Below are 57485 nucleotides of genomic sequence, written 5' to 3'. Positions count from 1 at the left end.
CTGTTGATGGCAAGGTCTGAAAAACAGCGTGTACGTGATATCCAGCGTGCAAGACGCGGCTGAAGCTCCTAAAATCAGCCAACAAGCTTAACGGGTGCCGCGACAACGCGGCGCCGTTTCATGGAAGACACCACGTTGGGACTGATAAGCAAATCAAGCCATTCACACGCCCGCCTTAACGTTCCTGCCCTGGTGCAGGTGGCGGCGCTCGCCATTATTATGATCCGCTGCCTCGATTTACTGATGATTTTTAATACCCTGGGTCTACGGGGACTCGGCGATTTTATCCATCGCAGCGTTCAGACCTGGAACTTAACGCTCATCTTCCTCGGCAGCCTGCTGCTGGTCTTTATCGAAATCTTCTGCGCTTTTTCGCTGGTTAAGGGGCGAAACTGGGCGCGGCTGATCTATCTCAGTACCCAGGTGATAGCCACGCTTTACCTGTGGGCGGCCTCGCTGGGCTATGGTTACCCTGAGCTGTTCAGCATTCCGGGGGAGTCCAGGCAGGAGATCTTTAAAACGCTGGTGATGCAGAAACTGCCGGACATGCTGGTGCTGCTGCTGCTGTTTGTGCCCGCCGCCAGCCGACGGTTTTTCCGTCTGCAATAACGTGTATAATCGCTGCCCCCAGACGTATTAAGGTTTCTGTATGCAGTGCGCACTCTATGACGCCGGCCGCTGTCGCTCCTGTCAGTGGATTGAACAGCCGGTCTCGCAACAACTTTCCGCTAAAATGGCCGATCTGCAGACCTTGCTGACAGGGTTGCCCGTCGAAGCGTGGTGCGCACCCGTCAGCGGTCCTGAACAGGGTTTCCGTAATAAAGCCAAAATGGTGGTCAGCGGCAGCGTAGAGAAACCGCTGCTGGGGATGCTGCATCGCGATGGTACCCCGGAAGATCTGACCGACTGCCCGCTTTATCCTGCCTCCTTTGCGCCGGTGTTCGCCGCATTAAAGCCCTTTATCGCCCGCGCCGGGCTCACCCCCTACAACGTGGCGCGCAAACGGGGCGAGTTAAAATACCTGTTGTTGACCGAAAGCCAGCAAGACGGCGGCATGATGCTGCGCTTTGTTTTGCGCTCCGTCAGCAAGCTGGAGCAACTGCGTACGGCTCTGCCGTGGCTGCAGGCACAGTTACCGCAGTTGAAGGTCATTACCGCCAACATTCAGCCGGTGCATATGGCGATTCTGGAAGGGGAGGAGGAGATCTTCCTCACCGAGTCCCAGGCGCTGGCCGAAACCTTCAACGGCGTGCCGCTCTGGATCCGCCCGCAGAGTTTCTTCCAGACCAACCCCGCCGTAGCGGCCAGCCTCTATGCCACCGCCCGCGATTGGGTGCAGGCTTTACCGGTGAATCACATGTGGGATCTCTTCTGCGGCGTTGGCGGCTTTGGCCTGCACTGCGCCACGCCCGACATGACCCTGACCGGCATTGAGATCTCCCCTGAAGCCATCGCCTGCGCAAAGCAGTCCGCCGCCGAACTGGGGCTGAAGAATCTGCACTTTCAGGCGCTGGACTCTACCCAGTTCGCCACCGGGCAGGGTAGCGTGCCGGAGCTGGTGCTGGTCAACCCGCCGCGTCGCGGCATCGGCAAGGCGCTGTGCGACTACCTCAGCCAGATGGCGCCGGCGTATATCATCTATTCCAGCTGCAACGCCCAGAGCATGGCGAAAGATCTGCACCATCTGCCAGGCTATGCCATTGCCCGCGTGCAGCTTTTCGACATGTTCCCCCATACCGCCCACTACGAAGTGCTGACCCTGCTGGTACGCAAAGTTTAAACAAAATGTGAACTCTTCCGCCGCCGGAAACGGGTAAGCTTGAGTAGTACCAGGAATGAAAGGCTAACCGATGAAACAGATCTTATTGGTGGAAGACGACGGCGATATCGCCGCTTTGCTACGTCTCAATTTAGAAGACGAAGGCTACCAGATTACCCACGAAGCAGACGGTAGCCGCGCGCTGCTGGCTATCGAAGATACGCGCTGGGACGCGGTGATCCTCGACCTGATGCTGCCGGGGGTGGATGGCCTGCAAATCTGCCGTCGCATTCGTCAGATGAGCCACTACCTGCCGGTGATCATTATCAGTGCCCGCAGCAGCGAAACGGAGCGCATTCTGGGTCTGGAGACCGGGGCCGATGATTATCTGGCCAAGCCCTTCTCGGTGCAGGAGCTGGTCGCTCGCGTTCGGGCGCTGTTTCGCAGGCATCAGGCCATGGGACAGCAGCCAGCCGGGCGTATTGAGGCGCACGGCATGACCATTGATCCGCTGGCCCGTAGCGTGACTCTGCATGGCCAGGCGCTGGATCTCACCCCGCGTGAATTCGATCTGCTTTACTTCTTTGCCCGTCATCCGGGTGAGGTGTTCTCCCGGCTGGCCCTCCTGGAACAGGTGTGGGGCTATCAGCACGAAGGCTACGAACATACGGTTAACACCCATATCAACCGCCTGCGCATCAAAATCGAGAAGGATCCCGCCGAGCCGGAGGTGATACGCACCGTCTGGGGCAAGGGCTATAAGTTTATGGGGAGTACATCATGACGCTGACCCGCCGCCTGACGCTGCTGTTTGTGTTACTGCTGGTGCTGTGCGCCGCGGTGGCCTGCTCGGTGCAGCTCTGGACCAGCAAGCAGTACGGCAACGCCATGATTCAGCGCCTCTCAGGCGGGCTGGCGCAGCATATTATCCAGCGTGAGCCACTGCTGGATAACCAGGGAAGGGTGGATCGCACCGCCCTGAAACCGCTCTTTGACCGCCTGATGACCTTCAACCCCAGCGTTGAGTTGTATGTCCTCTCGGCGGATGGCGAGATTCTGGCCGATGCTGCTCCGCCGGGGCATATAAAGCGCCAGCGGATAGACATCAACCCGGTGCTGCGATTTATGGGCGGTGAGATGATGCCGGTTTACGGCGACGACCCGCGCAGCCCGGATCGGCAGAAGGTCTTCAGCGCCGCGCCGCTGCGTCAGGATGGTGAGCTGCGTGGCTATCTCTATATCATTTTACAGGGCGAAGAGCTGAATGCGCTGGCTGAGATGGCCTGGGAAAAAACGCTCTGGCATACGCTTCTCTGGACGCTGCTGCTGGTGGTGCTCTTTGGCTCTCTGGCGGGTGGGCTGGTCTGGTACTGGGTTACTCGCCCGGTGCGGGTCTTAACGCAGGAGGTCAGCTTTCTTGACCAGGACAGTATCCGCGCCATTAAACAGCTGGCCGCCCAGCCGCAGGAGGAAAACCCCGCCAGCGAGGTAGCCTTACTGCGCAACACCTTTATTGAACTGGCTCAGCAGATAGCGTCTCAGTGGGATCGTCTGGCCGACAGCGACCGGCAGCGCCGGGAGTTCACCGCCAATATTTCTCATGATTTACGCACGCCGCTCACCTCGCTGCTGGGTTATCTTGAGACTTTATCGCTGAAAGCCGATTCATTGACGCCAGAAGAGACGAAGCACTACCTGACCATTGCGCTGCGCCAGGGGCAGAAGGTTCGCCACCTTTCGCAGCAGCTGTTTGAACTGGCACGGCTGGAACACGGCAGCATTCGGCCTCAGCGCGAGCGCTTTGCCCCCGGGGAGCTAATCTCTGATGTAGCGCAGAAGTTCGATCTGATCGTACAGACGCGGCAGCTGCGTTTAAAAATTGAGGTGCCGCAGCAGTTACCGATGGTCAACGCCGACCTCTCCATGATTGAGCGCGTGGTGACGAATCTGCTCGATAACGCGGTTCGCCATACGCCACCGGGCGGCGAAATCTGGCTGAAGGTGTGGCAGGAGGGCGAGGCGCTGCAAATGGAGGTGAGCGACAGCGGGCCGGGTATTGATGCCGCGATGCGTGAAGAGCTCTTCCAGCGACCCTCAGCGTTAAAGCCGGAGGCGCGCGAGCATCGCGGCGGGCTGGGATTGTTGATTGTTCGCAGAATGCTGGAGCTACACGGCGGCGGGATCAGGCTGATGGAGGCGGAGCAGGGGGCGCGTTTTCGCTTCTACGTGCCCCTGTAAATAAGGCCGGGGCATGCCCGGCCTGAGAGTCTTTACTGCGGGAACCACTGGTCGCTGATTTTCTGATAGGTGCCGTCAGCTTTGATCGCTTTCAGCGCGCCGTTCAGTTTCTCGAGCAGGGCTTTGTTATCCGGGCGAACCGCAATGCCCAGCCCAGTACCGAAGTACTGTGGATCGGTAACTTTCTCGGTGGCAGTACCCAACTGCGGGTTGGTTTTCAGCCACTCATTCACCACGGCGGTATCGCCAAATACCCCATCAATACGGCCATTTTTCAGGTCGATAATCGCGTTCTGGTAGCTGTCATAAGCCACCGTTTTCACTTCCGGGTGCTTGTCCTGCAGGTACTTCTGGTGCGTCGTACCGTTTTCCATGCCGATGCGTTTGCCTTTCAGCTGCTCGAAGGATTTATAGGTATCTTTCTTCGCAATCACCACCGCCGAGTTGGCATAGTACGGGTCAGTGAAGGAGACCTGCTTGCTACGCTCCGGGGTGATGTCCATACCGGAGATCACGGCGTCATATTTTTTGAATTTCAGTGACGGGATCAGGCTGTCAAAGGCGTGGTTAGTAAAAGTGCAGTCGGCCTGCATTTGCTTACACAGCGCTTTAGCCAGGTCGATATCAAAACCGACGATCTGGTTGCTGGCATCCAGCGATTCGAACGGTGGGTAAGTGGCTGAAACGCCAAAGCTGATTTTATCGGCAGCCGTTGCGCCAGCGGCGAAGGTTGCCAGTAATGCGGCCAGAACTAACTTTTTCATTTTGAAGCTCCCGTCTGTCTATCTTGTCGTTATATGCCGTGTCTGCGGCTGGAAGTAACAATGTCAGAAAATGAATTTATATTCAATAAAAACGATTAAATATTTCTTAGGGAATAAAAAAAGACGGGCAGTGATGAGACTTGCCCGTCTTTGTTACTTTGCGTTATGCACTCAGTTGCGGTGTTCGAACGCCAGCGCTTTACGTTCAATCAGGCGCATCATCAGCGTCAGCAGGCCGTTCACAACCAGGTAGATGAGTCCGGCTGCGCCAAATACCATCACGTCATACGTGCGGCCATAGAGCAGCTGCCCGTGACCCATCACTTCCATCAGGGTAATGGTGTAGGCCAGAGAGGTACTCTTAAAGACCAGCACCACTTCGTTGGAATAGGAGGAGAGGGCGCGCTTAAAGGCGTACGGCAGCAAGATTGCCAGGGTGTCTTTCTTGCTCATCCCCAGCGCACCGCAAGATTGCCACTGGCCTTCCGGAATGGCGCGAATCGCCCCGTAAAACAGCTGGGTGGTATAGGCTGCGCTATTCAGCGACAGCGCAATCAGCGCACAGAGCCACGGCTCAGAGAGCAGATGCCAGATAACCGGATACTCCTGCAGCGTCGGGAACTGGCCCGGGCCGTAGTAAATCAGGAAGATCTGTACCAGCAGCGGCGTACCGGTAAACAACGTAATATAGCCGCGCACAATCCACACCAGCACCGGCGTTTTTAACGTCAGGACGATGGTGAAGATCAGCGCCAGGATCAGCGCCACAATAATGGAAGCGACCGTTAAGGTCAGGCTGGTGTGCAGCCCTTTCATCAGCTCGGGTAAGTAATCCAGCATCAGCCTGGTCTCCGTTCAAAACGCGTTGCACGCAGGTCAATGCGCTTCAGGATGTACTGACTCAGCAACGTGATCACCAGGTAGATGGCCGCCGCCACGATATACCAGGTAAAAGGCTCCTGGGTGCGGGTGGCGATGCTTTTGGTTTGCAACATCAGGTCGTTAACGCTGATTAGGCTGACCAGTGCGGTGTCCTTTAACAGCACCAGCCACTGGTTACCCAGCCCAGGGAGCGCATGGCGCCACATCTGCGGCATAACCAGACGGAAGAAGATGGCGGTTTTCGACATCCCCAGCGCCTGGCCGGATTCCCACTGCCCCTGAGGCACCGCTTTCAGCGCACCGCGCAGGGTCTGCGAAGCGTAGGCGGAATAGAGCAGGGAGAGGGCAATCACACCGCAGAGGAACGGGCTAACGTCGAAGTTCTCAATCTGCATCTGAATCGGGATCTCGACGATCCCCAGATTGAGGGTAAAGCCGTCAGACAGCGTTAACAGCAGCTGCGACGAGCCAAAGTAGATAAACAGCACCACCAGAATCTCTGGCAGACCGCGCAGTACGGTCACCAGCCCGGAGCCAATCCATGCGACGGGACGCCATTTCGCTGACTCCCATACCGCAAAGATCATTGCCAGCACCAGGCCGATGAGCAGCGCACAAACGGCAAGGCCGACGGTCATCCCGGCGGCGCTTGCTAATGGAAACATTTCGTTCATCAGATCTTACTTCTGGAACCATTTTTTGTAGATGGTATCGTACGTGCCATCTTTCTTCACTTTTTCCAGCGCAGTATTAAATTTCTGCTGCAGCTCGGTGTTGCCCTGACGTACCGCGATACCCAGACCGGTACCGAAGTAGGCTTTGTCGGTCACGTTCTCGCCAACCGCCGCCAGCTTATCGTTCGTTTTCAGCCACTCGGTCACGACCGCGTTATCACCGAAGACGGCATCAATACGCCCATTCTGCAGATCCAGTTTGGCGTTCTGGTAGCTGTCGTACGCCACGGTGGTGATTTCCGGGTGTTTGTCAGTGATGTATTTCTGGTGCGTAGTGCCGTTCTGTACGCCCACTTTCTTGCCTTTCAGCTGATCAACAGAGGTGTATTTTCCCTTCTGACCAATAAACAGCGCGGCGTTGTCATAATATGGGGTGGAGAACAGAACCTGTTTCTCGCGCTCAGGGGTGATATCCATCCCCGCCATGACCGCATCAATGCGGCGGAATTTCAGGCTCGGGATCAGGCTGTCGAACGCCTGGTTCGTGAAAGTACAGGTCGCGTCCATCTCTTTACACAGCGCATTGGCCAGGTCTACGTCAAAGCCAACAATCTTGTTGTTCGCATCTACCGCTTCAAACGGAGGGTAAGAGGCTTCTGTCGCAAAACGAATGGTCTGAGCCGCGGCAGCGGAGAGGCTTACGCTTGCAAGCAGGGCGGCAATCACTAGTTTTTTCATTATCGTTCTCTCGATGTTAGTGAGACAGGTAGTTTCTGAAGGCGTCGGTCTGCGGCTCGGCAAAGCAGCGCGCATCCCCTTGCTCGACGATGTGACCGTTTTCCATATAGACCACGCGGCTGGCGGTTTTACGCGCCACTTCCACTTCGTGCGTCACGATCACCTGAGTAATATTGGTTTCCGCCAGTTCACGGATGATGCTCACAATCTGGGCGGTGATTTCCGGATCCAGCGCGGCGGTCGGCTCATCAAACAGCAGCACCTGAGGCTCCATCATCAGCGCGCGGGCAATGGCCACACGCTGCTGCTGGCCACCCGAAAGGTGCAGCGGATAGCGATCGCTGTAAGGCTTCAGGCGCAGGCGCTCGAGGAGTTTTTCCGCACGGGCTAACGCCTGCTCTTTGGTCAGGCCCAGCACGCGGCAGGGGGCTTCAATCAGGTTTTGCTGTACGGTGAGGTGCGGCCAAAGATTATATTGCTGGAAGACCATGCCGACATTTTGACGTAAATCGCGGATCGCTTTGTCCGACGGTGCCTTCGCGAAATCAAAGTGATTGCCGGCAATATCCAGGGTGCCTGAACGTGGCATTTCAAGCAGATTCAGCACGCGAAGCAGCGAGCTTTTACCCGCGCCGCTTGGGCCAAGCAGAACCAGCGTTTCGCCTTCTGGACAGTTCAGCGTGATATCGAACAGCGCCTGGTGTGCGCCGTAAAAGCAGTTAATGCCATTTAGTTGAATACTCATCGGGGCAGTCTTTACTCATCCAGGCAATCTATAGCAATTGAGGCCGCAGATAGTACCGTTGACAGAATAGTTATGCAATATTTATGCGTTAAAAGTTAAATATAAACCGTATTCAGTAGTAAACATAGCACAAAATAGCGAGAGGTCAGGGGGGTGAGAATAAATGTCGGCATTCCAGATGAAATGCCAGACATTTTACGGGGGTTAACGCTTTCCCGGGGCGCGGATAACCTGCTTTATTAGCGGTTTTCGATGGACTGGCGTAGCGTACCGGCAGAGGCGTGAACGCTGCCGCCCAGATAGCGCACATCATCAACGGCCCAGCACTGACCCTCGCGGATCATCAGCACTTCATCCTGCCAGGTCTGGCTACCCTGCGTCAGTTTCACCCGCAGCGGAATATTGCGCGCGTCAGTATTCGGAATGGTCGACGCGCTTTCCACCACGGCGCTATCCGGCAGGGTGCTCTGGCTGGAGAACGGATCGGATTTCAGCAGCGCGCTGTGCTGTGGATCACGGCTGGCCTCGTTCAGCTGTTGCGCCAGCCGATCGCTCAGATAAGGGCGCAGGGCGGTAACATCGTTACGGCGGGTCGAGATGCGGGTGTCATAAAATTGTTGAGCGACGGCATCCGGGCCGCCTTCAATGCAGGGGCCGCTGCGGGTGCCAATATCCTTGAAAGCCGGTGTCACCGGCGTGGTGCAGGCGCTGAGCAGCAGCGCGCACGGCACTAAAAGCGTCATAGCGGAGTAGCGCATGTTCATTTCCTTTTGGCTAATAATTAACTCACCTTTCAATGATAGCGTAACGATCCGATAATGGTTTTGATCTTATACGCTTAGGCACAGAATGCGACGAGGATGAAACTGATGAAATATTCAACGACCCCAACCCTGGAAGGACAGCCGATCACCGAGTACTGCGGCGTGGTAACCGGCGAAGCTATTCTTGGCGCGAATATATTTCGCGACTTTTTTGCCGGCATTCGCGATATCGTCGGCGGTCGCTCGGGCGCTTATGAGTCAGAGCTCCGCAAAGCGCGGGAAATTGCGTTTAAAGAGCTGGGCGAGCAGGCGAAGGCGCTGGGGGCCGATGCGGTGGTGGGCATCGACATCGATTACGAAACCGTCGGTAAAGACAGCAGCATGCTGATGGTGAGCGTGAGCGGCACTGCGGTGAAAACCCGCTGATGCGGCGCGCAATTGCACTCGGCGTGCTGGCTTTACTGCTGGCAGGATGCAGCAGTAAAGAGAAGAAGGACGCCGGGCAGGTTATCGTCGATAAAGGCGCCTATGAGCTGGACGTCAGCCGCCAGGCCCAGGCGGCTTATCCCCGTATCAAGGTGCTGGTGATCCACTATACTGCCGACGATTTTGACCGCTCGCTCACCACGCTTACCGGCAAAGACGTCAGCTCGCACTACTTAATTCCGGCTATCCCTACCCTGCATAACGGCAAACCGCGTATCTCCCAGCTGGTACCCGAGCGCGATCTCGCCTGGCATGCGGGGGTCAGTTTCTGGCGCGGGGCCACGCGCATTAACGACACCTCTATTGGCATCGAGCTGGAAAACCGCGGCTGGCAGAAAAGCGGCGGCGAAAAGTTCTTCACTCCGTTTGAGCCCACGCAGATCGCCGCCCTGGTTCCGCTGGCGAAAGCCATTATCGCCCGCTATGACATCAAACCGCAGAACGTGGTGGCGCATTCGGATATCGCTCCGCAGCGAAAGGTCGATCCGGGGCCGCTCTTTCCCTGGCAGGCGTTGGCAGCACAGGGAATTGGTGCCTGGCCGGATGCTCACCGGGTAGCGTTTTATCTGAACGGGCATTCTCCTCATGAGCCCGTGCAGGCAAGGCAGCTTCTCGATCTGCTGGCCCGCTACGGCTACGAAAATGCCGTTAACGGCACGCCGGCGCAGCAGAAGCGGGTGATTATGGCCTTTCAGATGCACTTCCGCCCCCGGCTGTGGAACGGCTTCGCCGACCGCGAAACCATGGCTATTGCCGAAGCATTGCTGGAGAAATACGGACAGGGGTAATACTTTGGTATTACCCCAAACAGCATGATTCGTTTATTTTATTTGAGATTCATCTTAAGTGAATTGTGGATTCATTTTTAGTTAATTGACTTAAAAATCACCAGGTTTAATATGACTGCATAGCTTGCTAAGCAATGCCAGAAGAAAATCAATTATTTTCATTTTCCGTCAGGATGACACTTATCATTTAATTCAGGTTAAATTTATCTGAACCCACAATGATTTTATTTTTGTGGGCTATTGAAAACTTCAAATACCTTAGAGACAAAAAAATGTTAAGTATCTATGCAAGTAATTTGCGTCCTCAGTCTGAGGTCGATGCTATTGTGTCTGCAACAGCGTCTTTTCCTGAGCGTAATATAAAAAAGTGGCAGAAAATTCCTCTCTACGGCTCGGACTACGTCCATGTGCTGCACAGCGGTGAAATTGAATTACGCCGCACCTCGGACGATCTGAGCATGTTTACCATCAGGAAACAGCTTATTCTGGGCATTAGCGCTATGTTTTATGACAGTGAGCATACCTATGCCATCGCGCGAACCAATGCCGTGATTTGTTCAATTAAAAAAGAGGATTTTATTCAGCTTATCACCGAACAGAATCTCTGGCCGCAATTAACCAAAGTGCTTTCCTGGTATATTTGTGCCATGGGTAAGCGTGACGATATTCTCATCGCCCGCAGCGCTTATTCTGTTGTGCGTGAATTTTTACTCGAGATCCATGAGCTGATGGTTAACCATAACCGTGATATTAATATCTACGATTATATTCAGGAATATACCAACCTCGCCCGCAGTACCATCATTAAAATTCTCTCCGACCTGAAAAAAGGTCACTATATCGTGGTTGAAAAAGGCAAATTAGTCTCTTTAAACTCTTTGCCGGAGCGCTATTGAGTCTCCTTCGTGACCTCATCACCGCTTTCATCGGGTGGTGAGGGAACCTTTCCTTGTGCATAGTCCCGTTCCTGCTCTTTCAAAGCCATCATAAAGCGTTCTTTTAACGACGTATCATTACTCTCTTCTTCTGCTCCCGGTAACGGTTGGGTTGAAAGATCGCCGTCGGGCGCCTGCTGCCAGTTGGCCTCGTTATCGACAACGGGCGACGCCATTTGCAGCGGCGGCAAGGTCACGGGTTTCGGTTCCGGGAAGGGCTTCGATATGTATACATAGTGCATCTCCGAAGGGCGGGCTTCGGGCTGAACCACCTTCGCCGGTTTTGGCGCCGGGGTCGGATGGCGAGCCTGCCAGAACATATGCGCATAAAGCCCGGCGATGACCAGCGCGCAGAGCCAGAATGCACCGCCCATTAGGCGGGTGAAGACCTGCCGGGGAGAAGGCAGCCGCCAGGAGAAGTAAACCGGTTCCTGGGTGTAATAGCTGCGCTGGGCAGCCAGACAAATCGTGGACATCTTACCGTTTTCCTTGTACTGACGCGGTGCTGACCGGCGTCAGGATCGCCGGGGTACTGTTATTTACGCGCATTAACGCCATCAACGTCTGTTCACCGGCGAGGCCATCCACACGCAGCGCCGTCTGGCTCTGGAATTCGCGGGTACGCGCTGCCAGCGCAGCGGTCCAGGTTGTGGCATGGGTTTTAGGCTCATGCAGCGCTTCGCTGAGCTGGTCATCAAGCCAGCGCATCTCCTGCGAATCGCTGCTGGCGCCGATACGCTCTTTGCCCTCCGGCGTCAGGCGATGCAGCAGGGTATAGTTCCCGGTGGCATGCTGGGTATACCAGTTGCGGCTGACTTGCCAGGTGCGGTTATTCATCAGCAGATCGAGGGAATCTTTCCCGGCCCGGACCACGACCGCATAGTTCATATGGTTGCCGCTGTTCAACTCGCCGATCCAGGGATAGCCCTCTCTTTCAAGGTCGGCGAGCGTGGCGTGGCCCTGTTTACAGGCCAGATTGACGCGGCCAGCGCTTTCGCAGCGATTCTCATCCGTGGATGCGTCATACCCCCAGACGGTATAGAGCTGGTGCAGGGCATCCGGCTGATTCACCACTTCATTATTAATATCAGGCAGCGCCGGCGCGACCGGGGCAGGGGCATGCAGAGTCCAGCGTGCAGGCACCGACAGATGAAGCGGGAGCTTCGCGTGAATGGCGGCGGTAAAATGCCAGCCGCAGGCGGCGAACAGCACGGAGGCAAACAGCCCCCCCACTGCGTTACGCCGGGTATTGCGCTGGCGCGGCAGCAGTTCTCCCGCGGCCAGGCGCAGGTGGCGTGCACCCACCTGCGGTGCGCGCTCTGTCCAGCTGGCGAGCAACGCCAGCTGCGCCAGGGCGTTCAGTTTGCCAACGGATCCTTTGGTCAGGGCGTGCATGCGACGGATCCGGGCGGGAACGAAAGGCGAGGTCTCAGCCCCATGATGCGTCACTTGGGCCTGCACATAGCCGATGAATTCGCGGCAGGTGAGAGGACGCAGCGTATGACAGGTATGCAGACGCGATCCCAGAGCTGACGCCTGGCGCGCCCGCGTCTCTTGCTCGGGCGTACCGGTAATGACAATGCTCAGTGGGAAGGCTCTCTCCTGGGCACGGGTCAGCAACATGCCCAGAACCTCCCAGCCGCCTTCACGCAGGGCCTGTACGGCGCTGATGGCCAGTACCATGCCCTTTTTGCCGCAGGCGGGGAAGGTGTCGAGCCAGAGGCTCAGAATGGCATCGATAGCCTGCAGGCGATTTTTGTCCTCTTTTGCCTTCGGGTTTAGCTTATAGAGAAGCGCACTGGCGTTCAGCTTTGGAAACGCGTCGAGGGTCACCATCGCTCTCTTCTGCACCTGCAGCTCGGCAATAAAGGCGCCGAGCAGCGCATCGTCGTCAGAAAAGAGTCCCACCACGCCGGGCGCGCAGCTTTTCTCATCCAGCAAACCAAACACATCCTGGTGATAGGGCACCAGGAACTCACCTGGCGCGCGGGTCACCGTCCGGAATGGCTGGCCCGTGAATTTGAAATGACTCAGATACATAACGACTCACCGAATAATGGCATTAATAAGGAATAGCGGCTGAAAATAAGGCAGGGGGCGGACGTAAGCAAAATATTCAGCGGAGAAAAATAACCACGCTTTGTCGCTAACATCTGGCTATTCTCGGGTCAACAGATTTCTCAATTAAAGTTAATAGCGAACCCGGTGGAGGTACGCGCAAGCGATATTTACTATTGCCGCCATTGGTACAGCGGCATGCTGTTATTTTTCTGCATATTAAAAGGCCCGTTAAAAATGAGGATGCAGCGTTTTTCCGGACTCTTCACCCCCGTCATCATGTTTATGGTGCTGCTATTTAGCGGGCATCAGGGTTATGTCGTGCTTAAAAACTACAAAAAGGCCAGCTATAACATGAGTGAAGCGGAACAAACGCCCGTCTCTTCTCCGGTCCAGCGTAGCGTATTTACCCTCTTTCAGCCGGCCGTGCAGCAGCGGGCTGAGCAGGCGATCGTCAAACAACCCTTAAACGTGGAAGTGGAAGGCATCATCAGTAGCGATGAGTCCTGGCTGTCGTTTGCCATGGTGAAAACCCCTTCCGGCGTCCAGAGTTATCGGGAGGGGGAGAGCCTGGTGGGGGTTAACGACGCGTGGATTGAAGAGATCAATACCGACAACATCGTCGTCAGTTATCAGGGGGTTGAGCAGAAGCTGGCTCTCAAGCGCCCCGACTACTTTAAAGGGGAGACAGGCACGAAGCCGCTGCCTCGTCCGGCTACCGATGCCGGGCTGGAGAATATCCATCTGAACGATGTTCTGGTTCTGAAACCCTATATCGACCACGGCCAACTCGAAGGCTATCAAATAAAGCCCAGAAATGCCTCCAGCTGGTTCCACGACGTGGGGCTGCAAAAAGGGGATGTGGTCGTAAAAATCAATTCCGTTGATATGACGAAAGAAGAACAGGCGAAAAATATGCTCGCCAGCTGGTCGAAATTAAGAGAGGCCAACGTGGTGGTTAAACGTCACGCTCACCTCGAAAATATTCGGGTTAATGTTGTAAACAATTAACAAGTGTAAAGAGATGAAGAAATTTCCCTGGGCGTGTATTGCATTGACCGTCGCGTCACTCTATTCCGGTTCGTTGCTGGCCGCTAATTTTAGTGCCAGTTTTAAAAATACCGATATTCGCGAATTTATCGATACGGTCAGCCGTAATCTGAATAAAACGATTCTGGTCGATCCGTCCGTGCAGGGTACGGTGTCAGTTCGCACCTATAACGTGCTGACGGAAGACGAATATTACCAGTTCTTCCTGAGCGTGCTGGATCTCTACGGTCTGTCGGTGATTCCCATGGACAACGGGATGGTGAAAGTGGTGCGTTCAAACGTTGCTCGTACCGCAGGTGCGCCGCTGGCGGACAGCAAAAATCCTGGCAAGGGGGATGAGATCATCACCCGCGTTGTGCGCATGGAGAATGTCCCGGTTCGCGAACTGGCGCCGCTGTTGCGCCAGCTGAACGATGCCACCGGCGTCGGCAACGTGGTGCATTTCGAACCCTCTAACGTGCTGCTGCTAACCGGAAGAGCCTCGGTGGTCAATCGGCTGGTGGACCTGGTGCAGCGCGTGGATAAAGAGGGCGTGCAGCGCCGCGAAATTGTGCCGCTGCGGTATGCCTCTGCCAGGGAGCTATCGGATATGTTGAACAACCTCAATAACGAAGAGCAAAAAGGGCAGAACGCGCCGCAGCTCGCCACCAAAGTGGTGGCCGATGATGAGACCAACAGTCTGGTGATCAGCGGGTCGGAAGATGCGCGAGCGCGCACCCGTGCGCTGGTGGGGCAGCTGGATCGTGAGCAGAATAACGAGGGCAACACCCGCGTCTTCTATCTGAAATATGCCAACGCCGCGAAGGTGGTGCCGGTGTTGACCGGCATTGGCGAGCAGCTGAAAGACAAAGCCAGTACGGCGAAAGTGAAAACCACCAGCAGCGCTAATGAGCTGAATATCACCGCTGACGAAGCGACGAATTCGCTGGTGATTACCGCCCAGCCTAACGTCATGAATTCCCTTGAGAAGGTCATCGATAAGCTTGATATCCGCCGACCGCAGGTGCTGGTGGAGGCCATCATTGCCGAAGTTCAGGACGGAAACGGTCTGGATCTCGGCGTGCAGTGGACCGGCAAGCATGGCGGCGTACAGTTTGGTTCGACCGGGCTGCCTATCAGCCAGATTAAGAACGGCACGATGAAGGGGGCCTCCTTCACCGGGCTGGCGACCGGCTTCTTTAACGGTGATTTCGGCGCCCTGATGACGGCTCTCTCCACCGGCTCCAAAAACGACATCCTCTCCACGCCGAGCGTGGTGACGCTGGATAACAAAGAGGCCTCGTTCAACGTGGGTCAGGATGTGCCGGTACTGGCCGGTTCCCAGACCACCAGCGGCGATAACGTCTTTAACTCCGTCGAGCGTAAAACGGTGGGCACCAAGCTGAAAATTGTGCCGCAGATTAACGATGGCGACATGATCCATCTGAAGATTGAGCAGGAAGTCTCCAGCGTAGATGCCAACTCCACCGAAGACGCCAGCCTTGGCCCCACCTTCAACACCCGAACCATCAATAACGAAGTGATGGTGCACAGTGGGCAGACGGTGGTACTCGGCGGCCTGATGGAGAATGTCACCAAAGAGACCGTCTCTAAGGTGCCGCTGCTGGGGGATATTCCGCTGGTGGGCCAGCTCTTCCGCTACACCTCGGAAGATACGTCGAAGCGCAATTTGATGGTGTTTATCCATACCACCGTGCTGCGCGACGACGATAACTACAGCGCCGCATCGAAGGAGAAATACGACCAGATCCGCGCCCGTCAGCAGCAGCGGATGGAAGAGAAAAAGCTGGGGATCGTTTCTAACGTGGATAATCCGGTGATGCCAGCGTACCCGTCTGCGTCTGCCGCAAGCGCCGCCCCAGGCAGCACTAACGCCGCCACGTCACATAACCCCTTTAAAGAGTGAGGGGCAACGTGGACGAATTGACCCAATTTCTCTGCAGCAGCAGCTACGCAAAAGAGAACGGCGTGCTCTATTACCAGGATGAGGTGTATATCCGTGACGATGCCCCGGCCTTTGCGCTGCTGGAGATGCGCCGGGTACTCGGGCGCGCTTACGAACCCGCCATCCTGACGGCTGAGGCCTTTGAAGAGCTGCTGGCTAAAATCTGGCAGCAGAGCAGCGGCGTCTCGCAGCAGCTGGTTGACGATATGGACGCCGACATCGATCTGATGGCTTTAACCGAGGAGATCCCCGACAACGAGGATCTGCTGGATAACGACGAAAACTCGCCGGTGATCCGCCTGATCAACGCCATTCTCGGCGAGGCGGTGAAAGAGGGCGCCTCGGATATTCATATCGAAACTTTTGAACGCACGCTGAGCATCCGCTTTCGCGTGGACGGCGTGCTGCGCCCGGTGTTGCAACCGGCGCGCAAGCTTGCGCCCCTGCTGGTGTCGCGTATTAAAGTCATGTCTAAACTGGACATTGCGGAGAAACGCCTGCCGCAGGATGGCCGTATCTCCCTGCGCATTGGCCGTAAGGCGATTGACGTGCGTGTCTCGACCATTCCGTCACAGTACGGCGAGCGTGTGGTCATGCGTTTGCTGGATAAAAGCAACCTGAAGCCGGATATCAACAAGCTCGGGTTGATTGATGAAGAGCTGGAAAAACTGAAGGGGCTGATTGACCGTCCGCACGGCATTATCCTGGTCACCGGGCCGACAGGCTCCGGGAAAAGCACCACCCTGTACGCCATCCTGTCGGCGCTGAACGGCCACGAACGCAATATTCTGACCGTCGAAGATCCGATCGAATATGAGCTGGAGGGGGTAGGGCAGACGCAGGTGAACCCGCGCGTGGAGATGACCTTTGCCCGCGGCCTGCGTGCGATCCTGCGTCAGGACCCGGACGTGGTGATGATCGGGGAAATTCGCGACGGCGAAACCGCGCAAATTGCGGTACAGGCCTCACTCACCGGTCACCTGGTGATGTCGACGCTGCATACCAACAGCGCAGCAGGCGCCATTACGCGTCTGCGTGATATGGGGCTGGAATCCTTTTTGATTGGCTCATCGTTGCTCGGGGTCATTGCCCAGCGTCTGGTGCGGCGGCTCTGTACCCACTGCCGGACCACCAGCCCGCTGGATGCCAATGAAAAGGCGCTGTTCAGCTTTATGGAGACGCCGCCCAGGGCAATTTATCGCGCGGTAGGCTGTGAACATTGCCGCCAGAGCGGCTATCAGGGGCGGGCGGGGGTCCATGAATTCCTGGTGGTGGACACCGCCATGCGCCGGGCTATCCACGAAGATAAAGATGAAATGTCCCTCGAAACCCAGCTGTTTAAGGAGGCGTATAGCCTGCGTGAAAACGGCTTGCTGAAGGTGATAAGCGGCATTACCTCACTGGAAGAGGTCATGCGCGTCACCGCCGAACGCGGAGGGGACGAATAATGGCTTTCTACGCCTGGACGGCGACCAACGCGGCGGGCAAAACCCAGCGCGGCACGATGCAGGCCGAGGGGCAAAAGCAGGTTCGCCAGTGGCTGCGAGAACAAAAGTTGCTGCCCGTGAGCATCAGCGAAACGCATCAGACCTCCGCCAGTGGGAAAGCAAAGACCGGGGCAAAACTCTCTACGCCGGTGCTGTCGATGTTTACCCGCCAGCTCTCTACGCTGGTCAACGCCGCGCTGCCGCTGGAGAGTGCGCTGAAGGCCATTTCCAAACAGACGGAAGATAAAAAGCTGGCGTCGATGGTGGTAGAGATCCGCGAGAAGGTGGTGGAGGGGCATACCCTCTTCGACGCCTTTAGCCAGTTCCCGCGCACCTTCGACAAGCTCTACTGCACCCTGGTGATGGCCGGTGAAAAGACGGGCCACCTGGGGGATGTGCTGGAAAAACTGGCGGAGTATAACGAGCAGCGCCAGAAGATGAAGAGCAAGCTGACGCAGGCGATGGTCTATCCCATCACCCTGACGGTGGTGGCTGTCGCGGTAATCAGCATTCTGCTGGTGGCAGTGGTGCCGCAGGTGATTGAACAGTTTACCCATATGAAGCAGCAGCTGCCGCTTACGACCCGTACGTTGATTGCGGTCAGCGATTTTCTGCAAGCCTGGGGAATCTATATAGCGGGAGCGCTGGGCGGGGGGGTAATCGGCTTTAAGAGCTGGGTCCGCAACAGTAAAAATCGCTTTCGCTACGACAGCTGGCTGGTAAACCGCTCGCCGATTAAAAAGCTGGTGTGCGCCATCAACAGCGCCCGCTATATCCGCACGCTGAGTATCCTGCAGGCCAGTAGCGTGCCGCTGCTGGAGGGGATGTACATTGCGATGGACGGTATCGAAAACCTCTACGCGCGCCGGGTGCTTGAGCAGGCGGCCGATACCGTACGGCAGGGGGCAACCCTCTTTGCCGCCCTGGAACAGGCGAAGTTATTTCCGCCCACCATGCTTTATATGATCGCCTCCGGCGAAGAGAGCGGGGAATTAGGCAACTTAATGGATCGCGCGGCAGAAAATCAGGAGTCGGCCTTACAGCACCGAATTACCTTAACGCTGTCGGTATTTGAACCTGCGCTGGTGGTGAGTATGGCGACCATTGTTTTATTCATTGTGCTGTCAATATTACAACCGCTTCTGCAACTTAATAACATGGTAGGTTAATAAATGGCTATGAAACGTAAAAACCTGGCTCGCCAGGCGGGCTTCACGTTGCTCGAATTAATGGTGGTAATTGTTATTCTCGGCGTACTGGCGAGTATGGTGGTGCCCAATTTAATGGGGAATAAAGAAAAAGCCGATGCGCAAAAGGCAACCAGCGATATTGTCGCCCTCGAAGGCTCACTGGATATGTATAAGCTGGATAACCACCGCTACCCCACCACAGAACAGGGTCTGCAGGCGCTGGTTACCAAACCTGAAATTGCGCCAATTCCAAACGGTTACCGCGCGGGGGGCTATATCCGCCGCCTGCCGCAGGACCCCTGGGGCAGTGATTATCTGATGGTAAGCCCCGGAGAACACGGCGCGATCGATCTCTTTTCGGCAGGACCGGATGGCGAAGCGAATACCGCCGATGACATCACCAACTGGTCTCTCGATAAAAAAGAGAAATAATGAAAAACCAACGCGGCTTTACGTTGCTGGAAATTATTCTGGCGCTGGTGATATTCGCCAGCTGCGCCATGATGGTGGTATCAACAATACCGTCACGCAGCGGCGCGGATATATTTGGCCAGCAATTAAAAGCCGTTGTTGATTATGGATCGGAACGCGCAGTGATGGACGGAAATATCGTTGGGTTAGTTATTACCGCCGAGAAATATCAGCTGGTCACGCTCGAAGATAAAAATGGCGAACGCCTGTGGGCGCCCTTATCCGCGGGCCGTATTACGACTCAGGGCGAATTTCCGCCAGCGATGCACGTCTCGCTCTCCCCCCAGCGGCTGGCCGCCACCACGGACGCCGAGCCGCAGATTGTCTTTCTGCCGGACGGTGAAATCAGCCGCTTCACGCTGGCGCTGCAAAGCGAAGATAAAACGCACGCGTTCCGGGTGGTATCGCAGGGCGCTGCCCCGGTATCGGTTGAAAACGATGAGTAACGGTACAGCAAAACAGCAGGGGATGACCCTGCTGGAGGTGATGGTCGCGCTGGTGATCTTCTCCACGGCCGCGCTGGCGCTGATGAACTCTGTCACCCTGAACGTGCGCTTTACCCATGGCCTGGCCGATACGCTGCAGGCCAGTTGGGTAGCGGAAAATCAGCTGGCGGAAGCGCAGCTGGAGAAAACCGCGTTTCCTGACGCCGAAGCGCAGGGCAGCGAGATCATGGGGGGCCGCAGCTGGACCTGGCGCAAACAGCGGGTCAAAACGGCGAAAGCGGGCTGGGCCAGTGACATTCGCGTATATGCGGAGGGCGACGAAAGCCAGCCGGTGATTGCCCTGCACATCATTCCTCCAGGAGAGCTGAAGTGAAACCTATGCAGCGCCAGCGCGGCTTTACGCTGCTGGAGGTCATGATTGCGCTAACGATCTTTGCGGTTATCAGCACGCTCGCCTGGCAGATTCTGGACGGGGCGATGCGCACCAGCTCGGCCACCGATGCCAGCGCGGCAAAACTGAACCAGCTACAGCGTGCCTGGAGCCTGCTGGAGCGCGACTTCTTCCAGCTGCAGGCGCGCGCGCCGCGTAATGAACCGGGGCGCTTTCGGGAAGAAGAAAATGCCCTTGAGCTGACCACCCTGAGCGGCGTGAGCGGCTCGGTACAGCTGGAGCGCGTGCGCTGGCGGCTGAAAGAGGGACGGCTGTATCGCGATGTCTGGCCGGCGATCGACAGCCCGGCCGGCGTCGAACCGGATGAGGTGCCCATTGTCAGCGACGTGAAATCCCTGCAGTGGCGCTTTTACCGCGACGGATGGTTAAAAAGCTGGAGAGACAGCGATCATCAGCCCGACGGCGTGGAGTTGACGCTGACCATGAACAATGGCGAAAGCTGGCGCTGGGTTTTCACTACCCCGGGCGATCGGCCGGAAGTAGCGGAGGCGCCGAAACAGCAAGAGCAGCCAGCGCCAGGATCGTTAACGCCGCCGCCTCCGGAGGCGACGCCCTCTCCTGACAAGGGAGCACTGCCATGAGGCAATTAGCGAAGCAGCGAGGCGTGGCCCTGCTGGTGGTCTTGATCCTGCTGGTGATGATGTCGGCGCTGGCGGCAAAAATGAGCCAGCAGTTTTGCCGCAACCTGCAAAAAACGCACTATCAGGTGAGTCAGCAGCAGCTGCGCTGGGCGATGCAGGCCCAGGAGAAAGAGGTGAAAACACGCCTGCAGGTGGATGCGAGCGGCGAAAGTAAACCGCTTGATCCCGGGGGGGAGTGGCACCAGCCGCTCCAGACGCGGGGGGAAGATTACACGGTCACCGGGCAGGTTGAGGACGCGCAGGACTGCTTTAACGTCAACAACCTGCTCGCAGACGCGCCGACGGCGGGGCAACCGGCGGGGGCACTGCCAGAAAAATCCCGGGCTGAGCAGAGCATGGAACAACTGCTAACTGACGGCGGCATCGGCCAGCACCAGGTGGAAGAGATTTACACCCAACTGATGGATTACCTCGATGGGGACGGCACCACCGTCAAAGGGGGGGCGGAGACCGATGCCTGGGCGGGCCTACAACCAGCCCGCCAGCCAGCGAACCAGATGATGACCAACATTGCGGAGATCAAACTTTTACCGGCATTCCCTGCCGCCGCCTGGCCAAAGGTGAGCAAACTGCTTTGCGCATTGCCGGACAGCGCCAGCAAGGTGGATGTGAATACGCTTCGGCCCGATCGGGCCGCGGTTCTGGCCGCACTGTTTCCCGGCAAGTTAACCGCCGATGACGCCGCGCGGGTGATCGCTGCCCGTCCCGAGGCGGGGTGGGAAAGTGGTGAAGCTTTCAGCCAGGCGCTGGAGAAACTTTTCCCGCAGTTAAAAGACGATCTGCCGCAGGTTGCCCAGCAGATCGCCGTAAATAGCCGCTATTTTCGCGTGAATTATACCGGCAATACCGACGCCCTGACGCTCAGAGTGGTGAGCCAGCTTCAGGTTAACCCTGAAGCGGGCGAGATTGTGACATGGCAGCGTCGTTACCGAATGATTGAATAACCAAAGTTGAACGTTATGAAACAGGTGCTTTTTATTCGTCCCGACCGGGATGAGGGCGGAAAAATAGGGTGGTGCGAATCCGGAAGCCAGCAGGTGGAGATCCTGGATGGCCCGGAGGCGCTGAGCACGCTGGCGGATCATCCTCTCGCCGGTCGCGTTTGCGTGTTGTTACCTGCCAGCGAGTTTATTTTCCGCCACTTTACACTGCCGAAAAAAATCGGTGCCAACGCCTCCGCCCCTTTCTCCTGGATGGCCGAGGAGACCTTGATCGGCGACGTGGACAATCTTCACTGGACGGTGATCGGGAAAAAGGGGCGCGAGGTGGATGCGGTGGCCATCGATGCGTCTCGGCTACGCCAGTGGCTGACGCCGTTGTACGCGGCGGGGCTTACCCCCGTTCAGGTCTTGCCGGATGCCTGGCTGCTGCCGGCCACGCCGGGAGGCAGTACGGTGGCGGTCCTGGAGGGCGAATACTGGGTCCGTTTCCCCTCAGGCGAGGCATCGGTACTGGATGCAGCCTTGCTATCGCTGGTGTTACAGCGCGCGGGAGAGAGCGTGCTGCACAGTTATGGCGCGCTGCCTGCAGGGCTGACGGCGCAAGGATCCCTGCCCTGGCAACACCCTCTGGTGCTAATCCAGCCCCAGTGGCAACGCTGCCGGGTCAATTTGCTCCACGGAGCGTTTAGTCCGAAACCGCGTCACCTGGCCGCCAAAAAAGGGATGAGAACGGCGATGATCGCGGCGGGGTTGTTGTCCCTGACGCTTCTGTTAGGGCCGCGTGCCGCGCTGGCGTGGAAGCTGGTACAGCAGGAGAACCAGGTGCAGGAAGATATTGTGCAGCTCTATCAGCACTACTTCCCCAGCCTGCGCCATCAGACCAACATCAAATACCATTTTGGTCAGAATCTTAAAAAGCAGAGCCGGGGCTTCTTCCTCCAGCTCGACGACCTTGAAGCCGTTAAAAAGGCGGTGCCTGCGATGGGCATTGATGTGCTGGAGTACGACGCCACTCATGACACCCTGACCCTGAGCGGCAGTGCGCAATCGCCCGAGGCGCTGCAGGCCTTTGTGAACCAGGCAAGTATGAAATTTGATTTTACGCTGCAGCCTGTTTCAAAGGAGGCGCCCTATACCGCCATGATCACCGGAAAATATAAATGAAAGAACGCCTCGCGCAACTGACATGCAAATATCAAAATTATAGCGCCAGAGAGAAAGCGATAATAAAACTGTGTGGCGCGGCGCTGTGCTGTGCCGCTGTTTATTATATGGCAATGGTTCCCCTGGATAATATTATTCAAACCGCGCAGTTAAAACTCGACAGACAAAAGGAGATATTAAACTGGATGCGTAACGAAATCGATATTAATCATCTTCAGGTCCAGCAAATTAAAACGGACAATCCCCGCAGCGTGGTTGAAAACAGCGCCCACGAAATCGAGTTACCCCTCAGTAATATACGTCAGGAGGGGCAAACCCTCTCTTTTGTGGTCGAGCGGGTCAACATTTATGTGCTGAAAAACTGGCTGCGGGAGATCAATATCACCTCTGGCGTGCGGCTGGAGAAAATGAACCTTACTCCGGTCGATCACCTGAGCGATGTGAAGGCTGAAATTCAGTTAACCTGGCGAAAAGCCGCGTGAATGGGCTCGCGCTTATACGCCAGAGTTATCCTCTGGCGTTCTGCGGGATGAGCGCGGTGCTGGGGGCGATTGTAGGCAGTTTTCTCGGGGTGGTTGCAGAGCGTGTTCCGCCGATGGTGATGGAGGAAGAACACGATAAAAATTTGCTCTTTCCGGCATCGCACTGCCCGGTATGTCAGCATTCACTTCGTCCGTGGGAGAACGTTCCGCTTATTAGCTGGCTGGCGCTGCGCGGGCACTGTAGCCAGTGCCAGGCCGCCATCCCCCTGCGCTTGTTTCTGCTGGAACTGCTTTGCGCCCTCTTTTATGGCTTCACCGCCGGGTGGGGGGCCGATCTCCTCTCCCTGGCATCTCTTTGGCTGCTGGTGGCGTTTCTGCTGCCGTTAGCATTGATAGACGCTGAGCATCAGCTGCTGCCCGACTGCCTGACGCAGCCGCTACTGTGGGCCGGGTTAGTATGCCACGCTCTCGATCATCAGTTGCCCCTGTCGGACGCGCTCTATGGCGCGGTGGCGGGTTATCTGTCGCTCTGGCTGCTGTACTGGGCATTTCGCCTGGCGACCGGGCGTGAAGGGCTGGGCTACGGCGATTTTAAATTACTGGCGGCTCTGGGCGCCTGGTGTGGCTGGCAAGCCTTGCCCGCTATTGTGCTGGTGGCGGCGTTGTTGGGTATCAGCGGATATTTCATCTTTAACCGCCAAACGCATTCCGCCATTGCGTTTGGCCCGGCGTTAGCTTTGGCCGGGGTTGCGATCTATCTCGCGCAATTCTTTCTTTAAAAGAAGCAAGTTTTTTTGGTGATTTTTTCGATGAAGGAAAGAAAGGAGATAATTTACCTTCGGCGTATGATCAAAAGATATCAATCTAACAGGAGTTTGGGTTGTCTCTTTTATTTGGAGGACGTGCAACACAGTTAATTTCGCGTAACGGGTTTTCTGTTTTATTACACACATTGCAATGAATGCTTTCAGCCCGATGGAAAGTATGGGCTGTCCCTATCTGAAAAATAAGTTGATCAGGAAATAACAATGAAGTTTATTAAGCCAAAATATCTGGCCCTTTTTGTTGCGGCAGCAACCAGTTCGGCATTTGCCGCGCTGCCGGGTACGCCTTCAATTACCACCGGCAATGACAAATTTGCCCTGGTGCAAGTAGACCAGACGGCCCACGATTACAATAACCTTATTAAAGTTCACAAAGACGGCGTTGACGTTAAAGTCGAATGGACCGTCTGGAGCGGCGATGCCCCTACCTCGGCCAAAGTGCTGCTCGATGGCCAGACAGTCTGGACCGGCGCGGGTAGCACCGCAGGTAACGCGACCTTCAAGGTCAAAAAAGGCGGACGCTATCAGGAGCAGGTGCAACTCTGTAACGATAGCGGGTGTTCAACCAGCGCCAGCAAGCTGATTATCGTGGCCGATACCGACGGAAGTCATCTCCTGCCAATGAACACGCCGCTGCTGGAAAATAATAAAACGTTCACGCAGCACACCGACAAGGTGGTGGGCGCCTATTTCCCGGAATGGGGCGTGTATGACCGTAACTTTACCGCCGATAAAATCCCGGTGGCTAACATCAACCATCTCCTGTACGGCTTTATTCCTATCTGTGGCGGTGACGGCATCAACGACAGCGCCAAAGCGTCAGGGGCGCTGGAAGCGCTGAAACGCGCCTGTCAGGGACGCCCGGATTATACCGTGGCCATCCATGACCCCTGGGCGGCCCTGCAGAAGCCTCAGCAGGGCGTAACCGGCTGGGACGAGCCTTACAAAGGTAACTACGGCCAGCTGATGGCGATGAAAAAGGCGCATCCGGATCTGAAGATCCTGCCTTCCGTAGGCGGCTGGACGCTTTCCGATCCGTTCTTCCAGATGAATAACCCGGAACTGCGCGCCCGCTTCGTCTCCTCGGTTAAAGAGTTCCTGCAAACCTGGAAAGTGTTCGACGGCGTCGATATCGACTGGGAATTCCCGGGCGGCGGCGGCGAGAACCCAGGGCTGGGTAACCCGCAGACCGATAAAGCCACCTACACCGCGCTGATGCACGACCTGCGTCAGATGCTGAACGAGCTGTCCGCTGAAACGGGCCGGACTTACGAGCTGACCACCGCGATCGGCGCGGGCGGCGATAAGATTGAAGACGTGGACTACAATACCGCGCAGCAGTATATCGACCACATCTTCCTGATGAGCTACGACTACTACGGCGGCTGGAGCAATACTGAACTGGGCCATCAGACGGCACTGTATGGCGCCTCCTGGAAGCCAGACACCAACTACACCACCGATAACGCGGTCAATGCGATGTTGGCTCAGGGCGTACAGCCAGGCAAGATCGTGGTCGGCGCGGCGATGTACGGTCGCGGCTGGAAAGGAGTGCACGGTTACACCGGCGATAACCCGTTCACCGGCACGGCAACAGGCCCTATTCCGGGCTCCTGGGAAGCGGGGATTATCGATTACCGCGACATCGTCAAGAATATGCTGGGCAAACCTGGCTGGGAATATAAGTACGACGCCGCGGCCGAGGCACCGTATCTGTTTAACCGCTCCACCGGCGAGCTGGTGAGCTACGACGATGCGCGCTCCGTCAAAGCGAAAGGCAACTACGTGATGAATAAAAACCTCGGCGGGCTGTTCGCATGGTCCATCGAGTCTGATAACGGCGATATCCTGAATGCCATGAACGAAAGCCTGGTAAGCGGCGGCTCTGCGCCGGTGGATCCGGTGGTGACTAACCATGCGCCGGTAGCGTCAGCGACAGATATGAACGTGACAGGCCCGGCCTCCGTAACCCTGGACGGTTCTGCCTCTTCCGATCCGGATGGCGATGCGCTGACCTGGAAATGGACCCAGGTGTCCGGTACGGCGGTGACCCTGGCCAACAGCACTCAGGCGATTGCTAACTTCAATCTTCCGGCTGTCGCCAGCGATCAGACTTTCGTCTTCCGCCTGACCGTGACCGACGCCAAAGGGCTGAGCAACGCGATTGATGTGCAGGTGGTGAATAAAGCGCCTAAAGCCAACCAGGCGCCGATCGTCAATGCGATGGATCCGGTAACGGTTGAGGCGGGTGAAGCTGTCTCCCTGCATGCTCAGGCGACGGACCCGGATGGCGATGCGCTGACTTACAGCTGGAGCGTACCGGCAGATATGAATGCGACCGGAACAGATACCGCTAACGTGCGTATCACCGCCCCGGAAGTGAGCAATGCCTCGACCTATACCCTGAGCGTGATTGTTTCTGACGGGAAAACCAGCGTGCAGTCTAACGTCCCGGTGACGGTCAACCCGAAAGCGGCGCCAGCGCCAGCGGACGAAGAGACCACGCCATCTGACGAAGGAACCACACCGGCAGACGAAGGCACCACGCCATCTGACGAAGGAACGACGCCAGCAGACGAAGGGACAGCGACCGGCAACTGCGACGCCCCCGTTGATGCTAACGCCAGCCAATATGCGGCCTGGGCGGCGAATAAAGTCTACAACGCCGGCGATACCGTCAGCTTCGACAACCTGGTGTGGAAAGCGAAGTACTGGACGCAGGGCAACCAGCCTGGATTCGGCGCACAGGCCTGGGAGCTGGTCAGCCAGGTGAAATTCAACTGGCGCTCTGATGTGGTCTACAACGGCGGCGACACCACCACGTACGAAGGTAATCAATACCGTGCGAAATGGTGGACCCGCGGTGATAAACCGGGCAACAGCGATGTCTGGGTGAAAACCGGCCCAGCGTCAGATTGCAATTAATCTCTCTGTAGCACGTAACACCCCCCGGATGGGGGGTGTTTTTTCTATGTCACCCGGCGCACTGATCTCACCCCAAAGCAGGTACTGATGAAAACGTTACTGCTCATTATGCTCCTCGTCAGCCAGGGCGCTTACGCCAACTGCTGGGACAAAGCCGCACAGGCCTACCACGTCGATCCCTATCTTCTGTACGCCATTGCGCACGTCGAATCCGGGATGAATCCCTGGGCGATTGGCAAAAATGCCGACGGTACCCGGGATGTCGGCCTGATGCAGATCAACAGCATTCACTTTCCGGCGCTGGAGAGTCGGGGAATTAGCGAATACCAACTGATATTAGAGCCCTGCACCTCGATTATGGTCGGGGCCTCTATTTTGTCCGGCATGATTAAGGTGTATGGCAATAACTGGGAGGCGGTCGGGGCCTACAACGCCGGGTTAAAAAAAGAGAATTACCCGCAGCGGATGCTGTATGCCCGAAAAGTCTGGCAAAAATACCAGCAGTTAAAGATGCCTGCCCGCCATAGCTGAGTGCCGCGACCCTTGTTGACGTATCAGCGATGCAGCTTACCGTGATCCCGCAGCCATGCGGCCGTGCGCACAATACCCTCATCCAGCGTCACCACGGGCGCATACCCCAGCTCGCGTTCGGCGCGGCTAATATCCAGCGTAAAATCAAAGTTCAGCTTAGAGACGCCGTAGTGGGTGAGGGCGGGCTCTTTCGACGCTTTATTGCCAAGCCGCTCCATGCTGCGGGCAATGATATCCAGCATCGGGTAGGGCACGGAGCGGATCCGACAGTGAATATTTAGCTCGTCTATCAGCCGCTGTACGATGCTGCGTAAGGAGCGAGGCTCGCCGTTGGTGATGTTATAGGCCCGTCCGGAGGGGAGAGCGTCGGCGCTGCTCTGACTCGCCAGCCACATGGCATGGACGGCATTTTCGTAATAGGTCATATCCACCAGCGCATCGCCGCCACGTGGCAGCAGCACGCTGCCGTAGTGGTGCATCATCTGCGCCAGGCGCGGAATAAAGACCTTATCGTGCGGCCCAAAGAGACTTTGCGGACGCAGTACCGTAAAGCGGGTGTGGGGATTCGACTGCGCCAACAGATCGATCACCTCTTCGCTGGCCGCTTTACTGCGGGCAAACTCGCAGGCGTAGCGCTGAGGACGAAAGTCCTCTTTAACATCCCGGTGATGGTGATAATCGAAATAGAGCGACGGCGAAGAGATATGAATGAAGTTACGCACGCCCCAGGCCACGGCCCACTCGCCCAGACGACGCGTGGCGCGCACGTTAGCAAGATCGAAGGCTTCCTGCGTGCCCCACGGAGAGGTAAAGCTGGAGCAGTGCCACAGGGTGTCAATTCCGGCCAGCATCACTTTGGCCTGCGAGGAGACCAGCTCCGTCAGGTCGGCATGGACAAACTCAGCCCCCATCTTCTGCAGCAGTTTACCCATCGCTTCGTTGCGACCGGTGGCCCTGACGCTAATGCCTTTGTTGCGCAGAAACTCGACCGCATTTCGACCTAAGCCGCTGGTGGCGCCGGTAACCAGTACCTTCATATCAATCCACTGTGTTGAAAAGAATTTCGTGCGCATTCTTCCGTGAAATACGCCACGATGCAATGGTAAAGGCGAAAGATTAAGAGTTTTATTTATACCCCTATCCGTCAGGCTGCTTATGCCCTGGCTTTGTTATTCGGCCCGGTTCCGGGTCTGAACAGGGGCCTGGCGCGATAGCGTCAGGGCTGAGGTTTTTCCGCCAGGCGGGCAATACGTTTTGCCATGCCGCGAAAAATGAACAGATGCGCCGGAATCATCAACAGCCAGTAGAACAGACCCGGCATGCCGTGCGGATGCCACCAGGCGCGGACGTCAAGCTCGCGGTGATCGCCTCTGTCCTTCAGAGCAAAGCACAGCCGCCCCAGCCCGGGGGCCTTCATACCAAAGAGTAAGGCCAGCTGCTTTTCCGGCTCAACGATAATCACTTTCCAGCTATCTACCGCGTCGCCCACCTCCAGCATCGCCCTTGCCGGACGGCCCTTCGCCAGCCGGTGGCCCACCAGCAGATCCAGCGCGCCGCGGGTCTGCCAGAGCAGGTTGCCAAAGAAATAGCGCTCTTTGCCGCCAATCTGATTCACCACCGCCCACAGATCGCTAAGGCTGGCGTCAGTTTTCACGGTACAGCCCGCCTGTTTAGGGAAGTAGCCATACTCCGGCCGCCAGCGGGCAAAGGCCTGCGCATCAAAGCCCCAGTCGCTGGAGTTGACCAGTTTCTCTTCTTCTTTCAACGTATTGCGAACCGCATCGTCAAACGGGATTAACGGCTGGGGGATCAACGCCCGCAGCGCAGCGTCGTCGGCCAGCAGATCGTGCTTCAGCCCCTGAATCAAGGCCTTGGCGGTTGTCGGGGGCACGGAGGTGATGACGTTTAAAAACCACACCGAAATCCAGCGGGTCGGGAAGGGGATAGGGATCAGCGGCCGGTGGCGACCGCTCACCCGCATAAAATGTTCAAACTGCTGTTGATAGCTGAGCACCTCTGGCCCGGCGGCCTCCAGAACCCGGTGGCGCTGCGCAGGATGGTTGAGCAGTTCCACCAGATAGTGCAGCAGATTTTCCAGCGCGATGGGCGTGGTACGCGAGCGCACCCAGCGCGGCGGCGTGAGCACCGGCAGGTTATAGACCATGTCGCGCATCACTTCGAAGGCGGCTGAGCCCGCCCCAACGATAATCCCCGCCCGCAGTTCGGTAAGGGGAATATTCGCCCCGCGCAGGGTCTCGGCGGTGAGCTGGCGTGCGCGTAGGTGATCTGACTGCTCCTGCTCCGGCGCCTGTAATGAACTGAGGAAAATAATCTGCCTGACCGGCGTCGCCAGCAGGGCATCGCGCACGTTCATCGCTACCTGACGCTCGTGGGCAATAAAATCCCCCCCTTCGCCCATGCTGTGCACCAGATAATAGAGCGTATCCACCCCTTCCAGCAGCACGGACAACTCTTTCGGCCAGTTGAGATCGACGCTATGGCAGGAGACACCCGGCAGGTTCTGTTTTTGCAGCCGTTCAATGCTGCGTGCCACCGCCAGCACCCGATGCCCCTGCGTACTGAGGGCAGTGACCAGGTGTTGGCCGATATAGCCGCTGGCGCCCAGCACCAGAATTCGTTGTGGCACGCGGGGCTCCTTAGCGCTGCAGGAAGGCCTGCCAGTGGCTTACCACCTCGGCGAGCTGAGCGCGACTGACGTCAAGGTGCATCACCAGACGCACTACGCCGGAGGCGTTGATCAGCACCCCCCGGGCTTTCAGATACTCGCCCAGCGCGGCGGCACGCTCATCGCCCACCCGCACAAACAGCATGTTGGTGTCATGACGCATCACATCGGCCCCGATCTCGCGCAGTTGCGCGGCCATCCAGGCGGCGTTGTCGTGATCCTCTTTCAGGCGCTGGACGTTATTTTTCAGGGCGTACAAGCCCGCTGCCGCCAGGATTCCGGCCTGACGCATCCCGCCGCCGGTCATCTTGCGCCAGCGGTTGGCCCGTTTGATGTACTGGGCATCGCCCACGAGCAGCGAGCCAACGGGGGTGCCGAGACCTTTCGAGAGACAAATGGTGAAGGAGTCACAGTACTGGGTGATGGCTTTCAGATCGCAGCCATATTCCACCACCGCGTTGAAGATACGCGCGCCATCCACATGCAGGCCCAGCCCGCGCTCGCGGCTAAATTCCCACGCCGCTTTGAGATACTCGCGCGGCAGCACTTTACCGTTATGGGTATTTTCCAGGCTTAACAGTTTCGTGCGGGCGAAATGGATGTCGTCGGCTTTGATTTTGGCCGCCACTTTATCCAGCGGCAGGGAGCCGTCGGCGGCAGCGTCGATGGGCTGCGGCTGGATACTGCCCAGTACCGCGGCACCACCGGCTTCGTACAGGTAGTTATGCGCCCCCTGGCCGACAATGTACTCTTCGCCGCGTTCGCAGTGGCTAAGCAGGGCCACCAGGTTGGCCTGGGTGCCCGTAGGCAGGAACAGTGCAGCCTCTTTACCGCTCAGTTCAGCGGCGTAGCGCTGGAGTTCGTTAACGGTGGGGTCATCGCCGTAGACGTCGTCCCCGACCGGGGCGGCCATCATCTCTTCGAGCATGGCGCGCGACGGGCGGGTAACGGTATCACTACGTAAATCAATCATCTCACATCCCTATAGTTAGACAGGCAATGTGAGACATTTTTACCTGAGCCAGTTGGTTTTGGCTAGCTCCATCACCTCGTCGCCGCGACCACTAATAATCGCCCTCAGCATATACAGGCTAAAACCTTTCGCCTGCTCCAGCTTGATTTGCGGCGGGATCGCCAACTCCTCTTTGGCGACGACCACATCCACCAGCACCGGGCCGTCGATAGCGAACGCGCGCGTAAGCGCCTCGTTGACGTCGGAGGCCTTTTCGACGCGGATCCCGGGGATACCGCAGGCTTCGGCGATACGGGCAAAGTTGGTGTCATGCAGTTCGGTGCCGTCGGTCAGATATCCCCCGGCCTTCATCTCCATCGCCACAAAACCCAGCACGCTGTTGTTAAAGACCACAATTTTGACCGGCAGCTTCATCTGTACCACCGACAGGAAATCGCCCATCAGCATGCTAAACCCACCGTCGCCGCACATCGCCACGACCTGACGCTGCGGTTCGGTCGCCTGGGCGCCCAGCGCCTGCGGCATGGCATTTGCCATCGAGCCGTGGTTAAACGAGCCGAGCAGACGACGCTTGCCGTTCATTTTCAGGTAGCGTGCGGCCCAGACGGTGGGCGTGCCCACATCACAGGTGAAAATTGCGTCCTCGGCGGCGAGATCGCTGATCTGCTGCGCCAGATATTGCGGGTGAATGGCTTTGTCGCTCGGTTTCGCCAGATCGTCCAGCCCTTTACGGGCGTCGCGATAGTCGCTTAGCGCTTTATCGAGGAACTTACGCTCGGTTTTCTCTTCCAGATGGGGCAGCAGCGCGGCGAGCGTCGCTTTAATATCTCCCACCAGGGCCATATCCACCTTACTGTGGGCACCGATGCTGCCGGGGTTAATATCAATCTGAATGATTTTTGCGTCGGTGGGGTAGAAGGCACGATAAGGGAACTGGGTACCCAGCAGGATCAGCGTGTCGGCATTCATCATCGTGTGGAAGCCGGATGAGAAGCCAATAAGGCCGGTCATCCCCACGTCATAGGGGTTGTCATACTCAACATGCTCTTTCCCGCGCAGTGCATGGACGATGGGCGCTTTTAGCTTTTCCGCAAAGGCCAGCAGTTCATCATGCGCTCCCGCGCAGCCGCTGCCGCACATCAGCGCGATATTGCTGGAGTATCGCAACACCTGCGCCAGCTTTTTCAGCTCTTCTTCTGCCGGGGTGACCACCGGTAACGGGGCAGGATACCAGTGGCTGCTGGCTGTTTCTGGCGCGGGCTTCAGGGCCACGTCGCCCGGCAGCACCACTACCGAAACGCCACGGTTCAGAATCGCTTTGCGCATGGCGATGGCCAGTACCTGCGGGATCTGCTCTGGGGAGGAGACCAGTTCGCAGTAGTGGCTACATTCCCGGAACAGCTCCTGAGGATGAGTCTCCTGGAAATAACCGCTGCCGATTTCGCTCGAGGGGATGTGAGCGGCGATGGCCAGCACCGGTACGTGGTTACGGTGGCAGTCAAACAGACCATTAATCAGGTGCAGGTTGCCCGGTCCGCAGGAGCCAGCGCACACGGCGAGTTCTCCCGTCAGCTGTGCTTCTGCCCCGGCGGCAAAGGCGGCCACCTCTTCATGGCGGGTGGGCATCCAGTCGATGGTCCCCATGCGGTTAAGGCTATCACTCAAGCCATTAAGGGAGTCACCGGTAACTCCCCAGATGCGTTTTACCCCTGCCTGTTCCAGCGTTTTTGCAACATATGCCGCCACGGTCTGTTTCATGGTGATCCAACTCCTTTTTGTGATATCGCTTACAAGCTTAGAAGAAAATTACCGCTCTGCCCCCCTGGTATCAGCTGCTATCCATTCGAAACAATTAGACATATTCTGGCTGCAGTTCAGATAAAACAGGAGTAATTTCAAATGGTTAAATCATTGTTAATTGCTGTTAATAAAACGCTAACACACGACGATATGGGCAAGCTGTTGTTACGCCTTGCTGTGGGCGGGTTAATGCTCTTTCACGGCCTGCATAAGCTTTTCGGTGGCGTGGAGGGTATTAGCGGCATGCTGGTCGCCAAAGGTTTACCGGGATTTATCGCTTACGGGGTGTTGGTGGGGGAGGTGGTGGCACCGATCCTGATTATTCTGGGGATCCTGACTCGACCGGCGGCGCTGGTTCTGGCGTTTACCATGGTCGTCGCGTGGCTAATGGTGGGAACAGGCAAAACCTTAGCGCTGGATGCGGTAGGGGCCTGGGCCATTGAAAGCCTGGTCTACTTCTTCGTGGGGGCACTGGCGGTAGCGCTGTTGGGAGCGGGTCGTTACGCCCTGGCAAGCCATCCGGCGTGGAAATGAAAGTAAAAACGCCCGGCGATGTCACCGGGCGTTTTTATCAGGCGAGGACTAAATCCCCCTGCGGATGGCAGGAGCAGGCCAGCACGTAGCCGTCGGCGATTTCGGCGTCGGTCAGCGTCATGGTGCTGCTCACGGTGTACTCGCCGGACACGATCTTCGTCTTACAGCAGCCGCACACGCCAGCGCGACAGGCCGCGGCCACAGGCACCTTGTTGCTCTCCAGCGCCTCCAGCAGCGTGGTGCCCACGCGGCCAAAGAAGGTTTGCGCAGGTTGCAGCTTAGTGAACTTAAGCCCGCTGGTTGCCGCTTCGGCGACAGGGGTGAAGAACTGCTCTTTAAAGAAGCGGGTCACACCCAGCGCTTTAACCTCTTTTTCCACGATATCCATGTACGGCGCAGGGCCGCAGGTCATCACGGTGCGGGAGGCAATATCCGGCACGCTTTGCAGCAATTCCCGGCTCAAACGACCCGAGACAAAACCGTGGGTAGCGTTATTTTCTGCCACCAGCGTGACCGGGTAGTTACGCCACTCCTCGGCAAAAATCACATCCTCTGGCGAGCGGACGCTGAAGATCACCTGCACGTCGGCCTGTGGGCGGTTTTTTGCCAGCCAGCGGCGCATTGACATTACGGGCGTCACGCCGCAGCCGGCGGCCAACAGCAGGAATTTATCCTCAGGCTTATCATCACAGGTAAACTCGCCCTGCGCGTCTGAAAGCCAGATGTAATCCCCACGTTTTACGTCGCGGGTCAGCCATTCGGAACCTGCCCCTTCATCAATGCGACGGATGGTAAGCATAATGTACTCGCTCACGCCCGGCGTGGAGGAGAGGGTGTAGGCGCGCAGGGTGTCCGCAGAGTTGCGGACACTGACCAGCGCATACTGACCTGCACGGTACGGATAGTAGTCATGGCACAGCAGTGACAGCGTCCACACATCCGGCGTCTCCTGATGGATGTGATGGACCTGCATCCGCCACGGACATTGTGAGGTTGGCATGGTCATGAATCTCTCCTTACGCGCTCAGCAGCTCTTTCATATCTTCTTCAACGGTGGTCACGGAACGCAGACCAAATTTCTCGTTCAGCACGGCCAGCAGGTCAGGCGTCAGGAAGCCTGGCGCGGTCGGGCCGGTGACGATGTTGGTCACGCCCAGTGAGAGCAGGGTCAGCAGGATAACGATCGCTTTTTGCTCGAACCAGGAGAGCACCAGCGACAGCGGCAGGTCGTTCACGCCGCAGCCCAGTTTCTCTGCGAGGGTAACGGCCAGAATGATGGCTGAGTAGGCATCGTTACACTGACCGGCATCGACCAGACGCGGCAGGCCTTCGATGTTGCCGAAGTCCAGCTTGTTGAAACGGTATTTCCCGCACGCCAGCGTCAGGATCAGGCAATCATCCGGTACGCTGGTGGCGAAATCGGTGAAGTAGTTTCGCTCGCCGCGCGCGCCGTCGCAGCCGCCAATCAGGAAGATGTGACGCAGTTTTTCACGGCTCACCAGGTCGATGAGGGAATCCGCCGCACCGAGCAGGGTTTCGCGGCCAAAGCCCACGGTGATCAGATGTTCGATTTCGCTGTAAGGGAAGCCAGCCATCTGCTGCGCCTGGGCGATAACCGGGCCGAAATCGTCGCCTTCGAGGTGGCTCACGCCCGGCCAGCCGACGATGCTGCGGGTCCAGATGCGGTCATCATACGCGCCCACGGTAGGGTCGATGATGCAGTTAGAGGTCATCACGATGGGGCCAGGGAAGCGGGCAAATTCTACCTGCTGGTTCTGCCAGCCGCTGCCGTAGTTCCCGACCAGGTGTTTGAATTTACGCAGCTCCGGGTAGCCGTGTGCAGGCAGCATTTCACCGTGGGTATAGACGTTAACGCCGGTGCCTTCGGTTTGCTTCAGCAGGTTGTAGAGGTCTTTCAGGTCATGCCCGGAGATGAGGATACATTTGCCTTCGGTCGCCTTCACGTTGACCTGGGTTGGCGTTGGGTGGCCGTAGGTGCTGGTTTCACCGGCATCCAGAATGCTCATCACCCTGAAGTTCATCTGGCCGATTTCCATTGAGCACTCCAGCAGCGCGTTCATGTCGGAAGGCCAGGTGCCGAGCCATGCCATGATTTTGTGGTACTGGGCATAGATGTCGTTGTCGTACTGGCCGAGAACGTGCGCGTGTTCCATATAGGCCGCCGCACCTTTCAGGCCGTACAGGCAGAGCAGGCGCAGGCCGAGAATGTTCTCGCCAATCGCCGCTTTGTCTTTGTTCGGGGTAAATTCCGCCGCCTGACGCTGCAGGTCGCCCAGGTCGTCGCTGACAAGCTGCAGTTCGTCCATTGGGTTATCCACGCGCGCGCTGGCGTCGGCGTTCAGGCACTGAGCCTTCAGCGCTTCACGCAGGGCAATGGCTTCGCGGGCATAGCCGACGATGCGAGGAGAATCAAAGTTAACGTTGGTCAGCGTGGAGAAAAAGGCGCGTGGCGCGAAGCTGTCGACGTAGTGGTCGATAATACCGTATTCGCGGGCTTTGAATGCCCATGCGGAAAGCCCTTGCAGGGAAGCGATCAGCAGATCCTGCAGGTCTGACGTCTCGGCGGTTTTACCGCACATGCCCTGCGCGTAAGAGCAGCCATTGCCTGCCGGGGTACGGATGGTTTGTTCACATTGCACACAAAACATAATCACACCTGTTAAAGTTATATTTGATATACATGTTTAAGATTATGCTGGTGCCAGATCAGAGAAAAGCGCTTTCTGATACAAAATGGAGGGAGATTGATTTAGCGCAATTTTGGCGGCAGAGACCTACCGCCAGAGGGGTATCAGGCCGAGAAGAAGGCCATCAGAATGGGCACCAGCAGGCTTAGAACAAAGCCGTGAACAATGGCCGCCGGCACCAGCTCCAGGCCTCCAGAGCGTTGCAGGACGGGCAGGGTAAAGTCCATCGACGTGGCGCCGCACAGCCCCAGCGCCGTGGAGCGGCTGCGTCGTACCAGACCCGGAATCAACATAATGGCAATCAGCTCGCGGGCCAGATCGTTAAAGAAGGCGGCGCTGCCGATGACCGGGCCAAAAGATTCGGTCAACAGAATGCCGGAGAGGGAGTACCAGCCGAAGCCGGACGCCATCGCCAGTGCGGTGTTGAGCGGCAGGTCGAGGATAAAGGCATTAATGACTCCCGCCAGTAACGAGCTGCCGACCACCACGACCGCCACGATCATGCCGCGACGGTTAAGGACAATCTGTTTCAGGGTCATGCCGCTATTTCTCAGCTGAATACCGACCAGGAACAGCAGGAAGATAAGGGTATATTCACTGGCTTCGGTCGCGTGATGTAATACCGTCCATCCGGTGAGCCCAAGCAGAAAGCCGAGCACCACCACTCCGCATAATTTTAATGACTCCAGCGCCATCGCTATACGCGAGGGTAATTTTTCCTGCTGATGATGGTTTTTCCACGGAATAGTGCGCTCCAGCCATAACAGGGCGGCAATATTGCACAGCAAAATAACCACAACGGTGATGGAGGAGTAATAGAGTATCGCCAGTAAATTGGTCGCCAGGTTATCCAGAAAGGCGAGGCTGATGCCCATAAAAAAAAGAATGACGTAAACTATCCAGCTCAACAGGCGATTAATTAGCTTTAATGCAGCTGCGTGTCGGAGGGGGATAAAGTAGCCTGCTATCAGTGGTAGCAGAATGATTAATAATCCTGAAAACATGAACAACACAATCCTTATTGAGTAGCTGAATAGCGCCGATGACACTACCGAAATAGAGCTGCTCAGTAAAGGTGCAAATGGAAAACCGGGTAGCGCAGAGCCACCCGGTATTATTTTTAATCGCGTTTTTCCAGCAGTGTACGGTACAGCACGCCACCCAGGATACCGCCCACGATCGGCATCACCCAGAACAGCCACAGCTGCTCTAACGCCCAGCCACCCTGGAAGATCGCCACCGCGGTGCTGCGCGCCGGGTTAACGGAGGTGTTAGTCACCGGAATGCTGATCAGGTGAATAAGCGTCAGTGCCAGACCGATGGCAATCGGCGCGAAACCGGCCGGTGCGTGTTTGTCGGTAGCGCCATGAATGACCAACAGGAAGCCGGCGGTAAGCACGATTTCAATCACGATGGCTGACAGCATCGAGAAGCCGCCCGGTGAATGTTCGCCAAAACCGTTCGAGGCAAAACCGCTGGCCGCCGCATCAAAGCCTGCCTTACCGCTGGCAATCACATACAGAATAGCGGCGGCAATAATCCCGCCTACCACCTGGGCCACCACGTAACCAATAATGTCTTTCGCCGGGAAACGTCCGCCCGCCCACAGGCCCAGCGTCACGGCCGGATTGAAATGGCCGCCGGAAATATGCCCCACGGCGTAGGCCATGGTTAATACCGTCAAGCCGAAAGCCAGCGCAACGCCAGCGAAACCAATCCCTAATTCCGGAAATGCGGCTGCCAGAACAGCACTGCCGCAGCCACCCAATACCAGCCAGAATGTACCAAAACATTCCGCCGCTAATTTTCTGAACATAACCACCTCAATGTAAAAACGAGCTTTTTCCATCGCTCACAATTTATCGTCATAAAATATGACGATGTTTAACGGCGTTATTTTAAAAATGAACCGCATGGTTCACCAGTGAAATAAAACCCACAAATTTGATTCAGGGCAATGCGAGGTTATTCCTTTTTTAATTTTCGGGAGATAACGGGCGACGAATATTAATATCCGGCCTCTTTAAATTTCAAATGAAAGTGCCTTGTCATATTCTTATTTTTATATTTACTGGCATAACTCTCCTGACAATCTTCGACTGTCGGGCCGGAGTTCCTGGCGCTATACTGCTGATAACTTAAAGGAAAGAGTGTCATTGTCCCGGAGGACCTATGCTGCTTGAACGGGTGGAAATCGTAGGGTTTCGCGGCATTAATCGCCTGTCGCTGATGCTGGAACAAAATAACGTCCTGATCGGGGAAAATGCCTGGGGTAAATCTAGCCTGCTGGACGCGCTCACGCTGCTGTTATCATCGGATGCCGAACTCTATCATTTCGTTCGCGATGACTTCTGGTTCCCACCGGGCGATATTCAGGGGCGGGAACACCATCTGCACATTGTTTTGACCTTCCGGGAAACCGATCCTGGCCGCCACAGGGTACGTCGCTACCAGCCTCTTGCCGGGTGCTGGGTGCCTTGTCAGGATGGTTATCAGCGTATCTTCTACCGTCTGGAGGGCGAACTCGCGGACGATGAGAGCGTACTGACCCTGCGCAGTTTTATCGATGCGGAGGGTAATCCCCTGGAGAGGGACAATATCGACGAGCTAGCGCGTCATCTTATCCGTCTGGTGCCGGTGCTGCGCTTACGGGATGCCCGCTTTATGCGCCGCATCCGCACGGGGTCGGTGCCTGCTATGCCGGAGGTGGAAGTTACCGCCCGTGAGCTGGATTACCTGGCGCGCGAGCTGGTGGCGCGTCCGCAAAATCTTAGCGATGGCCAGATCCGTCAGGGCCTCTCTGCTATGGTGCAGTTGCTTGAACACTACTTCTCCGAGCAGGGCTCCTCGCCCGTGCGCAACCGGTTGATGCGCCGGCGGTCCCACGATGAGCAACGAAGCTGGCGTTATCTCGATATCATCAACCGGATGATCGACAAACCCGGCGGACGATCGCACCGGGTGATTCTGCTGGGACTCTTCTCTACCTTGCTGCAGGCAAAAGGGTCCGTGCGACTGGATCGGGATGCCCGACCGCTGTTGTTGGTTGAAGATCCGGAAACGCGCTTGCACCCCATCATGCTATCAGTGGCCTGGCATCTGCTGAATTTGCTGCCGTTACAGCGCATCACCACCACCAACTCGGGTGAGCTATTGTCACTTACGCCGGTGGAGCAGGTCTGTCGGCTGGTGCGTGAGTCAGGTCGCGTCTCGGCATTTCGCCTTGGACCGGGTGGAATGAATGCTGAAGAGAGTCGCCGCATCGCTTTTCATATCCGTTTTAACCGTGCCTCTTCGCTCTTTGCCCGCTGCTGGCTGCTGGTAGAGGGCGAAACCGAAACCTGGGTCATCAACGAGCTGGCCCGTCAGTGCGGGCACCATTTTGATGCTGAGGGTATTAAGGTCATTGAGTTCGCCCAGTCCGGCCTCAAGCCGCTGATTAAATTCGCCCGCCGGATGGGCATTGAGTGGCACGTCCTGGTGGATGGTGACGAGGCGGGGAGAAAATATGCCGCTACTGTCCGTGGGTTACTCAATCACGATCGAGATGAGGAACGCGATCATCTGACCGAACTGCCCGCGATGGATATGGAACATTTCATGTACCGACAGGGTTTTGCCGATGTCTTCCACCGGGTGGCGATGATCCCCGCCGATGTCCCCATGAACATGCGGCGGGTTATTACTAAGGCGATTCACCGCTCATCCAAACCTGACCTGGCCATTGAGGTCGCGATGGAAGCAGGGCGCCGTGGGGTCGATTCGGTTCCCACGTTACTGCGAAAAATGTTCTCCCGTGTGCTCTGGCTGGCGCGCGGCCGGGCGGATTAACGAAACAGACCGCTCATTTGCGCCGGCACCGCATCCAGTAATTGATATCGGCGGCGATACTCAGCCCGTTTTTTACTGGCGATGTCAGCCTCGCTTTTACGGGGGATGACGCAGGGAATGTGATAATAGCCGCTGGCATCACACTCGCCGGCCACAGAGGCCCAGAAGGCGCTGTAGTCGGCGTGAATTTTATCTTTCTTATCGCGGTAGCGCAGGCTGCGATAAATATGGGTTTCGTTGCTGACTGCCAGGATCTGGTTGACGTTAAACGCCTGGGCAAACTGACAGACGGCTTCCATCACCAGACGTTTCGGGAAGAGACCATGACAGGCCTTGGTCGCCTTCTGAATCTCTTCGTGTGGCAATTCGCGTTTGCCCCCCTGTAATCCGCCGATGAACAGCGTGGGTTGATTCTGGTATTCACAGAGCGTAAAGGTCATCTCTGCCAGCGTCTCTCCGCTGCTGTTACGCATTAAAATCGTGCTGTCGCCCTCTTTATCCAGCGAGATCATCATCGTGAACTCCAGGGTGTAAGTGTCGCCATCTTTGCCCTGCAGCTGCGCCAGTACCAGGCCGTTGCCGCGCAGATAGTTGCGCAGCTCTTCAGGGGGGAGGGTGGCGTAGAGGCGGCTGTAGTGATAACGAACGGCGTCCAGCTTCTGCTTACGGGTTAAGTTGGCCGCCAGATAGGGGCGATGCAGGCGCACGGGCAGGCGGGGCTGGCGGATCAACAGCTGATTGAGCTCCGGCAACTGGGCCAGAACGTTCATCCACTCCAGACTTAAACGTGGCATCATTAACGAGCGCAGCAGAAATTTACGGCGGAAGCTGCGCTGGTGCCAGAATTTACCCGGCCGCCATTTTCCGCTGAGCAGGTCAAAAAACAGTCCCAGGCGAGTGAGGGGGCGAGAAGGCGTGAGCGCGTTATCAGTAAGCTGCGACATAGTGAAACCATCCATTATTATTGATGGGGTGATTTCATCATTTGTTAACTTAACGAATTATCAATAACTCTGGTACTCTCATCACTATTCAAACCTTGTTTAACCCCAGTTGATATTAGCCTTCTCATTTTGATGGAACATTCGAAGGAACCAGGATCGTTATGAAGATCAGAAGTAAGCTCAAAAAGCGGTATATCCTTGCTGCGATTATTATTTTCGTTGCGCTGATTGCTGTCTGGAAGACGCTAAATAAACCCACTCCTCTCTACCAGACGCTTATTGTCCGCCCGGGCGAGCTGCAACAAAGCGTATTAGCTACCGGTAAACTTGATGCACTGCGTAAAGTCGACGTGGGCGCACAGGTGAGCGGGCAGCTGAAAACGCTGTCGGTTGAAATTGGGGATAAAGTGAAAAAAGGGGAACTGCTGGGGGTGATCGATCCTGAGCAGGCTGAGAACCAGATCAAAGAGGTGGAAGCGACCCTGATGGAGCTGCGCGCCCAGCGCGGGCAAGCCGAAGCAGAGCGTAAATTGGCCCAGGTGACGCTGGCGCGCCAGCAGCAGCTGGCCAAAACCCAGGCCATCTCTCGTCAGGATCTGGATACAGCGGCCACAGAACTGGCGGTGAAGCAGGCGCAGATTGGCACCATTGATGCGCAAATCAAACGCAATCAGGCCAGCCTCGACAGCGCCAAAACGAACCTCGAGTATACCCGCATCGTCGCGCCGATGGCCGGTGAGGTGACGCAAATTACTACCCTGCAAGGGCAGACGGTGATTGCCGCTCAGCAGGCTCCAAACATTCTGACCCTCGCAGACATGAGCACCATGCTGGTGAAAGCCCAGGTCTCCGAGGCGGACGTTATCCACCTTAAACCCGGTCAAAAAGCCTGGTTTACCGTACTGGGTGACCCGCAAACCCGCTATGAAGGGGTGCTGAAAGATATCCTGCCAACACCGGAAAAGGTCAACGACGCCATTTTCTACCATGCCCGCTTTGAGGTCCCGAACCCAAAAGGGGTGTTGCGTCTGGAGATGACCGCGCAGGTGCATATCCAGCTCACCGGCGAGAAAAATGTGCTGACCGTACCGCTGGCGGCGCTGGGCGAATCGACCGGAGATAATCGCTATAAAGTCAAAGTGCTGCGTAACGGCGAGACCCGTGAGCGTGAAGTCAGCCTCGGCTCGCGCAATGACACGGACGTGGTGGTTGTGAAAGGGCTGGAAGAGGGGGATGAGGTCGTCGTCAGTGAGACCCTGCCGGGAGCGGGTAAATGACCGCTTTGCTTGAACTGAATGCAATTCGCCGGAGTTACCCTTCGGGGGATGGCGAGGTGGAGGTGCTGAAAGGCATCTCTCTGCAGGTTGAAGCGGGGGAGATGGTCGCCATCGTCGGTGCCTCGGGCTCCGGTAAATCCACCCTGATGAACATTCTCGGCTGTCTGGATAAACCCACCAGCGGCACCTACCGCGTGGCGGGCACCGACGTGTCGACCCTCAGTGGGGATGCCCTGGCCAAACTGCGCCGCGAGCACTTCGGGTTTATCTTTCAGCGTTATCACCTGCTCTCGCATCTGAGCGCCGTACAGAACGTCGAAGTGCCAGCCGTTTACGCGGGCGTAGAGCGCCGCAAACGGCTGGAGCGGGCGCAGGCGCTCTTAACCCGGCTGGGGCTGGGCGAGCGCGTCGATTATCAACCCTCGCAGCTTTCCGGCGGTCAACAGCAGCGCGTCAGTATCGCGCGTGCTCTGATGAACGGCGGGCAGGTGATCCTCGCTGACGAACCCACCGGGGCGCTCGACAGCCACTCTGGCGAAGAGGTGATGGCAATCCTGCACCAACTCCGCGATCAGGGGCATACGGTGATCATTGTCACCCACGATCCCCAGGTTGCCGCCCAGGCAGAGCGCATCGTGGAGATCCGGGATGGCGAACTGGTCAGTAATCCTCCGGCAAAGCAGGGCCAAACACGCAGTCAGCAGGTGGCGCTACCGCCCCCCTCCGGCTGGCGCCAGTTTGCCAGCAGTTTTCGTGAGGCACTGACCATGGCCTGGCTGGCGATGGCGGCCAATAAAATGCGAACCCTGCTGACGATGCTCGGCATCATTATCGGCATCGCTTCGGTGGTCTCGATTGTCGTAGTCGGTGATGCGGCCAAGCAGCTGGTGCTGGCCGACATTCGCGCTATCGGGACCAACACCATTGATGTCTATCCCGGTAAGGATTTTGGCGATGACGAGCCGCAGTTTCAGCAGGCGTTGAAGTATGATGATCTGGCCGCGATCCAGAAGCAGCCGTGGGTCAACTCGGCCACGCCGGCGGTGTCGCAAAACTTACGCCTGCGCTATGGCAATATTGATGTGGCGGCCAGCGCTAACGGGGTGAGCGGCGACTATTTCAACGTTTACGGCATGACCTTTAGCGAGGGGGCGACCTTCAACGCTGAGCAGCTTGCCGGGCGCGCGCAGGTGGTGATTCTGGATGCCAATTCACGTCGTCAGCTCTTCCCGAATAAGGCGAAGGTGGTGGGCGAGGTGATTCTGGTGGGCAACATGCCCGCAACGGTCATCGGCGTCGCTGAAGAGAAGCAGTCAATGTTTGGCAGCAGTAAGATCCTGCGCGTCTGGTTGCCCTATACCACTATCTCCGGGCGAATTATGGGGCAGTCGTGGCTGAACTCCATCACCGTGCGTGTGAAAGAGGGATACGATAGCACCCAGGCCGAGCAGCAGCTTGCACGCCTGTTAATGCTGCGGCATGGCAAGAAAGATTTCTTCACCTGGAACATGGACGGCCTCTTGAAAACGGCGGAAAAGACCACACGTACTCTTCAGCTGTTCCTGACGCTGGTGGCGGTCATTTCACTGGTGGTGGGTGGCATCGGGGTGATGAATATCATGCTGGTGTCGGTCACGGAGCGAACCCGGGAGATTGGCATCCGCATGGCGGTGGGCGCCCGGGCCAGCGATGTGCTTCAGCAGTTTTTAATCGAGGCGGTGCTGGTCTGTCTTGTGGGCGGTGCGCTGGGCATCTCCCTCTCGCTGTTAATTGCGTTTACGTTGCAACTCTTTTTACCGGGCTGGGAAATTGGCTTTTCGCCGATGGCGCTAATGACCGCTTTCTTGTGCTCAACCTTCACCGGCATTTTGTTCGGCTGGTTGCCTGCACGCAATGCGGCAAGGCTGGATCCGGTGGATGCGCTAGCGCGAGAATAAGCGAAATAAAAATGCCAGCCGATCGGGCTGGCATTTTGACTGCATGATGTACACAATGAAGCAGAGAGCTAGGCGGTCGCCTCGACTTCGTAGGGCACAATCACACTTGCGTGATTGCCTTTTGGCCCTTGATGTACATCGAACCGGACCGACTGCCCGGCTTTTAACGTTCTGTAACCATCCATTTGAATGGTGGAATAGTGAGCGAAAATATCTTCGCCGCCGCCTTCAGGGCAGATGAAACCAAACCCTTTGGCGTTGTTGAACCACTTAACAGTACCCGTTTCCATGCTTCGACATCCTTCGTAAGTCTTATTAATTAAGATGGAATGAACCGGTGGCGGAGCGGGGGCTGTTCAAAACCTCGCCAACTCTCGCCAGTCTAATTTAGATAAACCAAACAGATCGTCAAGCGTTTGCCGGCGGGGGAAGGGGAAAAATGAACCAAAATTTGAAGCAGTTAACGCTATTGCCGGGTATTGTGACAGACATCGCGGATGGCAATAATAGATGAGAGTTATCTGACAACTGGGGTAGATTGAAGTTATGTATGATCCTCAGTCAGGGCAGCGTACAACGATGATGATGACTGACAATGGGTAAGACGAACGACTGGCTAGATTTCGACAAGCTGGCGGAAGATGAAGTGCGCGACGCGCTAAAACCGCCATCTATGTATAAAGTTATGTTAATGAACGATGACTACACGCCAATGGAATTTGTTATTGACGTGCTACAAAAGTTCTTTTCTTATGATGTAGAACGTGCAACGCAACTGATGCTTGCCGTTCACTATCACGGCAAAGCCATCTGCGGAGTATTTACCGCAGAAGTCGCAGAGACGAAGGTGGCGATGGTGAACAAGTATGCGAGGGAGAACGAGCATCCGTTGCTGTGTACGCTGGAAAAAGCCTGATTCAGGCATGAAAATTGGGGGAGGTGCCTATGCTCAATCAAGAACTGGAACTCAGTTTAAATATGGCTTTCGCCAGAGCGCGTGAGCACCGACATGAGTTTATGACCGTCGAGCACTTGCTGCTCGCACTGCTTAGCAACCCATCCGCCCGCGAGGCGCTCGAAGCCTGCTCGGTGGACCTGGTGGCGCTACGTCAGGAACTCGAAGCCTTCATCGAACAAACCACACCGGTCCTGCCCGTGAGTGAAGAGGAGCGCGACACGCAGCCGACGCTCAGCTTCCAGCGCGTCTTGCAGCGTGCGGTGTTCCATGTCCAGTCCTCCGGACGTAGCGAAGTGACGGGCGCTAACGTACTGGTCGCTATCTTCAGCGAGCAGGAGTCGCAGGCTGCGTATCTGCTGCGCAAACATGAAGTCAGCCGCCTCGATGTGGTGAACTTTATCTCTCACGGAACGCGTAAAGACGAGCCGAATCAGCCATCGGATCCCAGCAACCAGGTCAATAACGAAGAGCAAGCAGGCGGGGAGGAACGTATGGAAAACTTCACCACCAATCTTAATCAGCTTGCTCGCGTTGGCGGTATCGATCCGCTGATTGGCCGCGATAAAGAGCTGGAGCGCGCTATCCAGGTACTGTGCCGTCGCCGTAAAAATAACCCGCTGCTGGTGGGGGAGTCGGGCGTGGGTAAAACCGCGATTGCCGAAGGGCTCGCCTGGCGTATTGTTCAGGGCGACGTTCCGGAAATCATGGCCGATTGCACCATCTATTCGCTGGATATCGGCTCTCTGCTTGCGGGTACCAAATACCGCGGTGATTTCGAAAAACGCTTTAAAGCCTTGCTGAAACAGCTGGAGCAGGACACCAGCAGTATCCTGTTTATCGATGAGATCCACACTATCATCGGTGCAGGTGCGGCCTCCGGCGGCCAGGTGGATGCAGCCAACCTGATTAAACCGCTGCTCTCCAGCGGTAAAATCCGCGTGATGGGCTCTACCACCTATCAGGAGTTCAGCAACATTTTCGAGAAAGACCGTGCGCTGGCACGTCGTTTCCAGAAAATCGACATTACCGAGCCGTCGGTTGAAGAGACCGTGCAGATCATCAATGGTCTGAAAACGAAATACGAAGCGCACCACGATGTGCGTTATACCGCGAAGGCGGTGCGTGCGGCGGTAGAGCTGGCGGTGAAATACATTAACGATCGTCATCTGCCGGATAAAGCGATTGACGTGATCGACGAAGCGGGCGCTCGCGCTCGCCTGATGCCGGTCAGCAAGCGTAAGAAAACCGTCAACGTGGCAGATATCGAGTCCGTGGTGGCACGTATTGCGCGTATCCCTGAGAAGAGCGTTTCTCAGAGCGACCGTGACACGCTGCGTAACCTGGGCGATCGTCTGAAAATGTTGGTCTTCGGACAGGATAAAGCCATTGAGGCCTTAACCGAAGCCATCAAGATGGCGCGCGCCGGGCTGGGGCATGACCACAAACCTGTCGGTTCCTTCCTCTTCGCCGGCCCAACCGGGGTAGGGAAAACCGAGGTGACGGTACAGCTCTCCAAAGCGCTGGGTATCGAGCTGCTGCGCTTTGATATGTCCGAGTATATGGAGCGTCACACCGTGAGCCGTTTGATCGGTGCGCCTCCGGGCTATGTAGGCTTTGACCAGGGCGGTCTGCTCACTGACGCGGTGATCAAGCATCCGCACGCGGTACTGCTGCTTGATGAGATCGAAAAAGCGCACCCGGACGTGTTCAACATCCTGCTGCAGGTGATGGATAACGGGACGCTGACAGATAACAACGGGCGCAAGGCGGACTTCCGTAACGTGGTGCTGGTGATGACCACCAACGCCGGGGTACGCGAAACTGAGCGTAAGTCTATCGGCCTGATCCACCAGGATAACAGCACCGATGCGATGGAAGAGATCAAGAAGATCTTTACGCCGGAGTTCCGTAACCGCCTGGACAACATTATCTGGTTCGATCACCTCTCTACCGATGTGATCCATCAGGTGGTGGATAAGTTCATCGTCGAGCTGCAGGTTCAGCTGGATCAGAAAGGCGTGTCGCTGGAAGTGAGTCAGGAGGCCCGCAACTGGCTGGCCGAGAAAGGCTATGACCGTGCGATGGGTGCCCGTCCGATGGCGCGTGTAATTCAGGATAACCTGAAGAAACCGCTGGCCAACGAACTGCTGTTTGGTTCGCTGGTGGATGGCGGTCAGGTGACCGTGGCGTTGGATCAGGCGAAAAATGAGCTGACGTACGATTTCCAAAGTGCGCAGAAGCATAAGCCGGAAGCGGCACACTAACGTCACTGAAAAGTAACAAGCCGGGTTAACAACCCGGCTTTTTTTTGCCCTCAACCGCTCAAGGCTGGAATTTTGCGAGGCGCTTTCCAGAATAATGAACAGAATATGGCTGGATATAATTACAGTGGTAAAGTGTTTTTATACCGGTATAAGTGGCGTCCTGAGAGTGCGGATAGACATGCGTTAAGGAGGATGAATGGAAAGTAACACCCCTTTGGTTTATCCCTACAGCGAGCTAGCGCGTTATCCGGATCTGGCGACCCTTACGGAACGATGCACTTTGCTGACCGAAATTCTGCTCGACAGCTCGTCGCTGCCACAAATTCAGCCGGTTTGCCGTTGTCTGGGGGCTTATCTTGCAAGGGTAAAAGAGACGCTGGAAGGCGCAATGCGCGATTATCAGACTGTAGCGTTCGATGAAGAGTCGGTGCAGTATCTGCCAGAGGGGTGGCGACTGAAAGAGACCGAGGGCCGGTGTGATTACTGCCGGGCACTAAACCATGTGCTACTGGTTTCCCATTTCGACCGCGATATGCTGCCGTATCTGACCCGCTTGCTGCACGATATGACGCTGTCTATGCGTGATGGCCTCGCGCTGCGCGAGCACTGCCTTGTGTTCAAGGTTACTCACTAACAAAACAGTATGACTGTTCTCCTCACCATGCCTCTCGATCTCATCGTTTGGGATCCCGATGCCGGGAAGTGAATAGCGGTTGAGAAGCCTCTTTTTTGACCCTCTCCCCCGCATCAGCGATGCCAGCGCGAGGGTAGTGGAAACCTCTATTACGGGACCCCTTTTAAGGTTCCTCTGAGGAAAGGGAGAGGCGCAGGCAATAAAAAAGGCCGGGAATAATCCCGGCCTTTTTCAATATTCATCTGCCTTAGCAGGCAATAACAATTAGCGACTACGGAAGACAATGCGACCTTTGCTCAGGTCGTACGGGGTCAACTCAACAGTCACTTTGTCGCCCGTCAGAATGCGGATGTAGTTTTTGCGCATTTTACCGGAGATGTGTGCAGTCACCACGTGACCGTTTTCCAGTTCTACGCGAAACATGGTGTTAGGCAACGTATCAAGTACGGTACCCTGCATTTCAATATTGTCTTCTTTGGCCATCTAATCCTCTGGGGTATCACTACCAAGTTTTGAACCGGCAAGATAATGCCGAAATTCATCAATTAAGTAAAGAATTGTGCGGTTAAAACGCAACAAAGCAGCTTCGGCGCATTGCCCGACGTGACGGTACGACCGTACGAAAAGCGCATACGTAAAGGGGAGAAGACAGGATAAACGCCAGGACGTTATCTGATGCAAGCTATTCCCAAACGGCGGCGGGGCAACAGGCAGAACCTACTCTGCGGCACCAATTATAGCACCATGATAAAAAAATATGCGCAAAACATTTATCCCCGAGGCATAAATAACGTAGTGGGCACCCAAAAGTTTTGCGGTAATTTTTGCGGACGCATTGTTTCAAGATGCTGTAAATATTCGCGGCGGGTAATCTCCACGGCGCCCAATGACGCGGTGTGGTCATTCAGCACCTGGCAATCCAGCAGCTGACCGCCGTTTTGCACGAAATGATCGCAAAATACCAGCAGGGCCGTTTTTGACGCATTCACCGCGCGACTGAACATCGACTCGCCACAGAACAGGGACCCCTGAGCGACGCCGTACATCCCCCCGACCAGCGAATCTCCCTGCCATACCTCGATAGAGTGGGCATAACCCAGCTCATGCAGACGATGATAGGCATCAATCACTTCACGGGTGATCCAGGTCCCTTCATGCCGATCGTTAGCACAGCCCTCGATCACCTTGCCAAACGCGTGATTAAGCGTGACGCGATAGGGGGAGCGGCTATGGAAGCGCTTCATGCTGCGGCTGAGATGAAACTCCGTGGGCCAGAGTACCGCCCGGGGATCGGGTGACCACCACAATATAGGATCGCCTGGAGAGAACCAGGGAAAGATCCCCCGCTGGTAAGCCATTAAAAGACGCGACGGGCCTAAATCGCCGCCGAGAGCCAACAGGCCGTTAGGTTCACGCAATGCTCCCTCCGGAGAAGGGAACGCAAGAGAGTGGCGAGAAAGCTGGACCAGGCGCATGACAGCAAAACTCCAGTACGCGAGTAAGGATCGGTTCAAATATAAACCCAAATACTTCGCGTTGCAGGAGAGCGGCATAGGCGCAATTCTCCGGTGACTCGCTCAGCAAGTCACTGGAGTGAGCGACGAATCTGCCGGGAGCAGATTTGAACGCTGCTCGCAGCGCCACCGCAAAACCAGACCCAGCGATGGATCTAGTCACAAAGCCAACGTACCTGCAGCTCGAAGTATGACGGGTGTAGACTACAGACGTTGTTTAAACTGGTAGTAGCGACCCTGTTTCGCCAACAGCTCTGCGTGACTACCTTGCTCAATTATATGTCCGTTGTCCATCACAATTATTTGATCCAGTGCAGCCAGTCCACGCAGGCGATGGGTCACCATCACCAGGGTTTTTCCGCGCATCTCTTTGGCCAGCAAATCGAGAATTTGGCTCTCTGTCGTCGCGTCCAGCCCTTCGGTAGGTTCATCCAGTAGCATAAGCGGTGCGTCATGTAGCAACGCGCGGGCAATCGCCAGACGACGCAGTTCGCCGCCGGAAAGTTGACGCCCCCCTTCACCGAGCCAGCTGTTCAGCCCTTCATCTTCCAGCAGCTTATGCAGGCCCACTTTTTCCAGCATGACACAGAGTCTTTCATCGCTGGCGGCAGGGGCCGCAAGCAGCAGGTTATCGCGCAGCGTGGCGCTAAATAGATGAACACGCTGGGGCACAACGCTCACGGCGTTACGCAGCGCAGCTTCGCTGAACTGGGGCAGGGGGGTGTCATTAAAGCGAATAACCCCCTCTTGCGGATCCCAGGCGCGAGTGAGCAACTGCAGCAACGTCGATTTTCCGCAGCCGGTTCGCCCCAGCACCGCAACGTGTGCACCCGCGGGAATGTTCAGATTCAGACTATCCAGCGCTTTTTGCGCTTTATCGTCGTAGCTAAAACTGACATTTTCGAGCGTGAGCGATAGCCGGGCAGGACACTCACAGGATGTTTCGCTAAAGCGCACTTCCGGCGTCTGCCCAGTGATTTCGGTGATGCGCAGCGCAGAGGCGATAACCTGGCCCAGATGCTGGAACGCACCCGTGACCGGGGCCAGCGCTTCAAAAGCGGCCAGCGCACAGAAGACAAAGAGCGCAATCAGTGCGCCGGGCTGAGTGTTATCACCCACGCCGCCTGCGGCCAGCCACAGCATCGCAACCACGGCAACGCCACCAATCAACAGCATCAGCGCTTGTGAAAGGGCCGTCAGTTCGGACTGCTTGCGCTGGGCTTCGTGCCAGTTAAGTTCGGTATTCTCCATCTGATGACGATAACGCTGGCTGGCGCCAAATACGGTCAATTCTGCCTGCCCCTGCAGCCATGCTGTCAGTTGCTGGCGATACTCGCCACGCAGATGGGTCAGATTTTGCCCGGTTGTTTTCCCGGCACGATAAAACAGCGGGGGCAGTAAAAACAGCGTCAGCAGCATGATCCCGCCCAGCACCAGCGCAAGATGTACATCAAGCAGGCTCAGCCCCAGCGTCACGACCACAATCACGACAAACGCGCCCACTAATGGCGAAATCACCCGAAGATAGAGGTGATCGAGCGTGTCCACATCCGCCACCACGCGATTAAGCAATTCGCCCTGGCGATAACGCGCCAGCCCGGCGGGGGAGAGGGGAAGGAGTTTGCTGAAGGTATCGACGCGCAGGTGTTGCAACACGCGGAAGGTGGCATCGTGGCTCACCAGACGTTCGAAATAGCGGCCGGCGGTACGGGTGATGGCGGTGCCGCGGACCCCGGCAGCGGGCAGCATATAGTTAAAGCTGTAAAGCCCCGCAAAGCCAGCCACGGCGGACGCTGAGAGGAACCAGCCGGAAAGGGTAAGCAGGCCAATACTGGCTAACAGGGTAAGAATCGCCAGAGCGACGCCCAGGGTTAGCATCCATTTATGACGCTTATAAAGCGCAAGATAAGGCAATAACGCGCGCATCAAATATCCTCCTGACGATTGGCCAGCAGGGCGGCAAAGGGCCCCTGCGCCGTAGCGAGCGTGGCGTAATCTCCCTGCTCGACAAGACGGCCATTTTCCATCACCCAGATCTGGTCCCATCCGGCAATGCCTTCCAGCTGGTGCGTCACCATTAATGTGGTTTGCTGCAACGAGGCCGTATCCAGCGCGGACATCACCCGCTGTTCGCTGTGCGCATCCAGGCTGGCGCCCGGTTCATCAAGCAGTAAAAGCTGACAGGGGTTGAGCAGGGCGCGGGCGACAGCGATACGTTGCGCCTGGCCTACCGAGAGCCCGGCAGACTGGTCACCCACCCGGGTATCCACCCCGTTGGGTAACAGCGGCAAGAATTCGCTGACCCAGGCGCGATCGAGCACCGATTTCAGCTCCTCTTCGCTGGCATCCGGGCGCGCCAGAAGGACATTTTCGCGCAGCGTGGCGGCAGGCAGCTGCGGGTTTTGCCCAACCCAACTCAGATGGGCACGCCACTCGTCGGGATCCAGTGCCGAAAGTTCGGTCTGGTTAACGCGCAGTGATCCGCTGTAGGCCATAAAACCGGAGAGCGCATTTAACAGCGAGCTCTTGCCAGAACCACTGGTACCCAAAAGCACTACGCGTTGACCCGCGTGCAGGGTGAAATTCAGCGGTCCTGCCAGCACTTTACCTTCAGGTGATAATACGCAGAAATCCTCAGCCTGAATGGCTACCGGCTGTGTTGTATTTAGCGTGACATCGCCGCGCTGCGGATGCGCAAGCGGCGTCTCCAGGAAGGTTTTCAGGCTGTCGGCGGCACCCACGGCCTGCGCTTTGGCGTGATAGAAGGTTCCCAGATCGCGAAGCGGCTGGAAAAATTCTGGTGCCAGAATCAGGGCCAGGAAACCTGCAGAGAGCGTAACGGCCGTGCCGTAGTGACCAAAATCAAGGGCGCCGAGATAAGAGAAGCCAAAATAGACCGCTACCAGCGCAATGGAGAGGGAGGTAAAGAACTCCAGTACGCCGGAAGAGAGGAAGGCGAGACGTAAAACTTCCATGGTGCGCTGACGGAAATCCTGTGAGGCCAGGCGAATATTTTCGATTTCCGCATCGCCCCGGCCGAACACACGCAGCGTCTCCATACCGCGCAGACGATCGAGGAAATGCCCGCTCAGACGGCCCAGCGCCAGAAAATTACGGCGGTTTGCATCGGCCGCACCCATGCCTACCATCGCCATAAATAGCGGAATAAGCGGGGCAGTACAGAGCAGAATCAGGGCCGCGACCCAGTTATAGGGGAAGATCGCGATAACAATGAGCAGCGGTACGCAGGCGGCGAGCGCCATCTGTGGAAGATAGCGAGCATAGTAGTCGTGCATATCGTCAATTTGCTCAAGGATGAGGGTCGCCCAGCTCCCGGCCGGCTTGCCCTGAATCCAGGCGGGGCCCGCCTGCTGGAGTCTGTCCAGCACCTGGCGGCGAATCTCATAGCGTATATGCTGCCCCGCATGAAAACCCACCCGCTCACGCAGCCAGACGACCCACGCACGCAGAATAAAGACCAGCATCAGCACGACAAAGGGCAATAACAGCGCCTCGCGCGGTATGTTCTCCATTATCATCATGCTAAGAATGCGGGCCAGCAGCCAGGCCTGACCGACAATCAACAGGCCGCTGATAAAACCCAGAAGTCGGGAAATATTCAGCCAGCGGCGGGAAATAACGCTTTGCTGTTTCAGCCAGCGAGTTAACTCTTGTTGACGGGTTTTTTCCATTGCGTGCTTTGCAGGTGAAGTTATCAGAAATTAGGCACGGCAATGTTACACGCCAGGAAAAATAAAGGCGACCTATGGCCGCCTTTATTTACGTTTGTTACTGACTTGTAAAGATTATTTGCTCTGTTCAGCCAGCCCATCAAGGTAACGTTCTGCATCCAGCGCAGCCATACAGCCGGTGCCCGCAGAAGTGATTGCCTGACGATAAATGTGGTCCATCACGTCACCTGCGGCGAACACGCCCGGGATGCTGGTCTGGGTCGCATTACCGTGAATACCGGACTGCACTTTGATGTAGCCGTTTTCCAGCTCAAGCTGTCCTTCGAAGATGCCGGTGTTTGGGCTGTGGCCGATGGCAACAAACAGGCCCGCCACTTCCAGCGACTCTACGTTATCGGTGTTCTGAGTATCGCGGATACGCAGGCCAGCAACGCCCATCTGGTCGCCGGTCACCTCTTCCAGCGTGCGGTTAGTGTGCAGCACGATATTGCCGCTGGCCACTTTATCCATCAGACGCTTGATCAGGATTTTTTCCGCGCGGAAGGTTTCACGACGGTGAATCAGATGCACTTCCGAAGCAATATTTGCCAGATAAAGCGCCTCTTCCACGGCAGTATTGCCGCCGCCGATGACCGCCACTTTTTGATTGCGGTAGAAGAATCCGTCGCAGGTGGCGCAGGCGGATACGCCGCGTCCTTTGAAAGCCTCTTCTGAAGGCAGGCCCAGATAGCGAGCAGAAGCCCCCGTAGCGATGATCAGCGCATCACAAGTGTAAACACCACTATCACCGGTCAGCGTGAACGGACGGTTTTGCAGATCGACCTTGTTGATGTGATCGAACAGAATTTCGGTTTCGAACTTGGTCGCGTGCTCGTGCATACGTTCCATCAGCAGCGGCCCGGTCAGGTCATTCGGATCGCCTGGCCAGTTTTCCACTTCGGTTGTGGTGGTCAACTGACCGCCTTTTTCCATGCCCGTGATCAGTACCGGTTGCAGGTTAGCGCGTGCAGCATAGACCGCTGCGGTGTATCCCGCAGGTCCAGAACCAAGGATTAGCAGCTTACTGTGTTTGGCCGTGCCCATGAGATCCCCATTGTTGTTGGCAGACATTTCCCGCGATTGTAGGGAATTTGTCGCTTTAAAAAAAGGGCACAGCGATTTTGTTAACGATATGTGCAATAGCAACCAGCAATCAATCGTCCCCGCGATCAACCTTTTGTGCGAACAACGCATGAACAATCGGTCGAAAGTAAGGCGATAAAATGAGGATTAATGCCCGGTCGTAATGAATATCCGGCATGTTGTACTAAAAATCGATGTTTTGCTTTGACAATCCCCTGCGCTTTTGCGAAAACATTCAAGGAAGAAAAAAATGCGGTCTTTGTGTAGCGCATAGTCATGCACATAATCGCCATTTTTATCCGGTCAGCGAAATCTACGCATGGTGTGGACAGACGCCATACGTGATGTTGATGACAGCCCACGGGCAACGGTCTTCTTACCACATAACCCCAATTGCTATCGCGCAAACTACAAAACAGGCGATGCGATTAACGACGGGTATAGACTCTGAACAGTGAAGTGCACAGGGTCCTGGCAGGAGTTAGGGAAGGAATACAGAGAGACAATAATAATGGTAGATAGCAAGAAGCGCCCTGGCAAAGATCTCGACCGTATCGATCGTAACATTCTTAATGAATTGCAAAAGGATGGGCGTATTTCCAACGTCGAGCTTTCAAAACGTGTGGGACTTTCCCCGACGCCGTGCCTCGAGCGTGTGCGCCGACTGGAAAGACAGGGTTTCATTCAGGGCTATACGGCTCTGCTTAACCCGCATTATCTGGATGCCTCACTTCTGGTATTTGTTGAGATTACTCTGAATCGTGGCGCGCCGGATGTGTTTGAACAGTTCAACGCTGCTGTGCAAAAACTGGAAGAAATTCAAGAGTGTCACCTGGTTTCCGGTGATTTCGACTACTTGTTGAAAACCCGTGTACCTGACATGTCTGCTTACCGTAAGCTGCTGGGTGAAACCCTGCTGCGACTGCCTGGCGTGAACGACACCCGTACTTACGTGGTGATGGAAGAAGTCAAGCAGAGCAATCGTCTGGTTATCAAGACGCGCTAACACGGAACAGGTGCAAAATCAGCGTACTTTGGTTACACTCCTGTTAATCCATACAGCAACAGTGTCGGTTTACCGGCACTGTTGTCCGTTTTAGCAAACAGGCAGGAAATGCCTGGTACCTGGAGAGCCTTTCTTGAGCCAGGAATATACTGAAGACAAAGAAGTCAATTTATCTAAGCTAAGCAGTGGGCGCCGACTCCTTGAAGCGTTACTGATTGTTACTGCCCTTTTTGCCATCTGGCTAATGGCAGCCTTACTCAGCTTCAACCCTTCCGATCCCAGCTGGTCACAAACCGCGTGGCATGAGCCTATTCATAATCTGGGCGGTATACCCGGTGCCTGGCTTGCGGATACCCTGTTCTTCATTTTTGGCGTAATGGCCTACACCATCCCGGTGATTATCATCGGTGGATGCTGGTTCGCCTGGCGTCATCGTCAGAACGATGAGTACATCGACTATTTTGCGGTCTCGCTGCGCCTGATTGGGGCACTGGCGCTGATCCTCACCTCCTGTGGGCTGGCGGCGATTAACGCCGACGATATCTGGTATTTTGCCTCTGGCGGGGTGATCGGCAGTCTGCTAAGCACCGCGCTGCAGCCGATGCTGCACAGCAGCGGCGGTACGCTGGCGTTGCTCTGTATCTGGGCCGCAGGCCTGACGCTGTTTACAGGCTGGTCATGGGTGAGCATTGCCGAGAAGATTGGCAGCCTGATTCTGAACATTCTCACCTTCGCCAGTAATCGTACGCGTCGTGACGATACGTGGGTCGATGAAGATGAGTACGAAGACGATTATGAAGAGGCCGAAGAGCACGCCGAGCAGCGTGAATCGCGTCGCGCACGCATCATGCGTGGGGCATTGGCCCGTCGTAAACGTGTCGCCGAGAAATTCAGCAACCCGTTAGCCCGCAAGACCGACGCGGCGCTCTTCTCCGGTAAACGGATGGATGACGACGAGCAGGTTGCATACAGCGCGGGCGGCGCAGCCGTTGACCCTGACGATGTGCTCTTTTCAGGCCATCGTGCGACGCCGGGCGATTACGATGAATACGATCCACTGCTCAATGGCCATTCCGTCACTGAACCTGTAGCGGCCGCCGCGGTTGCGACCACTGCAGCGCAAGCCTGGGCCGCGCCAGTGGAGGCGGTTACACCTTCTGCGCCCGTACCGGCACCCGAATCAGCAGTGCAGCAGCCGCTGGTTGACTGGCAAACTGCCCCTGGCGTTCATACCCCTGAGCCGACAATTGCCCCTGAGCCGCAGAGCTATGTGCCGGTTCAACAGGAGCCGTGGCAGCAACCTTATCAGCCAGAGCCGGTTTACGAGCCGCAACCTTATCAAGACTATGAACAACCCGTTGCTCAGCCGTATCAAGAGCCGGTCGCGCCGCAGCAACCGTTAGCGACTGAACAACCGTACGTTGCGCCGCAACCCGAGCCTGAAGTGGAAGAGACCAGGCCGGCTCGTCCGCCTATGTACTATTTCGAAGAGGTCGAAGAGCGCCGTGCTCGCGAACGTGAACAGCTTGCAGCCTGGTATCAACCGGTGCCGGAGCCGAATTCTGCACCAGTCTCTTCGCAACCCGTTTCTGCAACGGCGATGCCAGAGGTTGATCCGACGGCCTCCGTTTCTCCGGCGGCAGCCGGCGTGAAGCAGGCTACTGTTTCAGCAACCGCAGCCGCAGCGGCCGCTGCACCTGTCTTTAGCCTCGCCACAGGCGGATCCGGTGCGCCGCGCGCCCAGGTGAAAGAGGGCATTGGCCCGCAACTGCCTCGCCCGAACCGCGTCCGCGTCCCAACCCGGCGTGAGCTGGCTTCCGCCTCTTTCGGGATTAAGATCCCCTCTCAACAGCGTCAGCCAGAAGAAAAAAGGGTGGATGCGGAATACGATGAGGCTGATGAGTTGCATCAGGATGAGCTGGCTCGCCAGTTTGCTGCGCAACAACAGCAGCGCTATGGTGAAGAGTACCAGACTGAGGTGCAGCCTTACGCGTCTCAGAACGAAGAAGATGACGCTGCCGAAGCAGAACTGGCTCGCCAGTTTGCTGCCTCTCAAGAGCAGCGCTATTCAGGCGAGCAGCCGTCAGGCGCGAATCCCTTCTCGTTGTCGGACTTTGAATTTTCACCAATGAAAGATCTGGTGAATGACACCCCGAGCGAGCCGCTGTTTACGCCGAGCGTTATGCCGGAGGCGGAACCGCCTCGTCAACAGTATGCGCCAGCGCC

54 protein-coding genes (1 of these 54 running past the window's edge) are annotated in these 57485 nt (G+C 56.5%); 31 read left to right on the top strand and 23 right to left on the bottom strand.

Annotation, left to right across the window (positions count from 1 at the left end):
• The 5 genes from potI to B3B59_RS07970 all read left to right on the top strand — a co-directional run.
• Positions 1-63 carry the final stretch of a putrescine ABC transporter permease PotI gene (gene potI / locus B3B59_RS07990; protein ID WP_040076392.1) on the top strand. 783 nt of this gene lie to the left of the window's left edge, so the window shows 63 of its 846 coding nt (coding positions 784-846); the start codon falls outside the window, past its left edge; the stop codon is at positions 61-63.
• Between the two features lie 57 nt (positions 64-120).
• A complete protein-coding gene (locus B3B59_RS07985; RefSeq protein ID WP_040076391.1) occupies positions 121-609 on the top strand; it encodes a YbjO family protein in 489 nt (162 codons plus the stop codon).
• Between the two features lie 40 nt (positions 610-649).
• Positions 650-1780: a 23S rRNA (uracil(747)-C(5))-methyltransferase RlmC gene (gene rlmC / locus B3B59_RS07980; RefSeq protein WP_286808632.1), complete on the top strand. Its 1131-nt coding sequence runs from the start codon at positions 650-652 to the stop codon at positions 1778-1780.
• 70 nt (positions 1781-1850) lie between these two features.
• Positions 1851-2543, top strand: a complete 693-nt coding sequence (locus tag B3B59_RS07975) for a response regulator transcription factor (RefSeq protein ID WP_040076389.1) — start codon at positions 1851-1853, stop codon at positions 2541-2543.
• The gene (locus B3B59_RS07970; protein WP_286808630.1) at positions 2540-3997 is read left to right on the top strand and encodes a sensor histidine kinase; all 1458 of its coding nucleotides are present in this window, start codon (positions 2540-2542) and stop codon (positions 3995-3997) included. The genes B3B59_RS07975 and B3B59_RS07970 overlap by 4 nt, the downstream gene beginning before the upstream one ends.
• A gap of 32 nt (positions 3998-4029) precedes the next feature.
• On the opposite strand, the gene artJ is transcribed toward B3B59_RS07970, so the two are convergent.
• From artJ to B3B59_RS07940, 6 genes are all read right to left on the bottom strand, one after another.
• On the bottom strand, positions 4030-4761 hold the full coding sequence (gene artJ / locus B3B59_RS07965; RefSeq protein WP_040076387.1) for an arginine ABC transporter substrate-binding protein ArtJ: 732 nt from the start codon (positions 4759-4761) through the stop codon (positions 4030-4032).
• A 171-nt stretch (positions 4762-4932) separates the two neighbouring features.
• Positions 4933-5601, bottom strand: coding sequence for an arginine ABC transporter permease ArtM (gene artM, locus B3B59_RS07960; protein ID WP_040076386.1), 669 nt, complete (start codon positions 5599-5601; stop codon positions 4933-4935).
• The gene (artQ, locus tag B3B59_RS07955; RefSeq protein WP_040076385.1) at positions 5601-6317 is read right to left on the bottom strand and encodes an arginine ABC transporter permease ArtQ; all 717 of its coding nucleotides are present in this window, start codon (positions 6315-6317) and stop codon (positions 5601-5603) included. Before artQ ends, artM begins: the two co-directional genes overlap by 1 nt.
• Positions 6318-6323: 6 nt before the next feature.
• Positions 6324-7055, bottom strand: a complete 732-nt coding sequence (artI, locus tag B3B59_RS07950; protein WP_040076384.1) for an arginine ABC transporter substrate-binding protein ArtI — start codon at positions 7053-7055, stop codon at positions 6324-6326.
• A 16-nt stretch (positions 7056-7071) separates the two neighbouring features.
• Complete coding sequence (gene artP / locus B3B59_RS07945) at positions 7072-7800, bottom strand: arginine ABC transporter ATP-binding protein ArtP (protein WP_040076383.1); 729 nt, start codon at positions 7798-7800, stop codon at positions 7072-7074.
• Between the two features lie 239 nt (positions 7801-8039).
• Positions 8040-8558: a lipoprotein gene (locus B3B59_RS07940; protein WP_207293330.1), complete on the bottom strand. Its 519-nt coding sequence runs from the start codon at positions 8556-8558 to the stop codon at positions 8040-8042.
• 111 nt (positions 8559-8669) lie between these two features.
• On the opposite strand from B3B59_RS07940, the gene B3B59_RS07935 reads away from it, so the two are divergent.
• The 3 genes from B3B59_RS07935 (at position 8670) to B3B59_RS07925 (ending at position 10734) form a co-directional block, all read left to right on the top strand.
• Entirely contained in the window at positions 8670-8990 is a 321-nt protein-coding gene (locus B3B59_RS07935; RefSeq protein ID WP_040078541.1) for a heavy metal-binding domain-containing protein, read from the top strand.
• Complete coding sequence (locus B3B59_RS07930; RefSeq protein ID WP_286777760.1) at positions 8990-9838, top strand: N-acetylmuramoyl-L-alanine amidase; 849 nt, start codon at positions 8990-8992, stop codon at positions 9836-9838. Before B3B59_RS07935 ends, B3B59_RS07930 begins: the two co-directional genes overlap by 1 nt.
• Before the next feature lie 272 nt (positions 9839-10110).
• Positions 10111-10734, top strand: coding sequence for a helix-turn-helix domain-containing protein (locus tag B3B59_RS07925; protein ID WP_286808681.1), 624 nt, complete (start codon positions 10111-10113; stop codon positions 10732-10734).
• On the opposite strand, the gene B3B59_RS07920 is transcribed toward B3B59_RS07925, so the two are convergent.
• Both B3B59_RS07920 and B3B59_RS07915 read right to left on the bottom strand, forming a co-directional pair.
• Positions 10728-11249, bottom strand: a complete 522-nt coding sequence (locus B3B59_RS07920; RefSeq protein WP_286808627.1) for a hypothetical protein — start codon at positions 11247-11249, stop codon at positions 10728-10730. The two genes, B3B59_RS07925 and B3B59_RS07920, sit on opposite strands and share 7 nt — an antisense overlap.
• A 1-nt stretch (position 11250) precedes the next feature.
• Positions 11251-12813 (bottom strand): peptidoglycan-binding protein, encoded by a 1563-nt coding sequence (locus B3B59_RS07915; protein ID WP_286808625.1) that lies wholly within the window; start codon positions 12811-12813, stop codon positions 11251-11253.
• Between the two features lie 255 nt (positions 12814-13068).
• On the opposite strand from B3B59_RS07915, the gene gspC reads away from it, so the two are divergent.
• The 14 genes from gspC to iagB all read left to right on the top strand — a co-directional run bounded on the left by gspC (position 13069) and on the right by iagB (position 27379).
• Positions 13069-13842 carry a type II secretion system protein GspC gene (gspC, locus tag B3B59_RS07910; RefSeq protein WP_286808623.1) on the top strand — a complete coding sequence of 258 codons (774 nt, stop codon included), beginning with the start codon at positions 13069-13071 and terminating at the stop codon, positions 13840-13842.
• A 13-nt stretch (positions 13843-13855) separates the two neighbouring features.
• Positions 13856-15787: a type II secretion system secretin GspD gene (gene gspD / locus B3B59_RS07905; RefSeq protein WP_212477464.1), complete on the top strand. Its 1932-nt coding sequence runs from the start codon at positions 13856-13858 to the stop codon at positions 15785-15787.
• Positions 15788-15795: 8 nt separating this feature from the next.
• On the top strand, positions 15796-17274 hold the full coding sequence (gene gspE, locus B3B59_RS07900) for a type II secretion system ATPase GspE (protein ID WP_286808619.1): 1479 nt from the start codon (positions 15796-15798) through the stop codon (positions 17272-17274).
• Positions 17274-18482 carry a type II secretion system inner membrane protein GspF gene (gene gspF, locus B3B59_RS07895; protein ID WP_286808617.1) on the top strand — a complete coding sequence of 403 codons (1209 nt, stop codon included), beginning with the start codon at positions 17274-17276 and terminating at the stop codon, positions 18480-18482. The genes gspE and gspF overlap by 1 nt, the downstream gene beginning before the upstream one ends.
• Before the next feature lie 3 nt (positions 18483-18485).
• Entirely contained in the window at positions 18486-18935 is a 450-nt protein-coding gene (gspG, locus tag B3B59_RS07890) for a type II secretion system major pseudopilin GspG (protein ID WP_046886865.1), read from the top strand.
• Positions 18935-19420: a type II secretion system minor pseudopilin GspH gene (gspH, locus tag B3B59_RS07885; protein WP_286808614.1), complete on the top strand. Its 486-nt coding sequence runs from the start codon at positions 18935-18937 to the stop codon at positions 19418-19420. The genes gspG and gspH overlap by 1 nt, the downstream gene beginning before the upstream one ends.
• Positions 19413-19793 (top strand): type II secretion system minor pseudopilin GspI, encoded by a 381-nt coding sequence (gene gspI, locus B3B59_RS07880; protein ID WP_233801378.1) that lies wholly within the window; start codon positions 19413-19415, stop codon positions 19791-19793. Before gspH ends, gspI begins: the two co-directional genes overlap by 8 nt.
• Complete coding sequence (gspJ, locus tag B3B59_RS07875) at positions 19790-20452, top strand: type II secretion system minor pseudopilin GspJ (protein ID WP_286808612.1); 663 nt, start codon at positions 19790-19792, stop codon at positions 20450-20452. The genes gspI and gspJ overlap by 4 nt, the downstream gene beginning before the upstream one ends.
• Complete coding sequence (gspK, locus tag B3B59_RS07870; protein ID WP_286808611.1) at positions 20449-21456, top strand: type II secretion system minor pseudopilin GspK; 1008 nt, start codon at positions 20449-20451, stop codon at positions 21454-21456. Before gspJ ends, gspK begins: the two co-directional genes overlap by 4 nt.
• 15 nt (positions 21457-21471) lie before the next feature.
• Positions 21472-22617 (top strand): type II secretion system protein GspL, encoded by a 1146-nt coding sequence (gene gspL, locus B3B59_RS07865; protein ID WP_286808609.1) that lies wholly within the window; start codon positions 21472-21474, stop codon positions 22615-22617.
• A complete protein-coding gene (locus tag B3B59_RS07860) occupies positions 22614-23099 on the top strand; it encodes a type II secretion system protein M (RefSeq protein WP_286808607.1) in 486 nt (161 codons plus the stop codon). Before gspL ends, B3B59_RS07860 begins: the two co-directional genes overlap by 4 nt.
• The gene (locus tag B3B59_RS07855; RefSeq protein ID WP_286808605.1) at positions 23096-23878 is read left to right on the top strand and encodes a prepilin peptidase; all 783 of its coding nucleotides are present in this window, start codon (positions 23096-23098) and stop codon (positions 23876-23878) included. Before B3B59_RS07860 ends, B3B59_RS07855 begins: the two co-directional genes overlap by 4 nt.
• A 249-nt stretch (positions 23879-24127) precedes the next feature.
• Positions 24128-26848: a glycosyl hydrolase family 18 protein gene (locus tag B3B59_RS07850; protein ID WP_286808603.1), complete on the top strand. Its 2721-nt coding sequence runs from the start codon at positions 24128-24130 to the stop codon at positions 26846-26848.
• An 87-nt stretch (positions 26849-26935) separates the two neighbouring features.
• Positions 26936-27379 carry a type III secretion system invasion protein IagB gene (gene iagB / locus B3B59_RS07845; protein WP_040076365.1) on the top strand — a complete coding sequence of 148 codons (444 nt, stop codon included), beginning with the start codon at positions 26936-26938 and terminating at the stop codon, positions 27377-27379.
• Between the two features lie 23 nt (positions 27380-27402).
• Here the strand turns inward: iagB and B3B59_RS07840 are convergent, their stop codons facing one another.
• The 4 genes from B3B59_RS07840 to poxB all read right to left on the bottom strand — a co-directional run bounded on the left by B3B59_RS07840 (position 27403) and on the right by poxB (position 32796).
• The gene (locus B3B59_RS07840) at positions 27403-28416 is read right to left on the bottom strand and encodes an NAD-dependent epimerase/dehydratase family protein (protein WP_046886977.1); all 1014 of its coding nucleotides are present in this window, start codon (positions 28414-28416) and stop codon (positions 27403-27405) included.
• 179 nt (positions 28417-28595) lie between these two features.
• On the bottom strand, positions 28596-30026 hold the full coding sequence (locus B3B59_RS07835; RefSeq protein WP_286808601.1) for an SDR family oxidoreductase: 1431 nt from the start codon (positions 30024-30026) through the stop codon (positions 28596-28598).
• A 10-nt stretch (positions 30027-30036) separates the two neighbouring features.
• On the bottom strand, positions 30037-31038 hold the full coding sequence (gene ltaE / locus B3B59_RS07830) for a low-specificity L-threonine aldolase (RefSeq protein WP_286808599.1): 1002 nt from the start codon (positions 31036-31038) through the stop codon (positions 30037-30039).
• A 39-nt stretch (positions 31039-31077) separates the two neighbouring features.
• Entirely contained in the window at positions 31078-32796 is a 1719-nt protein-coding gene (poxB, locus tag B3B59_RS07825) for a ubiquinone-dependent pyruvate dehydrogenase (protein WP_040076362.1), read from the bottom strand.
• Between the two features lie 141 nt (positions 32797-32937).
• Here poxB and B3B59_RS07820 point away from each other — a divergent pair, with 141 nt between their 5' ends.
• Entirely contained in the window at positions 32938-33372 is a 435-nt protein-coding gene (locus B3B59_RS07820; RefSeq protein WP_040076361.1) for a DoxX family protein, read from the top strand.
• A gap of 37 nt (positions 33373-33409) precedes the next feature.
• Here B3B59_RS07820 and hcr read toward each other — a convergent pair whose 3' ends face one another.
• The 4 genes from hcr to aqpZ form a co-directional block, all read right to left on the bottom strand.
• Positions 33410-34378, bottom strand: coding sequence for an NADH oxidoreductase (gene hcr, locus B3B59_RS07815; RefSeq protein ID WP_286808596.1), 969 nt, complete (start codon positions 34376-34378; stop codon positions 33410-33412).
• A 10-nt stretch (positions 34379-34388) separates the two neighbouring features.
• Positions 34389-36041 carry a hydroxylamine reductase gene (hcp, locus tag B3B59_RS07810; RefSeq protein WP_286808594.1) on the bottom strand — a complete coding sequence of 551 codons (1653 nt, stop codon included), beginning with the start codon at positions 36039-36041 and terminating at the stop codon, positions 34389-34391.
• Between the two features lie 143 nt (positions 36042-36184).
• Positions 36185-37084, bottom strand: a complete 900-nt coding sequence (locus tag B3B59_RS07805) for a lysine exporter LysO family protein (protein ID WP_286808592.1) — start codon at positions 37082-37084, stop codon at positions 36185-36187.
• 116 nt (positions 37085-37200) lie between these two features.
• On the bottom strand, positions 37201-37896 hold the full coding sequence (gene aqpZ / locus B3B59_RS07800) for an aquaporin Z (RefSeq protein ID WP_040078538.1): 696 nt from the start codon (positions 37894-37896) through the stop codon (positions 37201-37203).
• A 356-nt stretch (positions 37897-38252) separates the two neighbouring features.
• Between aqpZ and B3B59_RS07795 the strand changes: the two genes are divergently transcribed.
• Positions 38253-39911, top strand: coding sequence for an ATP-dependent endonuclease (locus B3B59_RS07795; protein ID WP_286808590.1), 1659 nt, complete (start codon positions 38253-38255; stop codon positions 39909-39911).
• Here the strand turns inward: B3B59_RS07795 and B3B59_RS07790 are convergent.
• On the bottom strand, positions 39908-40855 hold the full coding sequence (locus tag B3B59_RS07790) for a VirK/YbjX family protein (protein WP_286808588.1): 948 nt from the start codon (positions 40853-40855) through the stop codon (positions 39908-39910). The genes B3B59_RS07795 and B3B59_RS07790 overlap by 4 nt on opposite strands.
• Before the next feature lie 161 nt (positions 40856-41016).
• Here B3B59_RS07790 and macA point away from each other — a divergent pair, with 161 nt between their 5' ends.
• On the top strand, positions 41017-42132 hold the full coding sequence (gene macA, locus B3B59_RS07785) for a macrolide transporter subunit MacA (protein ID WP_040076355.1): 1116 nt from the start codon (positions 41017-41019) through the stop codon (positions 42130-42132).
• Complete coding sequence (gene macB / locus B3B59_RS07780; protein ID WP_207293353.1) at positions 42129-44069, top strand: macrolide ABC transporter ATP-binding protein/permease MacB; 1941 nt, start codon at positions 42129-42131, stop codon at positions 44067-44069. The genes macA and macB overlap by 4 nt, the downstream gene beginning before the upstream one ends.
• Before the next feature lie 68 nt (positions 44070-44137).
• Here macB and cspD read toward each other — a convergent pair whose 3' ends face one another.
• Positions 44138-44359, bottom strand: a complete 222-nt coding sequence (gene cspD / locus B3B59_RS07775; RefSeq protein WP_040076353.1) for a cold shock-like protein CspD — start codon at positions 44357-44359, stop codon at positions 44138-44140.
• Between the two features lie 305 nt (positions 44360-44664).
• On the opposite strand from cspD, the gene clpS reads away from it, so the two are divergent.
• From clpS to B3B59_RS07760, 3 genes are all read left to right on the top strand, one after another.
• A complete protein-coding gene (gene clpS, locus B3B59_RS07770) occupies positions 44665-44985 on the top strand; it encodes an ATP-dependent Clp protease adapter ClpS (protein WP_046886849.1) in 321 nt (106 codons plus the stop codon).
• Between the two features lie 29 nt (positions 44986-45014).
• Positions 45015-47291, top strand: coding sequence for an ATP-dependent Clp protease ATP-binding subunit ClpA (gene clpA / locus B3B59_RS07765; protein WP_040076351.1), 2277 nt, complete (start codon positions 45015-45017; stop codon positions 47289-47291).
• A 196-nt stretch (positions 47292-47487) separates the two neighbouring features.
• Positions 47488-47925 (top strand): hypothetical protein, encoded by a 438-nt coding sequence (locus B3B59_RS07760; protein ID WP_286808586.1) that lies wholly within the window; start codon positions 47488-47490, stop codon positions 47923-47925.
• A gap of 264 nt (positions 47926-48189) precedes the next feature.
• Here B3B59_RS07760 and infA read toward each other — a convergent pair whose 3' ends face one another.
• From infA to trxB, 5 genes are all read right to left on the bottom strand, one after another.
• Positions 48190-48408: a translation initiation factor IF-1 gene (gene infA / locus B3B59_RS07755; protein ID WP_002211347.1), complete on the bottom strand. Its 219-nt coding sequence runs from the start codon at positions 48406-48408 to the stop codon at positions 48190-48192.
• A gap of 287 nt (positions 48409-48695) precedes the next feature.
• A complete protein-coding gene (gene aat / locus B3B59_RS07750; RefSeq protein WP_286777780.1) occupies positions 48696-49400 on the bottom strand; it encodes a leucyl/phenylalanyl-tRNA--protein transferase in 705 nt (234 codons plus the stop codon).
• A 243-nt stretch (positions 49401-49643) separates the two neighbouring features.
• A complete protein-coding gene (gene cydC / locus B3B59_RS07745) occupies positions 49644-51365 on the bottom strand; it encodes a heme ABC transporter ATP-binding protein/permease CydC (protein WP_212477492.1) in 1722 nt (573 codons plus the stop codon).
• Positions 51365-53131 carry a heme ABC transporter permease/ATP-binding protein CydD gene (cydD, locus tag B3B59_RS07740; RefSeq protein WP_286808584.1) on the bottom strand — a complete coding sequence of 589 codons (1767 nt, stop codon included), beginning with the start codon at positions 53129-53131 and terminating at the stop codon, positions 51365-51367. Before cydD ends, cydC begins: the two co-directional genes overlap by 1 nt.
• A gap of 114 nt (positions 53132-53245) precedes the next feature.
• Positions 53246-54214 carry a thioredoxin-disulfide reductase gene (gene trxB / locus B3B59_RS07735; protein ID WP_072039526.1) on the bottom strand — a complete coding sequence of 323 codons (969 nt, stop codon included), beginning with the start codon at positions 54212-54214 and terminating at the stop codon, positions 53246-53248.
• Positions 54215-54764: 550 nt separating this feature from the next.
• Between trxB and lrp the strand changes: the two genes are divergently transcribed.
• The gene (gene lrp / locus B3B59_RS07730) at positions 54765-55259 is read left to right on the top strand and encodes a leucine-responsive transcriptional regulator Lrp (protein WP_000228469.1); all 495 of its coding nucleotides are present in this window, start codon (positions 54765-54767) and stop codon (positions 55257-55259) included.
• Positions 55260-55392: 133 nt separating this feature from the next.
• The coding region (locus B3B59_RS07725) for a DNA translocase FtsK 4TM domain-containing protein (protein WP_286808583.1) at positions 55393-57485 on the top strand (2093 nt) is incomplete at its 3' end.

This window comes from Leclercia sp. UBA2479, assembly GCF_002341985.1.
GTDB classification, from domain to species: Bacteria; Pseudomonadota; Gammaproteobacteria; order Enterobacterales; family Enterobacteriaceae; genus Enterobacter; species Enterobacter pneumoniae.
Note: the sequence above shows the minus strand (reverse complement) of the source record. Positions and strands in the feature narration are given on the sequence as shown.

Excerpts from the sequence above, each read along its gene's own strand:
- gspD (WP_212477464.1), top strand. The coding sequence starts at position 13,856 with ATGAAGAAATTTCCCTGGGCGTGTATTGCATTGACCGTCGCGTCACTC.
- gspF (WP_286808617.1), top strand. The coding sequence starts at position 17,274 with ATGGCTTTCTACGCCTGGACGGCGACCAACGCGGCGGGCAAAACCCAG.
- B3B59_RS07925 (WP_286808681.1), top strand. The coding sequence starts at position 10,111 with ATGTTAAGTATCTATGCAAGTAATTTGCGTCCTCAGTCTGAGGTCGAT.
- artJ (WP_040076387.1), bottom strand. The coding sequence starts at position 4,761 with ATGAAAAAGTTAGTTCTGGCCGCATTACTGGCAACCTTCGCCGCTGGC.
- B3B59_RS07975 (WP_040076389.1), top strand. The coding sequence starts at position 1,851 with ATGAAACAGATCTTATTGGTGGAAGACGACGGCGATATCGCCGCTTTG.
- artI (WP_040076384.1), bottom strand. The coding sequence starts at position 7,055 with ATGAAAAAACTAGTGATTGCCGCCCTGCTTGCAAGCGTAAGCCTCTCC.
- iagB (WP_040076365.1), top strand. The coding sequence starts at position 26,936 with ATGAAAACGTTACTGCTCATTATGCTCCTCGTCAGCCAGGGCGCTTAC.
- B3B59_RS07760 (WP_286808586.1), top strand. The coding sequence starts at position 47,488 with ATGGAAAGTAACACCCCTTTGGTTTATCCCTACAGCGAGCTAGCGCGT.
- B3B59_RS07850 (WP_286808603.1), top strand. The coding sequence starts at position 24,128 with ATGAAGTTTATTAAGCCAAAATATCTGGCCCTTTTTGTTGCGGCAGCA.
- B3B59_RS07820 (WP_040076361.1), top strand. The coding sequence starts at position 32,938 with ATGGTTAAATCATTGTTAATTGCTGTTAATAAAACGCTAACACACGAC.
- cspD (WP_040076353.1), bottom strand. The coding sequence starts at position 44,359 with ATGGAAACGGGTACTGTTAAGTGGTTCAACAACGCCAAAGGGTTTGGT.
- clpA (WP_040076351.1), top strand. The coding sequence starts at position 45,015 with ATGCTCAATCAAGAACTGGAACTCAGTTTAAATATGGCTTTCGCCAGA.
- cydC (WP_212477492.1), bottom strand. The coding sequence starts at position 51,365 with ATGCGCGCGTTATTGCCTTATCTTGCGCTTTATAAGCGTCATAAATGG.
- gspG (WP_046886865.1), top strand. The coding sequence starts at position 18,486 with ATGGCTATGAAACGTAAAAACCTGGCTCGCCAGGCGGGCTTCACGTTG.
- hcp (WP_286808594.1), bottom strand. The coding sequence starts at position 36,041 with ATGTTTTGTGTGCAATGTGAACAAACCATCCGTACCCCGGCAGGCAAT.
- aat (WP_286777780.1), bottom strand. The coding sequence starts at position 49,400 with ATGCGCCTGGTCCAGCTTTCTCGCCACTCTCTTGCGTTCCCTTCTCCG.
- artP (WP_040076383.1), bottom strand. The coding sequence starts at position 7,800 with ATGAGTATTCAACTAAATGGCATTAACTGCTTTTACGGCGCACACCAG.
- B3B59_RS07790 (WP_286808588.1), bottom strand. The coding sequence starts at position 40,855 with ATGTCGCAGCTTACTGATAACGCGCTCACGCCTTCTCGCCCCCTCACT.
- gspL (WP_286808609.1), top strand. The coding sequence starts at position 21,472 with ATGAAACAGGTGCTTTTTATTCGTCCCGACCGGGATGAGGGCGGAAAA.
- artM (WP_040076386.1), bottom strand. The coding sequence starts at position 5,601 with ATGCTGGATTACTTACCCGAGCTGATGAAAGGGCTGCACACCAGCCTG.
- hcr (WP_286808596.1), bottom strand. The coding sequence starts at position 34,378 with ATGACCATGCCAACCTCACAATGTCCGTGGCGGATGCAGGTCCATCAC.
- lrp (WP_000228469.1), top strand. The coding sequence starts at position 54,765 with ATGGTAGATAGCAAGAAGCGCCCTGGCAAAGATCTCGACCGTATCGAT.
- B3B59_RS07920 (WP_286808627.1), bottom strand. The coding sequence starts at position 11,249 with ATGTCCACGATTTGTCTGGCTGCCCAGCGCAGCTATTACACCCAGGAA.
- B3B59_RS07860 (WP_286808607.1), top strand. The coding sequence starts at position 22,614 with ATGAAAGAACGCCTCGCGCAACTGACATGCAAATATCAAAATTATAGC.
- poxB (WP_040076362.1), bottom strand. The coding sequence starts at position 32,796 with ATGAAACAGACCGTGGCGGCATATGTTGCAAAAACGCTGGAACAGGCA.
- B3B59_RS07935 (WP_040078541.1), top strand. The coding sequence starts at position 8,670 with ATGAAATATTCAACGACCCCAACCCTGGAAGGACAGCCGATCACCGAG.
- rlmC (WP_286808632.1), top strand. The coding sequence starts at position 650 with ATGCAGTGCGCACTCTATGACGCCGGCCGCTGTCGCTCCTGTCAGTGG.
- B3B59_RS07970 (WP_286808630.1), top strand. The coding sequence starts at position 2,540 with ATGACGCTGACCCGCCGCCTGACGCTGCTGTTTGTGTTACTGCTGGTG.
- B3B59_RS07915 (WP_286808625.1), bottom strand. The coding sequence starts at position 12,813 with ATGTATCTGAGTCATTTCAAATTCACGGGCCAGCCATTCCGGACGGTG.
- ltaE (WP_286808599.1), bottom strand. The coding sequence starts at position 31,038 with ATGATTGATTTACGTAGTGATACCGTTACCCGCCCGTCGCGCGCCATG.
- B3B59_RS07840 (WP_046886977.1), bottom strand. The coding sequence starts at position 28,416 with ATGAAGGTACTGGTTACCGGCGCCACCAGCGGCTTAGGTCGAAATGCG.
- B3B59_RS07930 (WP_286777760.1), top strand. The coding sequence starts at position 8,990 with ATGCGGCGCGCAATTGCACTCGGCGTGCTGGCTTTACTGCTGGCAGGA.
- B3B59_RS07985 (WP_040076391.1), top strand. The coding sequence starts at position 121 with ATGGAAGACACCACGTTGGGACTGATAAGCAAATCAAGCCATTCACAC.
- gspC (WP_286808623.1), top strand. The coding sequence starts at position 13,069 with ATGAGGATGCAGCGTTTTTCCGGACTCTTCACCCCCGTCATCATGTTT.
- gspI (WP_233801378.1), top strand. The coding sequence starts at position 19,413 with ATGAGTAACGGTACAGCAAAACAGCAGGGGATGACCCTGCTGGAGGTG.
- gspH (WP_286808614.1), top strand. The coding sequence starts at position 18,935 with ATGAAAAACCAACGCGGCTTTACGTTGCTGGAAATTATTCTGGCGCTG.
- trxB (WP_072039526.1), bottom strand. The coding sequence starts at position 54,214 with ATGGGCACGGCCAAACACAGTAAGCTGCTAATCCTTGGTTCTGGACCT.
- B3B59_RS07805 (WP_286808592.1), bottom strand. The coding sequence starts at position 37,084 with ATGTTTTCAGGATTATTAATCATTCTGCTACCACTGATAGCAGGCTAC.
- artQ (WP_040076385.1), bottom strand. The coding sequence starts at position 6,317 with ATGAACGAAATGTTTCCATTAGCAAGCGCCGCCGGGATGACCGTCGGC.
- B3B59_RS07795 (WP_286808590.1), top strand. The coding sequence starts at position 38,253 with ATGCTGCTTGAACGGGTGGAAATCGTAGGGTTTCGCGGCATTAATCGC.
- gspK (WP_286808611.1), top strand. The coding sequence starts at position 20,449 with ATGAGGCAATTAGCGAAGCAGCGAGGCGTGGCCCTGCTGGTGGTCTTG.
- B3B59_RS07940 (WP_207293330.1), bottom strand. The coding sequence starts at position 8,558 with ATGCGCTACTCCGCTATGACGCTTTTAGTGCCGTGCGCGCTGCTGCTC.
- macB (WP_207293353.1), top strand. The coding sequence starts at position 42,129 with ATGACCGCTTTGCTTGAACTGAATGCAATTCGCCGGAGTTACCCTTCG.
- aqpZ (WP_040078538.1), bottom strand. The coding sequence starts at position 37,896 with ATGTTCAGAAAATTAGCGGCGGAATGTTTTGGTACATTCTGGCTGGTA.
- macA (WP_040076355.1), top strand. The coding sequence starts at position 41,017 with ATGAAGATCAGAAGTAAGCTCAAAAAGCGGTATATCCTTGCTGCGATT.
- infA (WP_002211347.1), bottom strand. The coding sequence starts at position 48,408 with ATGGCCAAAGAAGACAATATTGAAATGCAGGGTACCGTACTTGATACG.
- clpS (WP_046886849.1), top strand. The coding sequence starts at position 44,665 with ATGGGTAAGACGAACGACTGGCTAGATTTCGACAAGCTGGCGGAAGAT.
- cydD (WP_286808584.1), bottom strand. The coding sequence starts at position 53,131 with ATGGAAAAAACCCGTCAACAAGAGTTAACTCGCTGGCTGAAACAGCAA.